Origin of the sequence: Brevundimonas sp. TSRC1-1 (assembly GCF_049898245.1) — a bacterium.
Classification (GTDB): domain Bacteria; phylum Pseudomonadota; class Alphaproteobacteria; order Caulobacterales; family Caulobacteraceae; genus Brevundimonas; species Brevundimonas mediterranea_A.
In genome coordinates this window covers 223,158-278,446 of record NZ_JAFCXI010000002.1, presented here as the reverse complement: position 1 = coordinate 278,446, position 55,289 = coordinate 223,158, and the positions used below count along the sequence as shown (strand labels likewise).

The following is a 55,289-nucleotide window of genomic DNA, read 5'->3' as shown; positions in this document are numbered from 1 at the left end:
CGCGCTGGAGGCCACCGCATCCGGTTTCTCGACCCGGTCGGAGCCGCGTCCGAACGGACAGGCCCCGGATCAGGACGCCGTTCAAGGCCCAGTTCAAGGCCGGAGCGACGCCTTGCTGGACGGCGACGACGACTTTGCCGACGACACCGAATTCGTCGATCCCCGCCGTCTGCGCGCCAGCATGGGCGCAGCCGCCGCCGCCGGTCGCGCGGCCTCGACCCGCAGCACCATTGACGCCGCCCGTGCGGCCATGACGACGCCGGCGGCGCCCGAGGAAGCGCCCCGCCAGGGCTTCGGCCTGATGCCCAAGCGCGGCGGCAAGTCCAAGCTGCAGGAGCGGCTGGACAAGCAGGCGGCCAAGGACGGATCGACGGTCAAGAAGGCCTTCCTGGCCTCGGTCACGGCTGTGGCCCTGACCGGCGGGGCCTATGCGTCTCTGACCCTGGCCGACGGGTCGGGACTGCCCGATCTCGAACTGCCGGGGTTGCCGGGTTCGACCCGGACGCCCGCCTCCGCCGCCAGCGAAACCCCGATCGCCATGGCGATCACGCCGACGGACGCCGTACCTACGGTCGACGCCGGCGCGGCCGAGTTCGAACGGGCCGTGAACCGGATCGAGAGCGGCGACCTGGAAGGCGTGGACGAACTGAAGCGCGCCGCCGACCTGGGGTACGGCCCGGCCCAGACCTATCTGGGTCAGCTCTATCTCATGGGTGGAAACGGCGTGTCCGCCAATCCGGCCGAGAGCCGTCGGTGGGGCCGCCGTGCGGCCGAGTCCGGGGATCCCGGCGGCATGCATCTGTACGGCATGCAGTTGTACGAGGGCGACGGCGGCGCGGCCAATCAGGCCGAGGGTCTGATCTGGCTGCTCAGGGCGGCCGAGCGGGGCCTGACCGACAGCCAGTACAATGTCGCCCGCATCTATGAGACCGGCGCCGAGGGCGTGGCGAAGAACCCGACCGAAGCCCTGAAATGGTACATGATCGCCGCGCGCGGCGGCGACAGCGAGGCCCAGGCGGCCGTCACCCGACTTCGTCCCGCCGCCACCGCCACCGCCCAGCGCGCCGCCCGCACCGCCGCCGACGCATTTGTGCAGCAGCAGGTCCAAAGCCCGGCTCAGGGCCGAGGCTAGGCCGCCAAACCTTTCGCGCACGGGTGGCGGCGCGCCGTCCCCGTCGCTAAAGAACACCCTGTCGCCGTTCGGCGTCTCCCGTTCCGCTCCAGCCGAAGGCGCGTCCTTTGGACATCTATCTGCCGATCGCCGAGGTTTCGGTGAACTGGCCGACCCTGGTGATTCTGGGGGCGGTGGTCGGGTTCGTCTCGGGCCTGTTCGGCATCGGCGGCGGCTTCCTGATGGCGCCGATCCTGGTCTTCATGGGGATTCCGCCGACCGTGGCCGTCGCCAGCCAGGCCAGCCACGTCGTCGCCTCCTCAACATCCGGCGTGATCCGCTATGCGGGCCAGGGCGCGGTGGATTTCAAGATGGGCGGCGTCATGGCCGCGGGTGGGGCCGCCGGGGCGATCGCGGGCGTCGAACTGTTCCGCTATCTGCGCCTGCTGGGCCAGGCCGATCTGGTGGTGGCCCTGTCCTATCTGGTCTTCCTGGGCGCCATCGGCCTGCTGATGCTGCACGAAAGCCTGACCGAGATCCTGCGTCGGCGTCGCGGCCTGCCCCCGCCGCGCAAGGACCGCCGCCGTCCCCTGTGGCTGTATGGTCTGCCGCTGCGGATGAAATTCCCCAAGTCGGGCCTCTATATCAGCGCCCTGCCGCCGTTCGGCCTGGGCGTCTTCGCCGGGGTCCTGTCGGCCATCATGGGGGTCGGCGGCGGCTTCATCCTGGTGCCGGCGATGCTCTATGTGCTGCGGATGCGAGCCGGGGCGGTGGTGGGCACCAGCCTGTTCCAGATCATCATCACCACGGCCATCACCACCATTCTCCAGGCCGGCCGCAACCAGACGGTCGACATCCTGCTGTCCACCATCCTGCTGCTGGGCGGGGTGGTCGGCGCCCAGATCGGCGCCCGGTTCGCGGGTCGGTTCCGGGCTGAGGAACTGCGCGCCGCCCTGGGCCTGATCGTGCTGCTGGTCGGCATCCAGATGGGGCTGGAGCTGTTCGTGCGGCCCAGTGACATCTTCCTGCTCGCGCCGGGGGTGTCGGACTGATGCAGGCGCTTCCTCCACCCCCTCCGGCCATCGAGGCGCCCCCCATCGAGGCGGCCGCCGTCGCGGCGCCGGCCCCCGACCGGTCCGAGGCCACGACGGGCGAACTGCGCGTCGCCGCCGCCCTGACCGACGCCCAGGTCCACGTCGATTCCGGTTTCACCGGCGCCTCCATCGTCCTGTATGGCGCGGTGTTCAACCCGACCCCCGACCCGGTCGATGTGGTCGTGGTGGTGCGCGGCCCCGACGCTCCGGTCCGCCTGGTCAAGAAGACCCGCAACATGGGGGTCTGGCTGAACAGCCGCCCGGTCCTGTTCGAAGGGGCGCCCGGCTTCTACATGACCGCCTCGACCCGGCCCCTGTCGGACATCGCCGACTTCGGCCAGCTGCGTCGGCTGGGCGTCGGGGTGGACCATCTGCGTATCGACGCGCCGGAGGAGGCCGGCACCGTGACCCGCTACGGGGTGCGCGACGTGGTCGTCAGCCGTCTGGGCGACGATTATCTGGACTGGCGCCGCGCCGTGATCCGGCTGAAGGAGGCGGCGGCCCTCTATGACACCGATCCGGACGGGGTGGAGTTCGTGGATCGCGGCCTGTTCCGGGCCGAGGTCAAGCTGCCGACGGTCGCCCCGACCGGCAAATACTATGCCGAGGTCTGGCTGTTCCAGGGCGGCGAGCCCCGGTCGGTCTCCAATCTGACCCTGACCGTCGAAAAGGTCGGCATCGAGCGCGACATCTACGAGTTCGCCCATCGCCGGCCGTGGCTGTACGGCCTCCTCTGCGTGGTTCTGGCCGCCCTGACCGGCTATGGCGCCTCGCGCATCTTCAGCCGGCGGGACTGAACCCCAGTTCGGTGCGCAGGGCCTGGGCCGTCATGCCGCCCGCCCTCAGTTCCGCCAGGGTCACCGACTGGTCCCGCTTGGCGTAGCGGCGCCCGTCCGGCCCGGCCAGCAGGCGGTGGTGGCGATAGACAGGGGCGGGCCAGCCCATCAGGGCCTGGATCAGGCGCTGCACATGGGCGGCCTCGAACAGGTCCTGCCCCCGGATCACATGGTCGATCCCCTGCAGGGCGTCGTCGTGGGTCACGGCCAGATGATAGGCGACGCCCGCATCCTTGCGCGCCAGCACCACATCCCCGGCCGTGTCGGGCCGCACGGGCACAACGCCGGTTTCTCCGTCCGGGCCGGCCCCCTGCTCGATGAAGACCAGCCCGGTCCACGTCGCCTCGCCCAGGGTTTCACGCGCCCGGTCCAGCGACAGCCGCCAGGCGAAAGGCCGCCCCTGGGCCAGGAAACGGGCCTCCTCCTCGGCCGGATGCGGCCCCGGCCGCACCGTTTCGCTCGCCCCGTGCGGCGCATCGCCGATCCGGTCCAGGATCTCTTTCCGTGTACGGAAACACCGGTACAACAGATCCCGCGCCTTCAGGGCCTCGATCGCCGCGGCATAGTCGGACAGATGATCCGACTGGCGTCGGACCGGCGTCTCCCAGTCCAGCCCCAGCCAGGCCAGGTCTTCCAGAATGGCGCCCTCATGTTCCGGTCGGCAGCGCGTGGGGTCGATGTCCTCGATCCGCAGCAGAAACCGCCCGCCCGCCGCCTTGGCCGCCGACCAGGCGGTCAGGGCCGAAAAGGCGTGGCCCTTGTGCAGGCGGCCGGTGGGAGAGGGGGCGAAACGAGTGGCGAACATCTCGGTAATCCTTAGCGGTTTCCGGACGCCAACGGCGCCCCCCGCTCTTTCCGAGTTTGCGTATGAGCCGTAAGCAGGAGGAATGCCCGTCGCGCCCACATCCCAGGACATCACCGCCGCGCGCGAGGCTCTGGCCGTCGCCGATCCCGCCCTGGCGCGCGCCCACGCCCAGACGCCGGCCTTCGAATGGCGGCTGCGGCCCGGCGGTTACGAGGGCCTGTTCCGCATGATCGTGGAGCAGCAGGTGTCCGTGGCCGCCGCCGCCTCCATCTGGGCGCGCACGGTCGAGGGGCTGGGCGGAGCGGTGACGCCCGACGCGATGTTGGCCCACGACATCGACGCCCTGCGCGCCTTCGGCCTGTCGGGACAGAAGGCCAAATACGGTCGCGAGATCGCCCTGGCCCAGGTCGAGGGGCGCGTCGATCTGGACCATATGCAGACACTGTCGGACGACGACGCCATCGCCGCCCTGACCGCGATCAAGGGCGTCGGCAAATGGACGGCCGAGACCTATCTGATGTTCTGCGAGGGGCGGCTGAACGTCTTTCCCGGCGGGGACGTGGCCCTGCAGGAGGCGATGCGCTGGGCCGACCGGGCCGAACTGCGCCCGAACGAGAAACAGGCCTATGCCCGCGCCGAACTGTGGCGGCCCCATCGCGGGGTGGCGGCGCATCTGCTGTGGGGGTGGTATGGCGGCGTTCGGCGCGGCGACATCGTGCTGGAGGATATGAGCGCGTGACCCCCATCGATCCCGCCCTGACCGAGCCGCTGCGCAATCCGCAGACGGTGCTTGCGGCGCTCGATTTCGCCGGGGTGGCCGTGTTCGCGGCCACCGGCGCCCTGGCCGCCGCGCGCGAGAAGCACGACGTGGTCACCTTCGCCTTCTTCGCGGCCATAACCGGCGTCGGCGGGGGGACGTTGCGCGACCTGCTGCTGGGCCTGCCGGTCTTCTGGGTTCAGGACTGGCGCTATATGGCGGTCTGCCTGCTGACGGCGGTGGTCGTCTGGTTGATCGGACAGCGCGACTGGCGGTTCCGGGCCCTGCTGTGGCTCGACGCCATCGGCCTGGGCGCCTATGGCGTCATGGGGGCGGCCAAGGCGGAGGCGGCGGGCGCCCCCCCGTTGATCTGCATCGTCATGGGCACCCTGACCGCCTGTTTCGGCGGGGTGGTGCGCGACACCCTGGCGGGGCAGCCGTCGATCCTGCTGCGGCGCGAGATCAATGTGACGGCGGCCATACTGGCGGCGACCCTCTATATCGTCCTGCGCATCCCCGAGGCGCCGATCTGGCCCGCCGCCATCGTCGCCGCCGTGGCCGGTTTCATGCTGCGGGCGGGGGCGCTGCGCTGGGGCTGGACCCTGCCGGGCTTCCCTGAGCGAAATTGAACGGTTCGTCGCCTGTTCGTCATGGCGGCGTCTTCGAATCGGGACTAGGCTGAACGCCTCGGACTAGGGAAGGAGACGCGTCTTCAATCCTGTAGCTTCCATACCCCCCGCGCCGACCGGGAGGGCCTGATGCAGGTCCTCCACCGACCGCCGTCGGGCTTTCCCGCCCTCGTTCTGAACGCGGACTTCCGGCCGCTGTCCTATTACCCGCTGTCGCTCTGGCCGTGGGAAGAGGCGGTCAAGGCGGTCTATCAGGACCGGGTGGACGTGGTGTCGCTGTACGACAAGGTGGTCCGCTCTCCGTCGATGGAGATGCAGCTGCCCAGCGTCATCGCGCTGAAGAACTATGTCGATCAGGATCGCAGCCCCGCCTTCACCCGGTTCAACGTCTTCCTGCGCGACGGCTTCGCCTGTCAGTACTGCGGGGAATCGACCGAGCTGACCTTCGACCACGTCATTCCGCGCTCGCACGGCGGCCGCACGACCTGGGAGAACATCGTGGCCGCCTGCGGCCCTTGCAACCTGACCAAGGGCGGCCGCACCCCGCGCCAGGCCATGATGCCGATCCGCCGCGAGCCCTATCGCCCGAACGCCTGGCAGCTGCAGGAGGCGGGCCGGCGTTTCCCGCCGCATTATCTGCACCAGAGCTGGCTGGACTATCTCTATTGGGACATCGAGCTCGAACCTTAGGGTTTCTCGATGTTTCCCGTTGATGGCCAAGCGCCGGAGCGACATGGGTGTTTCGCCTAGACGACACGTCGGGCCTTGCCTGCATGGCCGCTGTGATGCTGGACGCCTCCCCTCAAGTTCAGAGCGACCGCATCATCCTCGACATCCGCTGACGCCTGGGGCAACCAAACCACTCTGGACCCGAAGACGGGCCGACGCAGTGCTTTCTCGTTCCTGGGGTCAGGGCGAAAAACCCGGGACCAGCTTGTAACCCGATCCGCGTATGGTCAGGATATGGCGTGGATTGGCGGGATCCAGCTCAAGCCGCCGCCTCAATCTCGCAATTCCGACATCCACCGCACGGCCATCCGGTTGATCCGGGCGCAGCCGCAGCCGGTCAACGGGAAGGTTCGGGTTCAAGGCGAGCATGCGCAGGATATGCGCTTCGCTAAAGGGCAGGCGGTGAGTGAAGCCGTTGATCGAGATCGTCGATCTCTCAAGATCATAGGCGGCCCGACCGATGGAGAGTGTCCCGACCGACAAGGGCTCCAAGGGCGCGCTCTGCAACGCAAGACGCACGAGATCTTCGTAGCGGCGGCAGGAGGCGGCCCAGGCCAGCGGTTCGTACCCCGCCTTCGTCCTGAGCATCGCCGACCGCTTCCCGAGCATCAGGATGGGCGTATCGCCGGGGCCCGGAGATGACGGGGCCGAGGGGCCTGGCTCCTTCGCCAAATCGGCTTGATGGCCGAACACGATCAGGTCGAACGCGAAGGACTGAACCAGTCGACATAGTCGAGTCCAAGACGGAAGGATCGTCACGCGCGCGCCCAGGGCCTGGATTGAACGGCGGCTTACGCCTTGCCGCACGGGATCGGCCTCCATCAAGGCGATGTGGCGGCCACAGGCTTTCAGCCGGAAAGCGACGCTCGGTGAAGGCGGCGGCGTCCAGCAGGCCGCCGTCGCCCCTTGGCAGCGGGGACGGCGGCCGTCTAACAGCAGGTGCAACCGCGCCCTCTCGTCAGCGGTTCAGATCCAGCGCACCGGCCAGGTCGATATCCAGCCGAACACCGATCACGACCGCGTCGGGCAAGTCGACCCTCCGGGCCGGCGCGTTCAGTTGGTCCGGATTGACGATGTAGTGCAGATTGGGCTGGACCCGCACGGCGGGCGTCACCTGAAGACCATAGCCCAGCTCGACCATGATCTGGTCGGCGGCAGGCGTGCCCACGCCGCCTGCGCCGGCGCGGGCGAGACGAAGGTTTTCCAGCGCCGCGTCCGAATAGGCCTGGCGGGACGCCACAAAGGAGAGGCTATCCGACGGGCGGCTTGCGAGGGGGCCTTTCAGGACGAAGCCCAACTGCTGAAAATCCGTCTCCAAAGTCTCGCCGGAGGTCGCGGCGAGGACAGCGCCGAAGACCGTCAATCCCCGCTCGCCCTCGGATTCAGGTTTCCAGACCCTCTGTTCGAACCGGGCGAACACGCCGGATCGTCCGTTGCGCACCGCATAAGGCGCGCCTGAAACCACAGCCGGGGCTCCGGTCTCATCGCGCAGCGGATCATTGTAGTCCGCCTCGTCATACCAGCCGCCGATCTCATACATTCGGGGGTAGGGATCGGTCGCGGCGTCGGTGCGATATCCCAGGGCGAAGGGCACATCGACGCCGGTGGACCCGTGGGTGTCCCAGTCGAAGCCGTGGTCGCTGTCGCGAGACCGCTCTGGATTCACCTCATAGACCCCGACATGGGCGTAGATGTTCGGCGTCAACCAGGCCTTGGCGTGCGCCCCCCAGCTGGACGCCGGCCACCAGGTGAAGTTGCTGGTCTTGAAGACGAAGGTGGGATTGCCGCACGCGGCGTTGTTCTGGAAATACTGGCACAGGGGCGAACCCAGGAAGCTGATGTTGGCGACGGTCCGCCCGCCTTCCAGAACCAGCCGATCCTCGAACAGGCTCTGTTCGAGGGTGAACAGGGTCAATCTGCTGTTCTGCGCGCCGTAGATTTCCTGAACGGAGGTGCTGTTGCCGATCCCGTCTTCGGAAAGGTTGTCGCCGTGGCGGTTGACGAAGGCGACGTGCAACCGGCCCCCTTTCCAACCGGCCAGCCGGTTCAGATCGACGTCGGCGCCCAGCATGAGCTGACCGGCGTAGGCGCCGGTTCGGGCCAGGCCGCCGTCGACCACCGCAGCGCCTTCGCCGGTGTAGCCCGCCTGCCAGTGCACAGCGCGCTGGGTGTCTTGGGCGTCTTGGGCGACGGCCGGCGAGGCCGCCAAGGCGCAGGCTATTGAAAACGATTTCATCAAATGACCCATGGTTCCTCTCCCTTTTTTGGATTTACGCCGCCTGACGGGGCAGCAAGCCGCGCAGAGCGACGGCCGTGATCGCTGAACCCGCGGCGACGGCCAGGCCATAGGCGAGGACATGGCTGACGGCGTTCGGGATGAGCATGACGAAGAGCCCGCCATGCGGAGCGCGCAATTGGGCGCCCACCGCCATCGAGAGGGCGCCGGCCGTCGCCGCGCCCAGAACGAGTGCGGGGATGACGCGCAAGGGATCACGCGCGGCGAACGGCAGGGCCCCCTCGGTGATGAACGCCAGCCCCAGCAAGGCCGTGGCGGGACCGGCCGCACGTTCGGCCGGCGTGAAGCGCTGGGGAAACAGACGCGTGCCCAGGAAGAGGCCGAGCGGCGGCGTCATGCCGCCCGCCATGACGGCGGCCATCGGGCCATAGACGTCGCTGGTCAGGAGGCCGGTTGAGAACGCATAGGCAGCCTTGTTGATCGGACCGCCCATGTCGATCGCCATCATGCCGCCGAGCAGGGCGCCGAGAGTGGAGGCGCCCCCGCCCTGGAGGCTCTGAAGCCAGGCCGACAGGCCTGTCAGGACCAGGGCCGTCGGCCGGCCCACGATATAGATCATCGCCAGCCCCGTGATCAGGGTCCCCAGCAGCGGCAGCAGCAGCACCGGCTTCAGCCCCTCGAGCCCCTGAGGCAGGCGGATCCATCGGCTCATCAGACGAACCGCATAGCCGGCGATGAAGCCGGCGAGGATTCCTCCCAAGAAACCGGCGCCGAGCTGAGCCGCGAGGACGCCGCCGATCATGCCGGGCGCAAGGCCGGGCCGGTCGGCGATCGAGAAGGCCACATAGCCCGCCAGAGCGGGCACCATCAGCGTGAAGGCGGCCTTGGCGCCGATCTGGAACAGGGCGGCGGCGAAGGTGCCCTGCTGGTCGCCGGCGTAGATTCCGCCAACCGCGAAGGCCAGGGCGATGAGAAGCCCGCCCGCTACGACGAAGGGCAGCATGAAGGACACGCCCGTCATCAGATGCTTGTAGACGCCTGCTCCGCCGGGCGCCTTGGCGGGCGTCGAACCAGGGGGCGGCGTCAGCGCCTCGTCATGGGATCGGGCTTCGGCCAGCGCCCGTTCGATCAGGGCCGCGCCGTCGTTGATGGCCGGCTTCGTCCCTGTGACCAGAACGCGTTTGCCGGCGAAGCGCGACAGATCGACCTGGGTGTCCGCCGCGATGACGACGACGTCGGCTGCGTCTATCTCCTGCTGCGTCAGGCCGTCTCGCGCGCCGACGGAACCCTGGGTCTCCACGCGAATGGCGTAGCCCAGCGAGTCGGCGCCCGCCTTCAGCCCCTCCGCCGCCATGAAGGTATGGGCGATTCCGGTCGGACAGGAGGTGATGGCGACGATCCGCCGGAGCCCCGCCGCCAATGCGGGGGCGCCGGCGCCGTCGATCACGCGGGCCAGCACGGCGTCGGCGTCGGTCAAGACCGCCTCAAGGGTCGCCAGAGTGCGGACCGGCTCGGATCCGACCGGTCGGGGTTCGGGGTCGCCGACCAACAGTAGAAGGTCGGGCTTGGCGTCGACCTCCAGGGCGCCGAGCACCGCCCCCTCGACTTGAACCTCGATCGGCGGCGTCAGACCGCGACGGGCCGCCGCCCTGCGCAAGGCTTCGGACGCCAGCAACGCCTGTGTCGTGCGTTGCATGTCCCCGACGATGATGGCCAACAACATGAGTGTCTTTCCTCTCTGCAGCGACGCTATGCGGCGTCGTCTTGCGCGCCGACCCACGCATCGGCGGACTTGATCTTCACCTGTTCGGCCAAGCCCTCGATCACTTCTCGGGGAGGCAGATGCGGCCCGACGACCCGCAGCTTGCCCGCGGCGAACGCGGTCGCGAGCCGCGCAGTGCGATCCAGATCCGCGCCCTCCACCAGGGCCGCCGCCAGACCGGCGACCATGGCGTCGCCGGCGCCGACACTGGACAAGGCGTCGACCTGCAAGGCCTCGGCGTGAAGCGCCTCGTCCGGCCCGACAAAAAGGGCTCCGCCCGCGCCGAGGGACACCACGGTCAGCGCGACCCCGCCGGCGCGGATCAGGCGGGCCTGACGCAACAGGCCGATGTCGTCGAGCGCCCCCCCCGCCAGGATCGACAGTTCGTCGCGGTTGGGCTTCAGGACATGCGGACGGGACCTCGGCCCGGCCAGCGCCAAGGCGAGAGGCCCCTCGCTGACGTCCATGATGACCCGTGCGCCCCGCGCGCGCCACTCGGCGGACAGATCCGCCCAGGTGCCGCCTGGCAGACCCTCCGGCAGGCTTCCCGCCAGAACCAGCAGGCTCGGTGACAAACGCTCGAGCACAGCGCGAACGCCCGCCAAGTCGTCCTGGGCTGTCGATAGTCCGGGCAGGTTGACGTCGGTGGTCCGCCCGTCGCGCTCGGCCAGTTTGATGTTGACCCGTGTCGCGCCCGGCAGACGCGTCATGGCGTCCTTGATCCCCTTGTCCGTGAAGAGCGATTCGAACAGGGCCGCATTCTCTGCGCCCAAAAATCCGGCGGCGGTTACGGGCGCCCCCCAGTCAGACAGGCAACTCGCGACATTGACGCCCTTCCCGCCCGGGTTGGAGCCCGCCGCACGCGCGCGATGGGTTTCCCCGGGACGTAGCACATCGACGCCGACGGTGAGGTCGATCGCAGGATTGAGGGTGACGGTGACGATCCGCTCGGTCATGCGCCGCGTCTTTCCAAGGCGCGCACATCCGCCGCGGATTCCGCCGCCAGCGCCCTTTCGGCCAGCTCGCGCAGGTCAGGCCACAGGGCGTCGCGCAGCCGCGCCTTGACCGCAGGCGCCTCGCGCGGGGTCGTCGACAGTTCCTGGACGCCCAGTCCCGCAAGCAGACTTGCGCCGAACGGGTCGCCGGCAAGGCCGCCGCACACGCCGACCCATTTGCCGTGGGCTTCAGCCCCTTTGACGGTCTCATGGATGAGCCGCAGCACCGCTGGGTGCAGGGCGTCGGCTTCAGCCGCCAGATCGGGATTCTGGCGGTCGATGGCGAGCACATATTGCGTCAGGTCGTTCGTACCGACCGAGAAGAAGTCGATGTGGCGCGCCAGAGACTCGGCCTGAAGCGCAGCGGCCGGCACTTCGATCATGACGCCCAGGGGCGTCTCGGGTCCGCCGACCTCCGCGCGGATACGGGCGCAGATCGCCTTCAAGGCCAGAACCTCGCTGACGGAGGTGATCATGGGGAACATGATCGAAAGCGTTCCGGGCCTGTGGGCCGCCGCCCGGTAAAGCGCGCGTAGTTGGGGCTCCAGAAGTTCGGGACGCCGCAGCAGCAGCCGTGCGCCGCGTACGCCCAGGAAGGGATTGTCCTCGCGCGGCAGCTCAAGATGGGCGACCTGCTTGTCGCCGCCGATGTCCAGCGCTCTCACGATGACCGGTCGGCCTCCCATCGCGTCCAGCATGGCGCAATAGGCCTCGAACTGTTCGGCCTCGTCCGGGGAGTGATCGGCCTCCAGGAACAGGAACTCCGTCCGCATCAGTCCGACGCCCTCCGCCCCCTGCGACAGGGCGAAGGCGGCCTGGTGCGCCTGGTTGATATTGGCCGCCACCTCGATGCGGCGCCCGTCACGGGTGACTGCGGGCAGGGCGCGGACTTCGCTTTCCCGCTCGCGGACCTCACGCTGGGCCTCCAGCCAGGCGCTGGCGGAAATCACGTCCGCCTCCGAGGGCTCCAGATACAGCCGCCCGGCCTGCCCGTCGATGATGACCGTCGCCCCATCGGCCAGATCGAGCACCGCCGATCCCGCCGCAACGACAGCGGGCAGGCCGAGAGTCCGCGCCAGGATGGCCGTGTGCGAGGTCGGTCCCCCCAGAGCTGTAATCAGGCCGGCGACCTTGTCGATGTTCAGGGCCGCCGTATCGGACGGCGACAGGTCGCTGGCCACCAGTACGGTCGGCGCGTCGGGCAAGCCGGAAAGGGCGTCGCTTTTGAGCGTCGGCTCCAGCACGGTCAGCACGCGCCGTCCGACGTCGTGCAGATCCGCCGCCCGCGCGGCGAGCACCGGATTGCCCAGGGCGCTGAGGCCGGCGGCGATCCGATCGACGGCCGCGTTCCACGCCCAAGCGGGACCATGACCCTCCACCATCAGCTGGCAGGTCAGAGTAATGAGATCGGTGTCGTTGAGCAGTTCCGATTGGGCGCGGAATATGCCCGCCTCGGACTCTCCGACGCGTCGCGCCGTATCGTCCGCGAGCGCTCGAAGCTGGAAGCGCGTGGTGCTCAGGGCGGCGTCGAGCATCGCCCCTCCTTCGGTCAGGGCGACGGGGCGATCCGGGATCTCGGCCTCGACGGCGGACACCTTCCTGAGGGTTCCGATCGCAAGACCCGGCGAGGCTGCGACGCCGGCGATATAGGCGGGCGCCCCCGGGGGGCTCCAGTCCGGTGCGCGCTCAGCGGCGCGCGCCGCCGCCTGCGCGGCGTCGGCCTGTTCCTGAACGGACAGGCCGTCCATCACGCGCCGCAGGGCGGCGAGCGCAGCCTCCGCGTCGGATCCGTTTGCGGAGACGACGACGGACTCGCCGTGTTTGAGCCCCAGTTGCAGAAGTGAAATCAAGGACTTCGCGTCCCCGGCCTCGGCGTCGCGCCGCACCCTGACCTGGGCGGCGAAACCACGGACGGTCTCGACCCATCGGGCCGCCGGCCGTGCATGCAGCCCCGAGGGATAGGGCACGACCCAATCGAAGGCGACGGCCAGGTCGCCCAGGGAGGCGCCTTGGGCGGCCGTCTGATGCTCGTCCTGCAACGCCGCGATGATCTCTGATCGCTCATCCGTCTCGAACAGTCGCCCGAGCCGATCTTCGTCCTGGAGCAGGCGGGTCAAACGGCGCAGCACGTCCAGATGGGCGTCGGACTGGGCGGCGATCGCCACCACCAGCCGCGCCGTCTGGCCCGGATTCCATTCGACGCCGTTCGGCAGCTGCAGGATGGCGATGCCGTTGCGGCGCACCATCGCGCGGTCCTCCACCAGGCCATGGGGGATCGCCACACCGTGACCCAGGAAGGTGTTGGCCGCCGCCTCGCGGCGCATCATGCTCTGTGCATAGCCGGGGTCGACGCATCCCGCCGCTGCCAGCAGCGCGCCCGCCTGGGCGATGGCGTCCGACTTGTCCGAGGCGGCGCCGCCCAAACGGATCAACTCGTGAGTCAACAGTCCTGTGGCGGAAGTCGATGTCATTAGGCGCCTCCCTGACGCTCGATTATTGGCGGCATGTGAAATCGTTTTCACACCGCTTGTCAACCATCCCGGGGCGGCTTGCAAAGGCGGTCGCAGCGCGCGATGCACTGCCGATGAAGTCTGTCTCGGTCGAACCTGTCGGAATCAAGGACGTTGCGCGGGCCGCCGGCGTGTCTCCTGCGACCGTGTCCCGCGCGTTCGGGCGAGGCCCCATCAGTCCCGAACTGCGCGCCAAGGTCGAGGCTGCGGCGAGGGCGATAGGCTACCGCCCCAACTTGTCCGCTCGCCGCTTGCGCTCCCAGGACACGCGGACGATCGGGCTGATGGTCGCCGACATCCGCAACCCCTTCTTCACCGCCGTGAGCCGCGCGGTGGAGGATATCGCCTATGCGCAGGGGATGAGGGTGATCCTGTGCAACACGGACGAGGATCCGGACCGCGAGGCTTTCTACATGCAGGCTATGCAGGAGGAGCGCGTCACCGGTCTCATCTTCGCGCCGACGCGCATCACGCTGCAGGCCATGGAACAGGGCTTCGCCCTCGACCTCCCCACCGTGCTCGTCGATCGCGCCAGTCCCCAGTGCGGCCATGACGCCGTGATGATCGACAATCGTCGGGCGGCCGCCCTGCTGGTCGATCACCTCGCTTCTCGAGGATTCACCCGCATCGCCGGCCTCTTCGGCGCCGCCAGCACCACGGGGGTTGAGCGGCAGGCGGGCTACGCCGCTGCGCTCAAGGCGCGCGGCCTGCCCGACCTCAGCCGCCTCATTTCCCCGAGCGCCGCGGCGGCGGAGGCGGCGCTTCCCGAACTCTGGCGCGAAGCGAGACCGGACGCCGTCATCACCTCGAACAGTCTTCTAGCCTCGGGCCTTTTGAAGGCGCTTCGCGCCCGGACGCTCCGCGTCCCCGATGACATCGCCCTGGCCACTTTCGACGACGAACCCTGGACCAGTCTCGTCGATCCTGGCCTCACCGCGCTGGCCCAGCCGGTCGATCAGATCGGTCAGGAAGCGATGCGGCTGCTGGCCGACAGGATCAGAAACCCCAGGGCGGAGACCCGCATCGTCCTCTTGCCGGGACGTCTCGTCGAACGAGGCTCCTCCCGACGAACCTCGAACTAGACCTCTGGCGGAACGTCCGCCTGTCGCCGGCGACGGCGCCCGCTCCACGCCAACGAAATTGCACACAGCTTGATGAAGCCTGGACCGCACGGCGCCTGTCGGCGAAGGCGGCGGCGTCGCCATGAAAGGCCGGGCCGGCAAGCGCCCAAACCCGCCGTGCTGAAGCGGAAAACGGCGTGTCGATTCAGATGCTTCGGGGGCTGAGCATATCCATACGTCTTGGTAGCGAATGGGTGATATCCAAGGAAGGAATCAACCGGGAAAAGACTGGGACGCAATGTTGGGCAAGGGAAAACGATCGGCGTCGCTGGTGCTTGAAGAAGCTGTCGAAGCCTTGCGAACCAATGTGATGATCGCGGACCAGGACCTGAACATCACCTATCTGAATCCTGCGGTTCAAGATCTGCTGCAGGCCGCTGAGGCGGATCTGCGCAAGGAACTTCCGAACTTCAGCGTCGCCAAACTCGTCGGCAGCAACATCGACATCTTTCACAAGAACCCGGCCCATCAGCGCGGGATGCTGGCGGCCCTGACCAAGCCGCACTCGGCCACCATCCGCGTCGGAGACCTGGCCTTCGACCTTCACGTCAGCCCGCTGAAGCGGCGGGGCAAACCAGCCGGCTTTGTCGTGGAGTGGGCGGACGCCCATCACCGGCTCGCCAGCGAGGATTTCGCGGCCCAGATTCAGGCGATCGGGCGATCCCAGGCGATGATCGAGTTCAAGCTGGACGGCACGATCGTCAACGCCAACGAGCGATTTCTCGATGTCATGGGCTACCAGCTCAATGAAGTCGTCGGCCGCAAACACGAGATCTTCGCCGAACAGGAATACCGTGACAGCCCCGACTATCAGCAGTTCTGGGCGGCGCTCGCGAGCGGCGCGTTCCAGTCCGGCGAGTTCAGACGGGTTCGCAAGGACGGGGGCGTCGTCACGATCCAGGGATCGTACAACCCCATCATCGGCCCTGACGGCAAGGTGGCCAAGGTGGTCAAATTCGCCACAGACGTGACGCAGCGCGTGGAGGCCGTAACCGTGATCGGCGACGCGCTGACGGCGCTCGCCGAGGGCGATCTCCAGCAGCGGATAACGACCAAATTCATACCCGAACTCGACAAGCTCCGGATCGACTTCAACAGCGCCGTCGAAACCCTCCAGGCGACCATGACAAGCGTCGGCGCGACCGCGGGCGCGATTCGCGCGGGCGCCGACGAGATCGGCGTCGCTTCCGACGAACTGTCGCGCCGGACCGAACAGCAGGCCTCCAGTCTGGAAGAGACCGCCGCGGCGCTTGATCAGCTCACCTCGACCGTCAACAGCAGCGCCGCCAATGCGCAGAAGGCGGCCGCCGTCGCGCTCGGGGCCAGGGGCGACGCCCAACGCTCGGGCGACGTCATGGGCGAGGCGATCTCCGCCATGTCGGAAATCGAGCGATCCGCCGTGGAGATCACCAACATCATCGGGGTGATCGACGAGATCGCCTTCCAGACCAATCTGCTGGCCCTGAACGCCGGGGTCGAGGCGGCGCGGGCCGGGGACGCCGGCCGCGGCTTCGCCGTCGTCGCTTCCGAAGTGCGGGCGCTCGCCCAGCGATCTGCGGAAGCCGCCAAGGAAATCAAGGGACTCATCGCGGGCAGCACGCAGCAGGTCACCAAGGGCGTCAAACTGGTCGGTGAGACCGGAGAGGCTCTCGGGGTCATTGTCGAGCGCGTGGCCGAAATCGACGCCCTGATCAGCGACATCGCCACCTCGGCCCGCGAGCAGTCATCGGGCCTGAGCGAAGTGAATGTGGCGGTCAACCAGATGGACCAGGTCACCCAGCAGAACGCCGCCATGGTCGAGGAGTCCACGGCCGCTTCACATTCGCTCCGTCAGGAGACCGAAGGGCTGATGACGATGATCGGGCGGTTTCAGCTGGGAACGGCGGGAAGCTCACCCCGACAGCAGGCCGCGCCCGAGCCTCGCCCGGTCCGCCTCGTCGCCGTCGGCGGCGGACGGGTCCAGGCTGCGCCGGCGACATCGGACTGGGAGGCGTTCTGAAGCGAGCCGCCGTGCCGATCTTCGGAACGCCCAGGCGCGGCTCAGGAGCGAATGGGAATACCGGTCACGCGCCGAGCGTGGAGACCTGCCCGGGCATGCAGGCGCAGCCTCGGGACTGCGGCGCCGGGTCTGCGTCTGTCGCAACGGAACAATCGTGCGCCCCAAGGGCGGCGTTCATCCGGGACAGGACGGCGAGGGCGGTCGAGAGGTCCTGGAGCGAGACAGAGCTTTCGGCGCTGTATTGCACGCATGAGGCGCAGGCCGACCAGAGTTTCGCCGCCTCTCGTCCACTGTCGGTAAGGCGCAGGAGGTGGGCGCGTCGATCCCCCTTCAGGGCCTGGCGCTCCACCAGACCCGCCGCAAGGAGGCCGGTGACACGCGTCGACATGACGGCCTCCGAAAGCGCCAGGGCATCGGCCGCTTCCCTCTGGATCAAGCCGGAGGGGCGTTGGGCCAGAAGGTTCAGAACCGCCAGCTGGCCCGCGTTCAGGCCCCCTTCCGCCAGCACCTCGTCAACCCGCGTCGTCCATCGACGCGCAAGCCGGATGACGGCGGACTGCAGCATGGTCCCCACCGCGTGATGATTGGCAGGTCCGCAGGTTCGCACGTCGCCCCACTTGGGACATTGGCACGTCGTCTTCTCCCAGCGGCCGGTTTCGAAGCGCTCTGCCATCGCCGTCTCTCGTTTTCGGCGTCGAGAGTCCTTGAAAGCCCAGGTGAGCGCAATAAGGGGTATCCCTCCGTATCCAGCTTAAAATCCTGAGGGACGACGTGTCCCGACGCGCTCTACGGCAAATCGCATCGCCCTGGCGGCCCGAGGGGCGCGCTCAGCTTGGGTCGGATCAGACCTTGATGTCGAGATAGGAGCCGGGGCGCATGATCCGGGGCTCTTCGCGCTCCGGCGCCACCGGGGCGGGTTCGACGGGGCGCGCCGGATTGGCGGTGCGCACCGTGGACATGACGGCGGCGGCGGGCGCCTGACTGGGTTGAACGCGTGAGGCCTGATCCAGGGCGGCGCGGAAGAAGGCGGCCTGCGCGTTTCGCGCCGTCGGCAGGTCGAGACCTTGCGACGGGACGGGCTGCGGCAAACCGGGGCGAATCGCGCTCATGCCCAAACGTTAACGCATCCGGAGCGATCAATCGTTAACAAGGCCTCTCGAAAGAGAGTTAATGCGATTTTTCACCGGGAGCGGGCCGGGGCGGGGCCTGCATCGAGGCCACCAGACGGTCGATGTCGGCGTCGTTCAGCAGGGGGCCGGACTGTTTGGCGGTGATCCGGCCCATGGCGTCGATGGCGAAGGTCTCGGGCACGCCGGAGATGCCCAGGTCGAGGCCGGCCCGACCCTCGCGATCCACCAGAACCATGGAATAGGGGTCGCCCATCTCGTCCAGGAAGGCGCGGGTGGCGACCGGCTCGTCCTTGTAGGCCACACCGACGACGGCGATCCCCCGCGCCTTCAGGGCCAGCAGCTTGGGATGTTCGATCCGGCAGGGGGCGCACCAGGAGGCGAAGACATTGACCAGCATGGGCCGGCCCACGCCTGCCGTCTTCAGGTCCAGATTGCCGGGCCCGGCGCTATCGCCGGTCAGCATGGGCAGCACCGTTTCGGGGATGGGCTGGCCGACCATGGCGTCGGGCTTGAAGGCCGGATCGCGTTTCAGCGACCAGCCGATGAACAGGGCGGCGAGCGCGCTGAGCACCACCAGGGGCAGGAGGGCCAGCCAGCGGTTCACTTTAAGGGCCCTATCGCGCTTTGCGCTACTTGAGGGCGATTGGAGTCTGCGGCGTCTGATGTCGCGCTCTGGTCTTTTTCCAGACGCTCGAGTTCGCGCTTCCATTTGCGGGAGGCGACGACGGCGCGGGCGGTCAGGGCGATCAGCACCAGAGCGCTGACGCCCCAGGCGGGCCAGACGAAGGCGGCGTAGGGGGTCATGTCGAGGTCGAGCATCTAAGCCTCCAGCGCCTTTCGGGCGCGCAGGGTCAGGACGCGGCGACGGCGGACCTCGGTGCGGATCGCCGTCAGCCACAGGGCCGCGAACAGAACCCCATAGGCCGCCAGCATGGTCAGGAAGGGCGGCAGATAGACCGGGTCCAGGCCCGAGGATCCGGGGGTCAGGAAGCTGGCCGGCTGGTGCAGGGTGTTCCACCAATCGACCGAGAATTTGACGATGGGCAGGTTGATCAGCCCGACCAGACCCAGGACGGCGGCGGCGCGGGCCCCCTTCTGTTCGTCGTCGATCGAGGCCCGCAGCGCCATATAGCCGAGGTAGAAGAGAAACAGGACCAGCACGCTGGTCAGGCGCGCGTCCCACACCCACCAGGTCCCCCACATCGGCTGGCCCCACAGTGAGCCGGTAAACAGGGCCAGGGCCGTGAAGGCGGCGCCGGACAAGGCGGCGGCGCGGGCGGCGGCGTCGGCCAGGGCGTGGCGGAACACCAGGGCGAAGAAGCTGGAGACCCCCAGGGCCGAATAGGCGCCCAGACCCCACACGGCGGCCGGCACATGGACGAACATGATCCGCACCGTGTCGCCCTGCTGATAGTCGGCGGGGACGGAGAAGCTGAGCCAGGTCCCGACCGCCAGCAGCACGGCCGCGACCGCCCAGAGGACGGGCGTCAGCGGGCCGGTGAAGGCCATGAAACGCTGCGGGTTGGACAGGCCGAACATGGGCTCAGCGATTACGCGGGGTCGCGACGGCGGGCAAGCGGCGGATCAACTCAGTCATCCCTGGGCGTTGCGCACCGCTGCGGCCCCGGCGAAGGCGGCGATGACGCCGGCGAACAGGACATAGGCGGCGAGGAAGGCCAGGGCCGGGGCGGGCGACTGGCCCGAGGCGGCGCGTTCCAGCGCCCCGGCGCCGAAGACGACCGGGGGGATGAGCAGGGGCAGGACCACGACGGCGATCAGCAGGCCGCCCCGCTTCGCCCCCAGGGCCAGAGCGGCGCCCAGGGTTCCGGTGCAGGCGAAGCCCGCCCCGCCGATCAGGGCCGACAAGGCGGTGAGCGGGACCAACGCCGGCGGCAGGCCCAGGGCCAGGGCGGCGACGGGCGCGGTCAGGGCCAGGGGCAGGCCGACGGCGATCCACTGGGCCAGGGCCTTGATCAGCACCACCGATTCCAGCGGCAGGTGGCCGAGCGCCAGCAGGTCCAGCGCCCCGTCCTCCAGATCCCGCTCGAACAGCCGCTCCAGCGACAGCAAAGAGGCGAGCGCCAGGGCCAGCCAGGCGATCCCGCCGGCGACGGGCGAAAGCGTGCGCGGATCGCCCCCGACAGCCAGGGGCAGGACGGCGGTCAGACAGGCGAAGAAGCCGCAGGCCAGCAGGGGGCCGCCCCCGCCGCTCCAGGCCAGGTCCAGCTCCCGCTCCAGCAGCACGCGCGTCGCGCCGCGCAGGCCCGGCGGGCGGGGTTCGGCGTCGACAGGACGGCTCACGTCAGACCTCCCAGGTCCAGGGTGCGAGCGGGGAGGGGCAGGGGGTCGTGGACGGCGGCCAGGATCAGGCCGTCGGCGGCGAGATGGCGGCGCATCTGGTCTGCGAAGGCCGCGCGCCAGCGGGCGTCCAGCGGGGCCATCGGCTCGTCCAGCAGCCACAGGGCGCGCGGCGATCCGACCAGCCGGCCCATGGCCAGGCGGCGGCGCTGCCCGGCGGACAGGCGTCGCACCTCGAGATCGAGCATAGGCTTCAGGCCGAAAGCTTCGACCGCATCGTCCATGCCGCATTGGACATGGCCCAGCCAGTCGCACTGGAAGCCCAGTTCTTCGCGCGCCGTTCGGCTGGTCTTCAGTCCGTCCTGATGGCCGAGGAAATGGGTTTCGCGGCCGCGCGCCAGCCGCTCGTCCAGCGGGTTGCCGTCGCCGTCATGGAAGGCGACCTCGCCGGCGTCGGGGCGCAGCAGGCCCGCGATGGTCCGCAGCAGACTGGTCTTGCCTGCGCCATTGGCGCCCGTCAGCACTACGGCTTCCCCGGCCTGGAGGCGCAGGTCGAGCCCCTGGAATAGGAGGCGCTCGCCGCGTGAGACGGTCAGGTCGGAGATCGAAAGGGTGTGGATCATGACGGCGACACTCTCCCTCCCCGTTCCGGGGAGGGGCGTCGCGGAGCGACGGGGTGGGGGCGGCCCGGCGAGGGCGCACGATTTCCTGGAAACAAGGCGAGCGATGGGTCGCGCGGCCCGCCCCACCCGGCCTCGCTCCGCTCAGCCCCCCTCCCCGCGCCGGGGAGGGAGAAAATACGCATTGTTTTGAGAACCTTTCTCAATGTCCGCATCGAGGGTGTGGACACATGGACGGTGCGCGATGAGCGGACTATAGGCACGATTGCCGCAGCAGGCTTTCGCCGCGCGCGCAGGGGCCCTGTGAGCCGCTGCGTCTGCCGCGCGAAGGCGCAACCGGATTGTCGGGCGGCGCTGACCAGAGGAAAACTCTCCATGCCGTCCACCGACAGCTTCAACACCCGCCAGGACCTTTCCGTCGGGCGCAAGAAATACGCCTATTACAGCCTTCCGGCCGCCGAGGAAGCGGGTCTGACCGGGATTTCCCGTCTGCCGCGCTCGATGAAGGTGCTGCTGGAGAACCTGCTGCGCAACGAAGACGGCGTCTCGGTGACGCAGGACGACCTGAAGGCGGTCGCCGCCTGGGTCGAGAACAAGGGCTCGGTCGAGCACGAGATCGCCTTCCGTCCGGCCCGCGTCCTGATGCAGGACTTCACCGGCGTGCCCGCCGTGGTCGACCTGGCCGCCATGCGCGACGCCATGAGCGCCCTGGGCGCCGATGCCGCCAAGATCAACCCGCTGGTTCCGGTCGATCTGGTCATCGACCACTCGGTCATGGTCGATCACTTCGGCACGGCCAAGGCTTTCGGCCAGAACGTCGAGCGCGAATATGAGCGCAACATCGAGCGCTACAACTTCCTGCGCTGGGGTTCGTCGGCCTTCAACAACTTCCGCGTCGTGCCCCCCGGCACCGGCATCTGCCACCAGGTGAACCTGGAGAACCTGGCCCAGACCGTCTGGACCCTGGACGAAGGCAAGAAGACCGTCGCCTATCCCGACACCGTCGTCGGCACCGACAGCCACACCACCATGATCAACGGCCTGGCCGTCCTGGGTTGGGGCGTCGGCGGCATCGAGGCCGAGGCGGCCATGCTGGGCCAGCCGATCCCGATGCTGATCCCCGAGGTCATCGGCTTCAAACTGACCGGCCGCCTGCCGGAAGGCACGACCGCGACCGACCTGGTGCTGACCGTCACCCAGATGCTGCGCAAGAAGGGCGTGGTCGGCAAGTTCGTCGAATTCTTCGGCGACGCCCTGCCGAACATGACCATCGAGGACCAGGCGACCATCGCCAACATGGCCCCGGAATACGGCGCCACCTGCGGCTTCTTCCCCGTCTCGGCAGCCACCATCGGCTATCTGACCGCCACGGGCCGCGACAAGGCGCGCGTCGCCCTGGTCGAAGCCTACGCCAAGGCCCAGGGCCTGTGGATCGACGAGACCTCGGAAGACCCGGTCTTCACCGACGTGCTGGAACTGGACCTGGCCACCGTCGTGCCGTCGCTGGCCGGTCCGAAGCGTCCGCAGGACCGCGTCGAACTGACCACTGCGGCCCCGGCCTTCGAAACCGCCCTGGTCGATGTCTTCGCCCGTCCGACCGACGCCCCGCGCGCGGCCGTCGAGGGTGAGAAGTTCACCGTCGGCGACGGCGACGTGGTCATCGCCGCCATCACCTCCTGCACCAACACCTCCAACCCGTCGGTGCTGATCGCCGCCGGTCTGGTGGCGCGCAAGGCCCATGCCCTGGGCCTGAAGGCCAAGCCCTGGGTCAAGACCTCGCTGGCCCCCGGCTCGCAGGTCGTCACCGACTATCTGACCGACGCCGGCCTGCAGAAGGACCTGGACGCCCTGGGCTTCAACCTGGTCGGCTACGGCTGCACCACCTGCATCGGCAACTCGGGCCCGCTGGATCCGGCGATCTCGAAGGCGATCAACGACAACGCCCTGGTCGCGACCTCGGTCCTGTCGGGCAACCGCAACTTCGAAGGCCGGGTGAACCCCGACGTCCAGGCCAACTATCTGGCCTCGCCGCCGCTGGTCGTGGCCTACGCCATCGCCGGCTCGATGCGGATCGACATCACCAAGGATCCGATCGGTCAGGACAAGAAGGGCAACGACGTCTTCCTGAAGGATGTCTGGCCGACCTCGCAGGAGATCGCCGACATCCAGAAGAAGTCGGTCACCCCGGCCATGTTCGCCAAACGCTACAAGGACGTGTTCAAGGGCGACAAGCACTGGCAAGCGATCAAGGTCGCCGGCGGCCAGACCTATGAGTGGGACGACGCCTCCACCTATGTCGCCAACCCGCCCTACTTCGAAGGCCTGTCCATGGACCTGACCCCGGTTCAGGACGTCGTCGAGGCGCGCGTCCTGGCCATCTTCGGCGACTCGATCACCACCGACCACATCAGCCCGGCCGGTTCGATCAAGAAGACCTCGCCCGCCGGCGTCTATCTGACCCACCACGGCGTCGAGGCGGCCGAGTTCAACAGCTACGGCGCCCGCCGCGGCAACCACGAAGTCATGATGCGCGGCACCTTCGCCAATATCCGGATCAAGAACCGGATCACGCCCGAGATCGAAGGCGGCGTGACGAAGCACTTCCCGTCGGGCGACACCATGTCGATCTATGACGCCGCCATGCGCTACCAGTCGGAAGGCCGGCCGCTGGTCGTCTTCGCCGGCAAGGAATACGGCACCGGTTCGTCGCGCGACTGGGCGGCCAAGGGCACGCGCCTGCTGGGCGTTCGCGCCGTCATCGCCGAAAGCTTCGAGCGTATCCACCGTTCGAACCTGGTCGGCATGGGCGTCGTGCCGCTGCAGTTCAAACAGGACGGCTGGCAGAAGCTGGGCCTGACCGGCGAGGAGATCGTCACCATCCGCGGCCTGTCCGACGCCAATGTCGGCAAGCTGCGTCCGCGTCAGGACCTGTGGGTCGAACTGTTCCGCCCGTCGGACGGCAAGATGGCCCGCTTCCCGGTCCGCTGCCGCATCGATAACCAGACCGAGATGGACTATCTGCTGGCCGGCGGCGTCATGCCCTACGTCCTGCGCAACCTGGCCCGCGGCCCGGAAACCGAGGCGCCGATCGCGGCTGAATAATCCGGCGACTGATCGCTGAAACAGAAGGGCCGGCGGAGCGATCCGTCGGCCCTTTTCATGCCAAAGGGCGTCAGCCTGAGAACGCTCGCGCATAGCGGCCCGGTGCACGACCCACATATCGGCTGAATGCGGTGCTGAAGGTGCTGGCGGAACTGTAGCCGACCTTTTCCGCGATCTCCGAAAGGCTCATGTCGCGGCGGCGCAGCAAGTCTTTCGCGAGGGCCATTCGCCAGCCTAGGAGATATTCCATCGGCGATACGCCGACGATGCGGGAAAACCGATCAAAGAAGGCCGACCGGGAAAGCGCCGCCTCCTTCGCCAAGGCGGCGATCGTCCAGGCGTGGGCGGGCTCGCCATGCATGCGCCGTATGGCCGTCGAGACCCGTGTGTCCGCCAGTCCGCGCAGAAGGCTGGGCGGCGCCTCGTCCGCGCGAAGGCTCCGCAGCGCCTCCACCAGCACCACCTCGACGAGCCGTGAGAGTATGAGGTCACGACCAGGCCGATGTTCGCGGGCCTCCTCGCCGGTCAACCGTATCAGCAAGGACAGTCGCGGCGTGTCGCGGATGTGCACGAGCGGGGGCAGTCGCGCGACCAGCAGGTCCGCGTCGGGCGAATCGAAGATGAAATAACCGCCGAGCAAACGGACGTCGGGATCGCCGTCGGGAAGCCCATGACGAACGTCTTCGATGGGCGTTGATGCGACCGTGGGATCAATGATCGCCGGAATGACCGACGCGAGGCCGGAAATCACGAAGCCAGGGGTGGCCGGCAGAAGCACGAAGTCGCCCATTTGGAGCGTGATCGATTCCCGGCCATCGACCTTCAGTCGACATCTTCCTTCCAGAACCGTGCAGAAGCTTGGGTGGCCGAATTCGGCGTATTGAACGCCCCAGGCTCCAGCGCCGCTAATTCCCTTGGTGAAGACGGCTCGAGGTCTGAGCAGCGAGACGACTTCGGAAAGGGGATCACTCATGAACCGGACGATATGAGATTAAAGGCGGACTTGCCATTGTAGATCGTATCGATCACGCCCGCCTAAGGTCCGGCTTCAAACATGCAGGAGACCCCGCCATGAAGACTGTCCTGATCACCGGCTGTTCCTCGGGCTACGGCCTGGAGACGGCGCGCCGCTTCCTCACCCAGAATTGGAACGTCATCGCGACGATGAGATCGCCGCGCTCAGGTATTCTGCCGGAGTCCGACCGGCTTCGAATCCTGCCGCTTGATGTCACCCGAGCCGAGAGCATAACGGCAGCGCTGGAGGAGGCTGGCCCCATTGACGCGCTCGTGAACAACGCCGGCATCGGCGTGATCGGCGCGCTGGAGGCCACACCCATGTCCAAGACCCGCGAAGTGTTCGAGACGAACACGTTCGGCGTGATCGCGATGACGCAGGCCGTGACGCCCCAGTTCCGCGCGCGGAAAGCGGGCGTGATCGTCAACGTGACCTCCAGCGTGACGCTGGCGCCAATGCCCCTCGCGTCAGTTTACACGGCCAGCAAGATGGCGATCGAGGGATTCACCGCATCGCTCGAACACGAACTCCGCGCCTTCAACGTTCGGGTCAAGTTGGTCGAACCCGGCTATGGCCCCACGACGCGCTTCTCGCAGAACAGCGACATTCGCCTCGAGGACGTCATCCCCGAACCGTATGCGGCCTTCGCCAAACCGGTGCTCGCGGCTTTCGCTCAGCCGGAGATGGTGACGACCGAGGCGGAAGTCGCAGACGCCGTATGGCGCGCCGCGAACGATGAAACCGGCCGGCTGCGCTTCCCTGCAGGGGCCGATGCGGTGGCATTGTTCGGCCAGCGCTAGCGCGGCCAGGGTCGGGGCGAAGGCGACGATCAATCCAGTTTCAGCGCCTCGGCCAGCAGCCGAGCCTCGGCGGCGCGGCTGGAGCCGGAGCGCCAGGCGACGACGATTTCGCGGTGGGGCGGGACGCCGTCGGCCTGGTTCTCGAAGGCGCGGATGACGACGGAAGGGGTGTCGGCCAGGCCGGCCTGAACCGCCATCTTGGGCAGGAAGCTGACCCCCAGGCCCGAGCCGACCATCTGGATCAGGGTGTGCAGGCTGGTGGCGGCGAAGACGTCGTCGCCGCGCGGCGCCTCGATGTCCAGGGCCGCAAGGGCGTGGTCGCGCAGGCAGTGGCCGTCTTCCAGCAGGATCAGGTCCTCGGCCCGCAGCGAACCGGGCCGGATGGGGCCTGGCGCGGCCAGGGCGTGGTCGTGGGGGGCGGCGGCCATGATCTCGTCGTCGCCGATCCGGGCGTGCTCGACCCCCGGCGCCTCATAGGGCAGGGCGATGACGGCGGCGTCGATCTGGCCCGCCTTCAGGGCGGCGATCAGGCGCGGCGTCAGGTCCTCACGGATGAACAGCTTCAGGTTCGGATAGGCGATCTTCAGCGACGGCAGCTTGGCGGGCAGCAGGAAGGGGGCCACGGTCGGGATGACGCCCAGGCGGAATCGGCCCGACAGCAGGCGGCCGGCGTTCTTGGCCGCCTCGACCAGATCCTCGGTCCGCGCCAGCACGTCCTCGGCCCGGCGCACAGCCTCGACCCCCACCGCAGTCATGATGACGGCGCCGCGCGCGCGCTCGACCACAGGGGCGCCCAGGATCCGTTCCAGCTCCTGCACCCCGGCGCTGAGGGCAGGCTGGCTGACGTGGGCGGCCTCGGCGGCGCGGGAGAAGCTGCCGTGTTCGGCGAGAAGCTTCAGGTACTGGAGTTGACGCAGGGTGGGGAGCATTTCGGACGAATAGGGCGGGTCTATACAAAAATCAAAGATAATCGATTGGTCTTATGAAGCTGGGCCGTGTTCAATAGCCACGTCAGCCGAAGGGCTATCGCCAACACGCCCGCCGCATCGCGCCATCATAGGGAAGACCGCCATGACCACCGAAGCCAAATGCCCGTTCTCAGGCGCGACGACAGAGTCGGTCGCCGGGGGTGGGGTCCAGAACCGCGACTGGTGGCCGGGGCAGCTGCGCACCGACCTGCTGAACCAGCATTCGTCGCGGTCGAACCCGCTGGGCGAGGGGTTCAACTATCGCGAGGCCTTCTCCAAACTGGACTATGAGGCGCTGAAGAACGATCTGCGCCAGCTGATGACCGACTCGCAGGACTGGTGGCCGGCGGACTTCGGCCATTATGGGCCCCAGTTCATCCGCATGGCCTGGCACAGCGCGGGCACCTATCGCGTCGGCGACGGCCGGGGCGGCGGCGGGCGCGGCCAGCAGCGTTTTGCGCCGCTGAACTCCTGGCCGGACAACGTCAACATCGACAAGTCGCGCCGCCTGCTGTGGCCGATCAAGCAGAAATACGGCCAGGCCATCTCCTGGGCCGATCTGCTGATCCTGACCGGTAATGTGGCGCTGGAGACCATGGGGTTCCGCACCTTCGGTTTCGCCGGCGGTCGTGAAGACACCTGGGAGCCGGATCAGGACGTCTACTGGGGGCGCGAAACGACCTGGCTGGGCGGCGACGAGCGCTATGCGCGCGGCTCGCACGGCGTGGACAAGCCGGCTGATGAGGCCGTGCTGGTGACCGACGACAACGCGGACGGTCGTGAGCATACTCGCGATCTGGAGAACCCGCTGGCGGCGGTCCAGATGGGCCTGATCTACGTCAACCCGGAAGGCCCGGACGGCAATCCCGACCCGATCGCGGCGGCGCGCGACATCCGCGACACCTTCGCCCGGATGGCGATGAACGACGAGGAGACCGTGGCCCTGATCGCCGGCGGCCACACCTTCGGCAAGACCCACGGCGCCGGCCCGGCCGACCACGTCGGACCCGAGCCCGAGGCCGAGGGTCTGGAAGCCCAGGGCCTGGGCTGGGCCTCCAGCTTCGGCAGCGGAAAGGCGGGTGACGCCATCACCAGTGGTCTGGAAGTGACCTGGACCCAGACCCCGGCCCAGTGGAGCAACTTCTTCTTCGAGAACCTGTTCGCCTTCGAATGGGAGCTGGAGAAGTCGCCGGCCGGGGCGCACCAGTGGGTGGCCAAGGACGCGGGCTTGGTTATCCCCGACGCCCATGATCCGACCAAGATGCGTCGGCCGACCATGCTGACCACCGATCTGTCGCTGCGGTTCGACCCCGAATACGAGAAGATCTCGCGCCGCTTCCTGAACAACCCCCAGGCCTTCGCCGAGGCCTTCGCCCGGGCCTGGTTCAAGTTGACCCACCGCGACCTGGGTCCGCGCTCGCGCTATGTGGGCCCGGAGATCCCCAAGGAGGAACTGATCTGGCAGGACCCCGTGCCGGCCGTCGATCATCCGCTGATCGACGCGGCCGACGTGGTCGCGCTGAAGGCCCAGGTGCTGGCCACGGGGCTGAGCGTCTCGGAGCTGGTGGGCGTGGCCTGGGCCTCGGCCTCGACCTTCCGGGGCGGGGACAAGCGCGGCGGCGCCAACGGCGCGCGCATTCGCCTGGCGCCCCAGAAGGACTGGGCCGTCAATCAGCCCGAGCAGCTGGAGCGGGTGCTGAAGACCCTGGAAGGCGTGCAGTTCGCCTTCAACCAGGGCCAGGTCGGCGGCAAGAAGGTCTCGCTGGCCGACCTTATCGTGCTGGCCGGCGCCGCCGGCGTCGAACAGGCGGCGAAGGCGGCGGGACATGAGGTCGTCGTACCCTTCACGCCGGGACGGACGGACGCCAGCCAGGCCCAGACCGACGTCGAATCCTTCGGCTATCTGGAGCCGGTCGCTGACGGCTTCCGCAACTATCAGAAGGCCCGCTACGCCGTTCCCGCCGAATCCCTGCTGATCGACCAGGCTCAGCGTCTGACCCTGACCGCGCCCGAGATGACGGCGTTGATCGGGGGGCTGCGCGCCATCAACATCAACGTCGGTGGGGCGACCCACGGGGTGCTGACGGACCGGCCCGGCGCCCTGACCAACGACGTCTTCGTCAACCTGCTGGACATGGACGTGAAGTGGCAGGCGACCTCGGACGCCAAGGCGGTGTTCGAAGGCCGAGACCGCAAGACGGGCGAGGCGAAATGGACCGGCACGCGCGTCGATCTGGTGTTCGGCTCGAACGCCGTGCTGCGCGCCCTGGCCGAGGTCTACGCCGGGTCGGACGGCCAGAAGAAACTGGTCGAGGACTTCGTGGCGGCCTGGGCCCGGGTCATGGAGCTGGACCGGTTCGACCTGCACGGCTGATTTAAGCCGGAGTACAGGCGGCGAGGGGGCGGACGCATGCAGGCGTCCGCCCCCTCGCTGTTTCAAGGGATCAGCGCAGCCTGATCTCGAACAGTTGCGGCCACCGTTTGCCGGTGACGAACAGGCGTTTGCCGCCTGCGTCCCAGGCGATGCCGTTCAGGACGTCGTCGTTCGGGTCCAGGCCCGCATCCTGGGGGACCAGGGCCGTCAGGTCGATGAAGGCCTTCACGACGCCGGTCTCCGGGTCGATGCGGGCGATGCGGTTGTCCTGCCACAGGTTGGCGAAGACCTCGCCGTCGATCCATTCCAGCTCGTTGATCTGATCCAGCGGCTCGCCGTCGGCGGTGACGGAGATCCGGCCGGTCTCGGCCAGGGTGTCGGGATCGAGGAAGCGCAGCTGGTCCGTGCCGTCGCTCATGATCAGCCGCCGCCCGTCGGTGGTCAGGGCCCAGCCCTCGCCCGGATAGGAGAAGCCGCCCAGGGGCGAGAAGTCGTCCAGCTTCCAGATGAAGCCGATGTGGTTGCGCCAGGTCAGGCTGTAGAGCTTGCCGTTCAGCGTGGTCATGCCTTCGCCGAAATAGACGGTCGGCAGGTCGCGCTGGCGCAGGACTTCGCCCGTCTCCAGCCGGACCTGGCGGATGAAGGACGGGTAGAGGCCCGTGCTCTCGTACAGGGCGCCGTCATGGAAGAAGAGGCCCTCGGTGAAGGCCGTCTTGTCGTGCGGATAGGCGCGGACGACTTCATAGGCCTGGACCGGAACCTCGGCCCGGGTCGGAAGGCCGCCGCCTGTCGCCAGCAGCAGGCCGGAGACGAGGCCGGCGAGGCGTGACGACAGGCGGATCATCGGCTCAGGCCTTCTCGGCGGCGGCTTCCGCCTCGGCCTTCTTGGCGCGGGCCTCGGCCTGATCGGCCTGGGCGCGGGCGGCCGTGGCTTTTTCCTTCTTCGTGGCGGAGCGACGGCCCATCATGTTCAGGGCCTCGACCCCGGCCGAGAAGGCCATGGCGGCGTAGATATAGCCCTTGGGCACATGATAGCCGAAGCCGTCGGCGATCAGCACCATGCCGATCATCAGCAGGAAGCCGAGGGCCAGCATGACGACGCTGGGGTTCTCGTTGATGAAATTGGCCAGCGGATCGGCGGCCAGCAGCATGACGGTGACAGCGACCAGGACCGCGACCACCATGATCGGCAGGTGTTCGGTCATGCCGACGGCGGTCAGAATGGAGTCGATCGAGAAGACCAGGTCCAGCAGGATGATCTGGAAGATCGCCGCGCCGGCGTTGGTGATCATCACGTCCTTCTTGTCCATCACGTCGTGGGTGGGCGTGGGATCGACGGTGTGGTGGATCTCCTTGGTGGCCTTCCAGACCAGGAACAGGCCGCCCGCAATCAGGATCAGGTCCTTCCACGAGAATTCGTTGCCCATCAGGGTGAAGACCGGCTGAACCAGACCCACCAGCCAGGCGATGATCGACAACAGGGCCAGGCGCATGACCAGGGCCAGGCCGATGCCGATGCGCCGCACCTTCTGGCGCTGATGCTCGGGCAGTTTGTTCGACAGGATCGAGATGAAGATCAGGTTGTCGATGCCGAGCACGACCTCCATCACGATGAGCGTCACCAGCGCGGCCCAGGCGGCTGGGTCGGAGAGCAGGGGCGTAATGCTGTCGAGCATTTAGGTGTCCTAGGTGGAAAAGCGTCAGCGTTAAGCGCTAGGGCCGCCGCAGGTTCCGATCAAGCGGTCGGGGGCGGCGCAATGGTCGCACCCCGGCCCTCAGTTGTGCGATCATTTTTCGTCCGGCGCGACATCGACGACCACGGGGAAATGGTCCGAGATCACCTGGCCGCTGAAGGAATCGGTGGGCACGCCGTAGCGTTCGACCGAGAGGCCGGGAGCGACGAAGACATGGTCGATGGCGACGCCGTCATTGTCCCTGGCGATGTCGAAGTCGTTGTAGGTGCCGGCGGGACCGAACACGACGGGGCTGACGGCGCGGGCGTCGCGCAGCCCGGCGGCGAGGACGCGGCGATAGGGGGCCGTGTCCGGCCCGGCGTTGAAATCCCCCATCAGCACCACCGTCGCCGTCGCCCCCTCAACCGTCGCCGGGGCCAGATCGGCGGCCAGGGCGGCGCACTGTTCACGGGCGACCGCGCCGACATGGTCCATGTGGGCGTTGCGCACGTCCAGAAGCCGGCCGCTGACCCGGTCGCGCAGCACGACGCGGGTCACGGTGCGCGGCAGGGCGGCGTCCCACCCCTTGGACGGACGGTCCGGCGTGGGCGAGCACCACAGGGTCTGGGTGCTGACCGCTTCGAATCGGGCGCGGCGCCAGAACAGGGTCGTCGTCTCGCCCGCCTGGGCGCCGTCGTCGCGGCCGACGCCGTAATGGTCATAGGCCGGCGCCTGATCGGCCAGATAGGCGACCATCGGAATCAGCGCCTCCTGAACCCCCAGGACGTCGGGATCGAAGAAGGCGATCTGGCGCGCCATGTGCGGCCGGCGCTGCAGCCAGTTCGGCGTGTCGTCGGGCGCGTCATAGCGGATGTTGTAGCTCATCAGCCGCACGGAGCGGGGAGCGTCCGCAGGGGCGGTCAGGGCCCCGGTCAGGCCGCCGGCTCGGGCGTGCGACGGGGCGGCGACGCAGGGCGCCAGGAGGGCGCAGGCGGCGGTGATCAGCAGCGGGTGCGGTTTCATCTCGGCTCTCGTCGGCAGGTCGGCCCGTGATTTCACATGGAGGGATGACCGGGGTGCGACACCCGATGCGACAGGGTGCGGCTTCATCACCCCTTCACACAATGTTGCGAGCAGCAAAACCCCGTGCTATCAGGCGCCCGGCTTGAAGGGGGCGTATTCACGAATACGGCCTCTGTCGTGCTTTCCGCAAGCATTTCAAGCTTTTGACCGTTGCGAGCCTCGCATTCGGTCGCGACCCTGACACAACGACCTCGGACCCTAATCAGTGGCTGATGATTTCAGAACGACGGAAGTCGGCGATCGCTACGCACAGGCGCTGTTTGATCTGGCGCTGGAAACCGGCCGCCTGGACGCCGTCCGTGCCGACCTGACGTCGTTGAAGGCCGCCTGGATCGAGAGCGCCGACCTGCGCCGCCTGGCGACCTCGCCGGTCATTTCGGCCGAGGATCAGGGCAAGGGCCTCGTCGCCATCGCCGCCAAGGCCAGGTTCGAACAGACCACCGCCAACTTCCTGGGCCTGCTGGCCCAGAACCACCGCGCGCGGGACCTGCCCCATGTGATCGCCGGGTTCGAAGCCCGCTACGCCAAGCACGCCGGCATCGCCGCCGCCGAGGTCGTTTCGGCCCAGGCGCTGGACGCCAAGCAGCTGACCGCGATCAAGACCGCGCTGAACGCCAGCCTGGGCAAGGCGCCGGAACTGACCACGCGGGTCGATCCGGCCATCCTGGGCGGCCTGAAGATCAAGGTCGGCTCGAAACTGTTCGACGCCTCGCTGAAGACCAAGCTCGACCAGATGAAGTTCGCCCTCAAGCGAGCGTAAGCCCGCTCCCCGCCCCAAGAATGAAGCGCGCCTGATCGGCGCACCCGCAGAAGACTGAAGAACAGAGAGCCCGTCATGGACATCCGCGCCGCTGAAATCTCGGCCATCCTCAAGTCGCAGATCGCCAACTTCGGCGTCGAAGCCGATGTCTCCGACGTGGGCAGCGTGCTGTCGGTCGGCGACGGCATCGCCCGCATCCACGGTCTGGACAATGTCCAGGCCGGCGAAATGGTCGAGTTCACCAAGGCCGGCGTCAAGGGCATGGCCCTGAACCTGGAACGCGACAATGTGGGCGCCGTGATCTTCGGCGCCGACGCCGCCATCGCCGAGGGCGACGACGTGCGCCGCCTGGGCGAGATCGTGGACGTGCCGGTCGGCAAGGGCCTGCTGGGCCGCGTCGTCAACCCGCTGGGCGAGCCGATCGACGGCAAGGGCCCGATCCAGTTCACCGAGCGCCGCCGCGTCGACGTCAAGGCGCCGGGCATCATCCCGCGCAAGTCGGTCCACGAGCCGATGCAGACCGGCCTGAAGGCCATCGACACCCTGATCCCCGTCGGCCGCGGCCAACGCGAGCTGATCATCGGCGACCGTCAGGTGGGCAAGACCGCCGTCGCCATCGACACCATCCTGAACCAGAAGAACGTCAACAAGACCGACGACGAGAGCGCCAAGCTCTACTGCATCTACGTCGCCATCGGCCAGAAGCGTTCGACCGTCGCCCAGATCGTCAAGACCCTGGAAGAGGCCGGGGCGATGGAATACACCATCGTCGTCGCCGCCACGGCGTCGGAGCCGGCCCCGCTGCAGTTCCTGGCGCCCTTCTCGGGTACGGCCATGGGCGAATATTTCCGCGACAACGGCATGCACGGCCTGATCGTCTATGACGACCTGTCCAAGCAGGCTGTGGCCTATCGCCAGATGTCCCTGCTGCTGCGCCGCCCGCCGGGTCGCGAAGCCTATCCGGGCGACGTCTTCTACCTGCACAGCCGCCTGCTGGAACGTTCGGCCAAGCTGAACGAGGACTACGGTTCGGGCTCGTTGACCGCCCTGCCGCTGATCGAGACCCAGGCCAACGACGTCTCGGCCTATATCCCGACCAACGTCATCTCCATCACCGACGGCCAGATATTCCTGGAATCCGACCTGTTCTACCAAGGCATCCGCCCGGCCGTGAACGTCGGCATCTCGGTGTCGCGCGTCGGGTCCTCGGCCCAGACCAAGGCGATGAAGAAGGTCGCCGGCACCATCAAGGGCGAGCTGGCCCAGTACCGGGAAATGGCCGCCTTCGCCAAGTTCGGCTCGGACCTGGACGCCTCGACCCAGAAGCTGTTGGCCCGCGGCGCCCGCCTGACCGAGCTGCTGAAGCAGCCGCAATACTCGCCGCTGGCGATGGAAGAACAGGTCGTCTCGGTCTACGCCGGCACGCGCGGCTATATCGACGGCATCGCCGTGAGCGACGTCGGCCGGTTCGAGAAGGAACTGCTGGCCCGCATCCATGCGAACCACCCCAGCCTGCTGGAAGGCATCCGCACCAAGAAGGACCTGACCTCGGACATCGAAGCCGAGCTCAAGGACATCCTGGCCGCCTTCGTCAAGACCTTCGCCTGAACCCCGCCGGTAGTTAGAGGAAGAGCAACGCCGGATGGCCAGCCTCAAGGAAATGCGCAATCGGATCGGAAGCGTGAAAGCCACGCAGAAGATCACGAAGGCCATGCAGATGGTCGCCGCGGCCAAGCTGAAACGCGCCCAGGACCAGGCCGAGAGCGCCCGGCCCTATGCGCGCAAGATGGCCTCGGTCATCGCCAACCTGGCCGCCGGCGTCTCGGGCGCCGACGCGCCCAAGCTGCTGGCCGGCACGGGTCAGGACCAGCGTCACCTGATCGTGGTGGCGACGGCGGACAAGGGTCTGGCGGGCGGGTTCTCGACCAACGTCATCCGCGCCGCACGCGAGCGGATCGGCAGCCTGATCGCCAACGGCAAGGACGTGAAGATCATCGCCGTCGGCCGCAAGTCGCGCGATCAGCTGACCCGTCTGTACGGCGACAAGGTGGTCCACACCTTCGAGCTGAGCGCCCAGAAGACCATCGGCCTGCCCCTGGCCCAGCCAGTCGCCGAAATGATCGCCACGGCGTTCGAGGACGGTCAGGCCGATGTGGTCACCCTGTTCTACAGCCAGTTCAAATCGGTCATCCAGCAGGTGCCGACCGGCAAGCAGTTGATCCCCGCCGTGGTCGAGGGCGACGCCGCCCCGATCGACCTGAACGGCGCGGTCTATGACTACGAGCCGTCGGAAGAGGAAATCCTCGAGACCCTGCTGCCGCGCAACCTGACGACCCAGATCCTGGCCGCTCTGTACGAGAACCAGGCGGGCTTCTTCGGGTCGCAGATGGCGGCGATGGACAACGCCACGCGCAACGCCGGCGACCTCATCAACGCCCTGACGCTGCAGTACAACCGCAAGCGCCAAGCCCAGATCACCACCGAGCTGATCGAGATCATCGCCGGCGCCGAAGCCCTCTGATCCCGACCGAACAGACATTCCGATACGGACCCCAGCCATGACCGACACCGTCGCCCCCAAGAAGCCCGCCGCCCGCAAGCCGGCCGCCAAGAAGGCCGCTCCCGCAGCGGCTCCCGTCTCCGCCGTCGCCACGGGCAAGATCGCCCAGGTCATCGGCGCCGTCGTGGACGTCGAGTTCACCGGCCACCTGCCGGCGATCCTGAACGCCCTGCACACACAGAACATCGACCAGAAGACGGGCGAGCCCTTCACCCTGGTCCTGGAAGTCGCCCAGCACCTGGGTGAGAACATGGTCCGCACCATCGCCATGGACACGACGGAGGGCCTGACGCGCGGCCAGGCCGTGTCGGACACCGGAACCTCGATCCAGACCCCGGTCGGGCCGGGCGTGCTGGGCCGGATCATGAACGTCGTCGGCCAGCCGATCGATGAAGCCGGCCCGATCCAGACCACCCAGTACCGCCCGATCCACCGCGAGGCCCCGACCTTCGAGGAGCAGACCAACTCGTCGGAAATCCTGGTCACGGGCATCAAGGTCATCGACCTGATCTGCCCCTACACCAAGGGCGGCAAGACCGGCCTGTTCGGCGGCGCCGGCGTGGGCAAGACCGTGACCATGCAGGAACTGATCAACAACATCGCCAAGGCCTACGGCGGTTATTCGGTCCTGGCCGGCGTGGGTGAGCGCACCCGCGAAGGCAACGACCTGTATCACGAGATGATCGAGTCGAACGTGAACGTCGACCCGGCCAAGAACGGCGGCTCGACCGAGGGTTCCAAATGCGCCCTGGTCTACGGCCAGATGAACGAGCCTCCCGGCGCCCGCGCCCGCGTCGCCCTGACCGGCCTGGCCCAGGCCGAGTATTTCCGCGACGAAGAAGGCAAGGACGTGCTGCTGTTCGTCGACAACATCTTCCGCTTCACCCAGGCCGGTTCGGAAGTGTCGGCTCTGCTGGGCCGTATCCCGTCGGCCGTGGGCTATCAGCCGACCCTGGCCACCGAGATGGGCAATCTGCAAGAGCGGATCACCTCGACCAAGAAAGGCTCGATCACCTCGGTCCAGGCCATCTACGTCCCGGCCGATGACCCCACCGACCCGGCGCCCGCCGCCTCGTTCGCCCACTTGGACGCGACGACCATGCTGTCGCGCGACATCGCCGCCCAGGCCATCTTCCCCGCCGTCGATCCGCTGGACTCGACCTCGCGGATCATGGACCCGCTGGTCATCGGCGAAGAACACTACAACGTCGCCCGTTCGGTCCAGGAAGTCCTGCAGCAGTACAAGGGCCTGAAGGACATCATCGCCATCCTGGGCATGGACGAGCTGTCGGAAGAGGACAAGCTGGTCGTCTCGCGCGCCCGCAAGATCCAGCGCTTCCTGTCGCAGCCCTTCTTCGTGGCCGAGCAGTTCACCAACGCCCCCGGCAAGTTCGTCGAACTGGCCGACACCATCCGCTCGTTCAAGGGCATCGTCGCCGGCGAATACGACCACCTGCCGGAATCGGCCTTCTACATGGTCGGCGCGATCGAAGAGGCCGTCGCCAAGGCCGAGAAGATGGCGGCGGAAGCCTGATCATGGCCGGCAAGCTGAACTTCTCCCTCGTCTCGCCGGAACGCGAGGTCTTCTCGGGCCTGGTGGACCAGGTGGATGCGCCGGGCGTCGAGGGCGACTTCGGCGTCCTGCCGGACCACGCCCCCTTCATGACCGCCCTGCGCGAGGGTCTGGTGACCGTCTATGTCGGCGGGGCCCGGACCCAGTATGACGTCAAGGGCGGCTTCGCCGACGTCAACGGCGAAGGCCTGACCATCCTGGCCGAACAGGCGACCGAGGTCGTCGCGGCCTGATCCACACGCCGGATCGAACGATTTGAGGCCTCTCGTTTCGGCGGGGGGCCTTTTCGTTGGCGAACGCCTTGACCGTTAGGTGTGGACCACGCACTCTCGGCTTGTTTGGCGGGGCTGAGCATGAACACTCTCTCGATCCGGCTGGCGGGCGTCGCCGCCATGGTCTTCGCCCTGGCCGGGTGCGCGACCAATCCGACCGTCCGACCAACCCAGCCCGCGCCCTGGGCCGCCCTGACCTCGCCCATGGCGGCGATGGAGATCGTCGTCTCCGACATCTGCCTGACCGCCGTTCGAGAGAATCGTCCGGTCGAGGCTTTGGCGCTGGATCACTGGCTGCGTCCCGTGCCGCCCCGCACGACCGGTTCGCCCCTTGCCGTCGCCGCCTGGCGGCTGGCCTCCTATTCCGACGTCTATGTCATGGCCCTGCCGGACGGGGGCTGTTCGGCCTCGGTCGAGGCGGGCGACCCCAAGGCCCTCAATGACGCCGCCGTGGACCTGTTGGCGAAGCACGGCGATTTCCGCCGGGGCGATACCCTGGTCGCCGAGGACCATAGCCGCGCCGCCTGGTGCACCGGGGAGGCGGACCGACCGCTAGTCGTCGCGCTGGCTCAGGCGAACAAGGCCCGTATGGCGGGCGGGCGGCGTCCGGCGCTGATCACGAACGTCTTTCGCGCCGCCGGCGCCAGACCCGGCTTCTGCCCGCCGACGGCGTGACGGCCCGGCCGGCGCCGGACGGGTTCCGGGAAAGGGGCCGCACTGAGACTTTCCCCGCCGGCGGGGGACGGTCTAAGAACGGAGTCATGACTGACATCGATATTCAAGGCCATTGCGACCCGCGCTTCGACGCCGTGCGCGAGGCGTTCGCCGCCAATTTCACCGATGCGCCCGAGGGGCTGAACGAGCAGGCGGCGCGGTTCAGCGTGCTGATCGATGGGGAGGCGGTCGTCGATCTGTGGGCGGGCCATGCCGACACGGCGCGGACCACGGCCTTCACCGAGACGACCCTGACGCCGGTGTTCTCGACCGGCAAGGCGGTGATGGCCCTGCTGATCGCCACGGCGGTCGAGGCGGGCCGGCTGGATTACGAGCAGACGGTCGCCAGCCTGTGGCCCGCGTTCGGGGCGGCGGGCAAGGCCGGGATCACCGTGGGCCAGTTGATGAGCCACCAGGCGGGCCTGCCGGGCTTTTCCGAGGCGGTCGATCCGTCGGTCTGGTTCGAGGCGGCGTCCGTGCTGGCGCGGCTGGCGGCCCAGGCGCCGATGTGGGAGCCCGGCACGGCGTCCGGTTATCATCCCGTCACGGTCGGCTACATGGCCAACGAGGTCTTCCGCCTGGCGACGGGGCGGACCATGGGCCAGGCCTTGCGGGCGGACTTCCCCGACCTGGATCTGTGGATCGGCCTGCCCGAGAGCGAGCATGGCCGGGTGGCCCAGATGCGCAAGCCCACGGCGGCGCCCAGCCTAGGGACCGTCGATCCGATCAAACAGGCGGCCTTCCTGGACCGGGGCTCGGCCCCCGGCGGGCGGGGATCGGCCGAATGGCGCAAGATGGAGATTCCTTCGGCCAATCTGCACGGCACGGCCCTGGGCCTGGCGCGGATGATGGGGGTGGTCGCCAATGCGGGGGTTCTGGAGGGCCGGTCGGTGCTGTCGGCGGAGACGCTGGACCAATTGACGCGCGAACGGATCCACGGCCCGGACAAGGTGCTCCCCTATGTGATCAGCTGGGCGGCGGGCCTGATGCGCAATGACGGGCTGAACGTCTTCGGGCCGGGCGGGTCCTTCGGCCACTACGGCTGGGGCGGGTCGATGGCCATGGCCGACCCGTCGCGCCGGCTGTCGGCCGCCTATGTGATGACGCGTCAGTCGCCGCACCTGATCGGCGACCCTCGCCCCCGGCGGCTGCTGGCGGCCCTATACGGCGCGCTCTAGACCGTTTCGGACAGGACGACGGCGCGCCTTGCGGCGCGCGACCGCCGCGCCGCGCCGATCGCGAACACCCCCGCTCCGGCCCAGATGAAGCCGAAGGAAACGATGCGCAGCGGCGTCAGGGCCTCGCCCGCCCAGACGCCGCAGGCGAACTGGAGCGTCGGCGCCAGGAACTGGATGAAGCCGAGGGTGGACAGGGGCAGACGTCGCGCCGACCAGGCGAACATCACCAGCGGAATGACCGTCGCCGGGCCGTTGACCAGGGCCCAGGCCAGACCGGCGGGGGAGGCGAAACCCGTCGCCTGGCCGTGCGTGGCCAGCCAGGCCAGGAACAGGGCGCCGATGGGCAGCAGCACCAGACACTCGACGAACAACCCGGTCTGGGCCGAGGCCGGCACGCGTTTTCGGATCACCGCATAGGCGCAGAAGGTGACGGCGAGGGTCAGGCCGATGATCGGCACATGGCCCAGGGCGATGGTCTGGATCACCACCCCGACGGCGGCCAGGCCGATGGCGAGGCCGCTCCAGCGGTCGATCCGTTCACGGAACAACACCGCTCCCGCCGCCATGTTGAGCAGCGGGTTGATGTAATAGCCGAGGCTGGCTTCAAGCGTCGCGTGATGGGTGGTGGCGAAGACGTACAGGCTCCAGTTCGTCGCGATCATCGCCGCCGACAGGGCCAGCCAGGCCAGGGTGCGCGGCGTCGCCAGCACCTGTTTCGCCTCGCCCCATTGGCCTGCGAGCAGCAGGAACAGACCCGCCACGAAGACCGACCACACCGCCCGGTGGGCCAGGATCTCGGGCGCGCCGAAGCCATGGGCGGCCATGGCCATGAACAGCAGGGGCAAGAGGCCCCATAGGCTGTAGCAGGCGACGGCGGTGGCGACCGCGCGGGGATCATTGGGGGTGGCGGCGGTCATGGGCGACTCAACTTCACTTTCGTCATTCTCCGGCAAGCCGCGCCTTCGCGGCGCAGACCGGGGAACCCAGCGGCGCCGAAGGCGAAATCTCCCAGCAGCATGACGGCCGAAATCGTGTCCGCGACAGGTTCGCGCTCACGCGCGCCGCTGGGTCCCCCGGTCGCGCTAAGCGCGCCGGAGGATGACGAAAGAAGGTTACACCGTGATCGAACGATACCCCGACGACGAGGTGATCACGCCCGTCTCGTCCAGCAACTGGGCGATCTGGACGGCGTTCAGGGCGGCGCCCTTGCGCAGGTTGTCGGACACGACCCACAGGTTCAGGCCGTTCTCGACGGTCGGATCCTTGCGGATGCGGCTGACATAGACGGCGTGTTCGCCGGCGGCGTCGACGGGGGTGATATAGCCGTCGTGCTCCTGCTTATCGATCACCAGCACGCCCGGCGCCTCGCGCAGGATGGCGCGGGCCTCGTCCGGGGCGAGGGGGCGGTCGAACTCGATGTTCACGGCCTCGGAGTGGCCGACAAAGACCGGCACCCGCACGCAGGTGACGGTGACCTTGATGTCGGGGTCCAGCATCTTGTGCGTCTCGTCCGACATCTTCTGCTCCTCGTCGGTCGAGCCGTCCTCGAGGAAGGAGCCGATATAGGGGATGACGTTGAAGGCGATCTGTTTGGGGAACTTCTTGGGGCGCGCATCGCCCAGGCCGTAGATGGCCTTGGTCTGGTTCCACAGCTCGTCCATGCCTTCCTTGCCGGCGCCGGACACCGACTGATAGGTCGAGACCACCACCCGCTTGATCTTGGCCGTATCGTGCAGGGGCTTCAGCGCCGTGACCAACTGGATGGTCGAGCAGTTGGGGTTGGCGATGATGTTCTTCTTCTTGGCGTCCTTGACCGCGTCCGGGTTCACCTCGGGCACGATCAGGGGCACGTCGGCGTCCTTGCGGAAGGCCGAGGAGTTGTCGATCACGATGGGGCCGGCCTTGCCGATCTTCTCGGACCAGGCGCGCGAGACCTCGCCGCCGGCCGACATCAGGACCAGATCGACCTTGGAGAAGTCGAACTGTTCGATGTCCTGGCATTTGATGGTCTTGTCGCCGAACGAGACCTCGACCCCCTTGGACTTGCGCGAGGCGATGGCGTGGATTTCATCGACGGGGAATTCCAGCTCCTCGAGGATGTTCAGCATTTCGCGGCCCACATTGCCCGTGGCCCCGACGATCGCGACGCGATAACCCATGATGATTGGTCCTTCGGACGCGCTATCGCTCGGCCCACGGGGCCTCGCTGCTTGAGCGCGATGTGTTGTGTGGTGTGCATTTAGGCGTTCGCAGCCGCGAAGCAATCGCTTTTCGGCGACGGGGACTTTAAGCAGGGGCTCATGACCTCCCGCATCCGAAACGCCTACGACATCCGCGTGGAAGAGGGCGTACTGACGCCCGATCCGGCCCAGGCCGAAGTGCTCGTCGCCCTGGAGCGGCTGGAGACCGATCTGGCCCGGCGCGGTCTGTTCGGACGCCCGCCCGAGGTGAAGGGGATATACCTGTGGGGGCCGCCGGGACGGGGCAAGTCCATGCTGATGGATCTGTTCTATTCCGCCACGCCCGAGCCGCGAAAGACCCGCGCCCATTTCCACGCCTTCATGGCCCGGATCCACGACCTGGTGCGCCAGTGGCGCGAGGGGGATGCGAAGACCCGCAAGGCCGTGTTCGGGACGCATAAGGGCGACGATCCCATTCCGCCGATCGCCAAGCTGATCGCCTCCGAAGCCCGGCTGCTGTGTTTCGACGAGTTGCAGGTGACGGACATCGCCGACGCCATGATCCTGGGCCGGCTGTTCGAGGCCCTGTTCGAGGACAAGGTGGTGCTGGCCATCACCTCGAACCGGGCGCCGGAGGACCTGTACAAGAACGGCATCAACCGCCAGCTGTTCACCCCCTTCATCGACATCATCCGGGACCGCTGCGCCGTGGTGCAGACGGCGGGCGCGCGCGACTGGCGGCTGGACCGGCTGAGTTCGGCCGAGATCTGGCACACGCCGGACGACCGGGCCGGGTTTGAGGAACTTTGGCGCGAGCTGAAGGGGGGCGAGCCGGAGGAACCGGCGCATCTGGCCGTGCTGGGCCGCGACGTGGTGATCGAACGCACCGTCGGCTCGATGGCGCGGGCCAGCTTTGCGGACCTGTGCGGCCGGCCGCTGGGGCCGCAGGATTATCTGGCCGTCGCCGAACGGTTCCACACCCTGTTCCTGGAGGACGTGCCGATCCTGAGTTCGGCCAACCACCATGAGGCGCGGCGTCTGGTGACCCTGGTGGACGCCCTGTACGAAGCCAAGACCAAGCTGATCGTCCTGGCCGCCGCCCGGCCTGAGGCCCTCTATACCGAGGGTGTGGGGGCGTTCGAGTTCGAACGCACCGTGTCGCGCTTCAACGAGATGCAGAGCAAGGACTGGCTGGCCCACGTGCGGGAGTGACACGAAAGACCCTCTCCCGCTTGCGGGGGAGGTGGCCCGGCGTTCGCGAAGCGAACCAGGGTCGGAGGGGGGAGTCTTGTTTGGCTGGACGAGAACTTCCCCCATCGTCAGCCGTCTCGCTGCGCTCGACGAGCTGACACTTCCCCCGCAAGCGGGGGAAGATCTGGAAAGCAAAGAAAAAGGGCCTGCGGATTGCTCCGCAGGCCCTTCGTCATTCGATCTGGATGATCGCTTAAACCAGCGAGGCGTCGATATCCTTGCAGGCCTGCAGCAGGCCCTGGACCGAGGCGACGGACTTTTCGAACATCGCCTTTTCGTCGTCGTTGGTGGTGAACTCGATCACCTTTTCGACGCCGGCGGCGCCGATCAGGGCCGGGACGCCGACATAGAGGTCGGACAGGCCGTATTCGCCCGACAGCCAGACGGCGCAGGGCAGGACGCGCTTCTGGTCCAGCAGATAGGACTTGGCCATCGCAATCGCGCTTTCGGCCGGGGCGTAGAAGGCCGAGCCGGTCTTCAGCAGGGCCACGATCTCGCCGCCGCCCTTGCGGGTGCGGTCGACGATGGCGTCCAGCTCGTCCTGCGACAGGAAGCCGGCCTTGACCGCGTCCGGCAGGGGCAGGCCGCCGACGGTCGAGTGGCGCACCATCGGCACCATGTCGTCGCCGTGACCGCCCAGGGTCCAGGCGTGGATGTCCTGAACCGAGACGCCGGTCTTTTCAGCCAGGAAGTAGGCGAAGCGCGCGGAGTCGAGCACGCCGGCCATGCCGACGACCTTCTCCTTGGGCAGGCCCGAGAATTTCTGCAGCGCCCAGACCATGGCGTCGAGCGGGTTGGTGATGCAGATGACGAAGGCGTTGGGGGCGTGGGCCTTGATGCCCTCGCCGACGGCCTTCATGACCTTCAGGTTGATGCCGATCAGGTCGTCGCGGCTCATGCCCGGCTTGCGCGGCACGCCGGCGGTGACGATGCAGACGTCGGCGCCCGCGATGTCGGCATAGTCGTTGGCGCCCTTCAGGGCCACGTCCGAGCCGAAGACGGCGGTGGCCTCGGCGATGTCCAGCGCCTTGCCCTGGGGGGTGCCTTCAGCGATGTCGAACAGGATCACGTCGCCCAGCGCTTCGCGCGCGGCCACATGGGCCAGGGTGCCGCCGATCATGCCGGCGCCGATGAGGGCGATCTTCGCGCGAGCCATGGATGTCTCCGTTTATTGCGTGTGCGAAAGGGGATTAATCGTGCGGGCGGTCTAGACCCGCATCGGCCGCGCTGCAAGGCTGGGAAAACCCTGTTGCGGAGACGCCATGACCGACTTTCGTCCAGACCCCGCCTTCGAGGCGGGCTCCATCGCCGCCGCCGAATGGCCGCTGTGCCATGTGCGGCTGCAGGACGACACGCGGTTTCCCTGGCTGATCCTGATCCCGCGTGTCGAGCGGGCGGTGGAGCTGGAAGACCTGAGCGTCGAACAGCGGGCAGCGCTGATGGAGGAGACGGTGCGGGCCGGGGCCTTGGTGCGGCGGTTGGGAACGGTCGAGAAGCTGAACGTGGGGGCCATCGGCAATGTGACGGCCCAGTTGCACCTCCATGTCGTCGGCCGCCGTCGCGACGACGGCCTGTGGCCCGATCCGGTCTGGGGGCGAGGCCCGGCGGCGCCCTATGCCGGGGTGGCGCGGGCGCGGCTGTTGGAGTTGATCGGGAGCGGGTAGTCGATCCGACGATCGATGTGTCGTCGCGCCCCATTTGCGTCAGCCGCTCTCGCACCGCATATGAGCCCTATGGAAGACGCGCTGCGCATCCGGCTGGACGAACGCCAGGTGAACCTGATCGCCAAGGCCCTGGCGGAGCCGCGTCGCCGTCAGATCCTCAAGGAGATCGGCGCGGCCAGCGAACCCACCCCTTGCGGCGCGGTCGCCCAGCTTGTCTCGGTCAGCGCCCCCACCTTCTCGCACCATATGAAGGAACTGGAGACCGCCGGCCTGATCCAGATCTGCCGGCAGGGCAAGTTCGCCTTCCTGGTGCTGCAGCGCGACGTCCTGAACGCCTATTTGGCCCAGCTCGCGGAAATCTGAGGCCGGTTTCAGAAAATCAACAGCCCCGCTTATTGAATCAGTTCGATGGTTATCTAAATATCAAACCGTTCGCCGCTGAAGGCGACCGGAGAGAGATCATGAGCAAGCTTTCAGGCAAGACCGCCGTCGTCACCGGCGCATCGAAAGGCATCGGGGCGGCCATCGCCAAGGCCCTGGCCGCCGAGGGCGCCGCAGTGGCGGTCAACTACGCCTCCAGCCGCGAAGGGGCGGACAAGGTCGTGGCCGAGATCACCGCCGCCGGCGGCAAGGCCATCGCCGTCCAGGCGTCCGTGGCCAGCAGCGACGATGTCACGCGGCTGTTCGACGAGACCCAGAAGGCGTTCGGCGGCGTGGACATCCTCGTCAACAACGCTGGCGTCTATGCCTTCGCGCCGATCGAGGACTTTACCGAGGCCGAATACCGACGCCAGTTCGACATCAATGTTCTGGGCCTGCTGCTGGCCACCAGCGAGGCGGCCAAGCGCTTCGGTCCCGACGGCGGCAGCGTGATCAACATCAGCTCGGGCGCCACCACCGTCGATATCCCGACCGCCTCGGTCTACACGGCCACCAAGGCCGCCGTGGACTCGATCACCCGCGTGCTCGCCAAGGAACTCGGCCCGCGCCAGATCCGGGTCAACGCCATTGCGCCCGGCGCCGTCGAGACCGAGGGCACCCACGCCACGGGCATCATCGGCTCGGATCTGGAGGTCCAGATGGTCGCCCAGACGCCGCTCGGCCGCATGGGTCAGCCGTCCGACATCGCACCTGTGGCCGTCTTCCTGGCCTCGCCCGACAGCGCCTGGATCACCGGTGAAATCATCGCTGTGGCCGGCGGCAACCGTTAAATCACGCCGTGGCAAGGGACGCGGCCGGGGTTCGGCCGTGTCCCTTGCCTCAGATGATATCCAGCGGCGTCTCGCGCGTGGGCGGGGGGAAGGCGGCGTCGAGGCGTTCGATATCCTCGAGGTCGAACTGGATCTCCAGGGCGTCGGCGTTGGCCTCGACGTGTTCGACCGAGCTGGCCTTGGGAATGGCGATGACGCCGTCGTGGCGCAGGATGGCGGCGAGCGCTACCTGAGCCGGGTCGGCGCTGTGGCGGTTGGCGATGTCGCGGATCAGGGGCTGTTCCAGCAACTCGCCCCGTCCCAGGGGCGAATAGGCCATCATGGGCATGTCGCGGGCCTGCATCCAGGGCAACAGGTCGAACTCCACCCCGCGCGAGCCGAGATTATAGAGCAGCTGGTTGACGGCGCAGTCCTCGGCCCCCTCGATCTCCATCAGCCGCTCCATGGCGCGCAGATCCAGATTGGACACGCCCCAGCGGGCGATCATCCCCTCGTCGACCAATTCCTGGAAGGCGGCGACGGTCTCTTCCAGCGGGACATTGCCTTCCCAGTGCAGCAGATACAGGTCCAGCCGGTCGGTCCCCAGCCGTTCCAGCGACTTCTCGCAGGCCAGCATCATCTTCATTTCCGACGCGTTGTCGGGCCGGACCTTGGAGACCAGGAAGACCTCGTCGCGACGTCCGGCGATGACCTCGCCCACCAACCGTTCGGAACGGCCGTCGCCGTAGAGCTCGGCCGTGTCGATCAGGGTCAGGCCCAGGTCGATGCCGCGCGCCAGGGCCTGCTGCTCCTCGTCGCGCCAGGCGGGATCGTCGCCCATCTCCCACGTGCCTTGGCCCAGGGCGGGAACGGTCGTACCGTCTGCAAAGGTGACGAGGCGGGTCATGTCCGTCCTATTCCATTCGCGGCGGAAGAGCCGCCTGCGAGGTTGAGATGCGCACCCGGCTTATCAAGACCGACGGCCTTGTCCAACAGGTGCTGGAGGCGGGGTTCGAAGACCCCAACGCGCCATTGGTCCTGCTGATCCATGGCTTCCCCGAACTGGGAATCAGCTGGCGGGCCCAGGTCGAGGCCCTGTCGGCGGCGGGATATCACGTCGTGGCCCCGGACATGCGCGGATACGGCGGCACGGACAAGCCCGAGGGCGTCGACGCCTGTTCGATCCTGCATCTGGTCGGGGACATGGTCGATCTGGTCCGGGCGTTGGGCAAGTCGAGCGCCGTCGTCGTGGGCCACGACTGGGGCGCGCCGGTCGCCTGGCATTGCGCCCTGCTGCGGCCGGATCTGTTCACGGCGGTGGCCGGCCTGTCCGTGCCCTTCCAGCCGCGTCGCCCCCAGGGACCGCCGACGACCGTCATGGCCATCCTGTCCGAACGGGCCGGGCTGGGCGATCTCTATATCAGCCGGTTCCAGGCGGCGGACGCCCATCTGACGCTGGAGGCCGATCCGGCGACGACGCTGAGGAAACTGTTCTGGTCCTATGACGGCGCCACCCCGGCGTCGAAACGGGCGACCGGCTTCATGGCGCGCGGCGTCGGCCTGCTGGACAGCATCGACGACGGCGCCGACCTGCCGCCGTGGATGACCCCCGCCCATTTCGCCGAATATGTCGAGGCCTTCACGGCCGGCGGCTTCGACGGGCCGCTGAACTGGTATCGGGCGATCGATCTGAACTGGTCGCTGACCGCCTTCGCGCAGGAGCAGCGGATTCTCCAGCCGGCCCTGTTCATCGTCGGCGAGGACGACCCGGTGCGGCATTACGCCGGCTCGGCCGAGGCGGGGCTGAAGGACTGGGTTCCGAACCTGACCCGTTCGGTGGTCCTGCCCAGCGCCGGCCACTGGATCCAGCAGGAGCGTCCGGACGAGGTCAATGGGCTGTTGCTGGCGTTTCTGGCGGGGCTGAGGGTTTAGGTCGCCTGGGCCGTCTCCATCCGCCCGCGAACTTCCGCCACGATCTCGAGGCTGCGGATACGGGCGGCGTTGTCGAAGGCCATGCCGGTGACCATCAATTCATCGACGCCGGTCAGGGCGATAAAGTCGGTCAGCTGTTTCCGCACCGTGTCCGGCCCGCCGACGGCGGAATAGAGCAGGCGGCTGCGCGCCCCCTCGATCTGTTGCGGGGTCAGGACGGCGGTGATGTCGTCGACGGGCGGGGGGAGCTTGCCCGGCTTGCCGGTCGAGAGACGGGCGAAGCTCTGTTGCATCGAGGTGGACAGGCGCACCCCGTCCTCATCCGTATCGGCGGCGAAGACATTGATCGCGGCCATGGCGTAGGGCTGGGCCAGGCGGTCAGATGGGGAAAAGCTGCGGCGATAAAGCGCCAGGGCCTCCAGCAGCAGTTCGGGCGCGAAATGGCTGGCGAAGGCGTAGGGCAGGCCCAGCTGGCCGGCCAGCTGGGCGCTGAACAGGCTGGACCCCAGAAGCCAGATCGGCACGCGCAGACCCGCGCCGGGAACGGCGCGCACCGGCTGGTTGTCGGCGGCCGGTTCGAACCACTGGATCAATTCGACCACGTCGCGCGGGAACTGGTCGGCGCCCTCGAAATAGCGGCGCAGGGCGCGGGCGGTGGCGCCGTCCGTGCCGGGCGCGCGGCCCAGGCCCACGTCGATCCGGCCGGGGAACAGGGTCTCCAGGGTGCCGAACTGTTCGGCGACGATCAGGGGCGCGTGGTTGGGCAGCATGACGCCGCCGGAGCCGACGCGGATGCGCTGGGTGCCCGCCGCCACATGGCCGATGACGATGGCGGTCGCCGCGCTGGCGATGCCGGGCATGTTGTGGTGTTCGGCCAGCCAGAACCGCTCATAGCCCAGCCGGTCGGCGGCCTGGGCCAGGGCCAGGGTCTCGTCGAGGGCGCGGCGGGCGTCGCCGCCTTCGACGATGGGGGAGAGGTCGAGAACTGAGAACGGGATCATGACGCCTAGATCGGGGCTGACGGCCGAGGTTCAAGGGCAGGGAGCGGGGAACCGCAACCGGGTCGGCGCTTTACCTTCGACGAACCCGGAGACATGAGCCATGACGGACGTTGACGCCGAAAAGACCGAAGCCGAGTGCGAGGATGCGCGCGAGGCCGCCGACATGGGCGAAAAGCCGGACCTGGGGCACAAGGCTGACGCCCTGATCGAGGCGTTGGACGGCACAGATTCCGGCTCCGACACCCGCGCCGGCTCGCTGCGCGGCGGGTCCGCCAGCGGATCGGACGATGATCCCGACTCGCTCGAGATCAACGAGGCCCTCGCCGAAGAAGGGCGGGCCTCGGCGGGGACACGGGGCCGCGCTGAAAACGACGATTGACGCCGACGCCTTGCTGCCGCCGCATCCTTGCGCCACGGTGGCGCCTTGACCATGGGTCCAAGGGACGATTCCCCGATGATACGCCGTCTGGCGGCCTCGGCCGCCTTAGTCTTGCTTTGCCTTGCAGGTTGCGACGACCGGTCCAGGACCGAAAAGGCGCCGGCCCAGGCCTCCCTCGCCGCTCCTGACCAAATGACCGCCCCGGCTTCGCCGTCGGAGGAAGAGGCTGCGCCTGCGCCCGAGGCGATGACGGCGGATATCCCCGCTGCGCCCGGCGCGCCCGCCTATGCCGCCCTGTACCCCGGCGCCGCCCTGGACCAGCCGGCGACGACCGCCACCGGGCCGGACGGCGAGGGCGGGCTGGTCACCTTCACCACCGCCGCCACGCCCGACGAGGTGGTGGCCTTCTATCGCACCCGCGCCGAGGAGGCGGGCCTGACCTCGGTCATGGGCATGAACCAGGGCGACGCCCGGGCCTATGGCGCTGCGGGCGGCCAGGCGGGCGCGACCAATCTTCAGGTGGTGGCGGCGCCGGGCGCCGGCGGCGAGACCTCGGTGCAGCTGAGCTGGAGCGCGGGTCTGTGAGACCGGTCGCCGCTCTGATCGCGGCGACGGTGATCCTGCCTTCGCTGCCCCTGGCGGCCTGCGCCCCGGCCGAGCGGCCTTCGCCCCGTCCGATCTTCAGCACGACCGACGAAGGCTATCTGTCGCCCGGCGTCGTCGCGCGGCTGGCCCAGGCCGTGCCCCCAGCGCCCGTGGCGGGATCGGCCCAGGATGCGGCCGACCGGGCGGCCTCGGCGCGGTTCACGGCCTTGGAGGATTCGGACCGCTGGCTGATGGCGACCGCCCATGCCGAACTGCGCCCGCCGCTGGCGCTTCAGCATTTCGACTGCGCCCTGGGGGTGCGACTGGGGTCGGCCGAGACGCCGACGCTGGACCGGATGATGGCCAAGGTCTTTCATGACGCCCAGGCGGCGGTCGTGCTGGCCCAGGCCCAGGCCCAGGCCCAGGCCCAGGCGCGAGGTCGTCGCGCCCGGCCGGTCGCCGAGGATCCCGCGCGCCGGGCCTGCCAGACCCTGACGCCGGCGATGCGGCGCAGCCCGTCCGCGCCCTCCGCCGGCGCGGCGTTGGGAACCGCCTATGCCGAGGCCCTGGCCCTGATCGCGCCGGACCGGGCGGCGGCGGTGCGGCGCATCGGCCATGAGATCGGCGTGAGCCGCCAGATCTGCGCCATGGACTATCCCAGCGATGGGCTGGCGGGCGAGGCGCTGGGGCGGGCCGTCGTCGCCGAAATCGTCGCGACGCCGGACTTCCAGGCTGAGATCGCGGCGGCGCGCGACGAACTGGCGGCGGCGCGGGCGACGGGACGGACCAATCCCGGCTGCGCGGCCGAGCGCGCGGCCCTGGCTGTTCCCCTGCCCTGAGATGTGGAGCGGCCTGATCCTGCTGGCGGCGGTTCAGGCGGGCGGTCCCGCAGGCGCGCGGGCCTGCACCCCGGCCGAGGTGCGCGACCTGACCGCCCCGTCCGATCAAGCCTATCGCCTGACGTGCCGCGCCGACCTGGCGGGCGTCGCCGTGCGGCGGCCTGTTCTGATGGAGGGGGCCGAGGCCTCGGGCGCGGGGATCGACTGCGGCGGCGGGGTGATCCGACCGGCGCGCGAGGCGACGTCACAGACGCCGACGGTGGCGATCTGGTCGCGGCGTCAGGGCGACGGCTGGAGCCGTCCGGTCCAGACCTATGTGCGTAACTGCACCGTCGTCGGCAATGTGCGGATCTGGGGCATGGGGGCGGGCGGATCGATGCGCGACCTGCTGGCCTCGTCACGGACGCCCGATCACACGACGGCGGCCCAGAGCGCGGCGCCCCTGGGCACGATGCTGGAGCGGGTGCGGTTCGAGGGCGTGGGGACGATCCCCCTGTATGTCGGGCCGGGGGTGACGCAGACCGTGGTGGCGCGCTCGCGCTTTTCGGGCCGGTCGGTCTCGACCGCCGTCTATCTGGACGCCGAGAGCGCCGGAACGGTGATCCAGGACAATGACTTCACTATTCGCACCGGGCGTGAACAGATCGCCGTGGACGGATCGGGCGCCAATCGCATCATCGGCAACCGCTTCGCCCTGGGCGGCCGCGGCGGGGTCTTCCTGTACCGCAACTGCGGCGAGGACGGGGTGATCCGGCACCAGACGTCGTCCTATAATCAGATTGCGGATAATGTGTTCTCCGGCGTCGGCTGGCTGCGCCCCCGGACGGTGGTGGTGGGCGCGCGCGAGGGGAACCGGTCCTATTGCGGCGATGACGCCGGCTATCCGTTCGGGTCCAGCGCCGACGACGGCGACGGGGCGACTGGCAACCGGGTCGAACGGAACCGGACGCGTCCCTGACCCCGCACTTGCGAAATGACGCCAGCTCGGCCCTATTGGCGCGATGACGCCTCGGGGGATGCATCTAATGCGGCTGGTCTTGTTGTTGGCGGCCCTGGCGGCGGCGCTGGGGTTGGCCGTGATCACGACACAGACGCCTCGGCCCGCGCCGACAAGCGCCGCCGCGACCGGATTCTCGGCGGAGCGGGCCATGGCGGACGTGCGGGTCATGGCCCGCTCCCCCCGTCCCATAGGTTCGACCGATCACGCCCTGGTCCAGGCCTATCTGCAGGGCCGAATGGCGCAGCTGGGCCTGGCGCCCACGCTCCAGGCCGGCGCCCTGTCGCCCGCCGCCGTGCGCCGGATCGAGGACCGGGGCGAGTCGGTCGAAGGCCTGTCGGTGGTCAATCTGGTCGGCGTCCTGCCGGGCCGGAACCCCAGCCTGCCCCTCGTGGTGCTGATGGCTCATTATGACAGCGTGCCCGGCTCGCCGGGCGCCGCCGACGACGCCAGCGGCGTGGCGGCGGTGCTGGAGGCGGTGCGGGCGATCAGGGCGCGCGGACCGGCCGACCGGGGGCTGGTCGTGCTGCTCACCGACGGGGAGGAGCTGAACCTGGACGGGGCGCGGGCCTTCTTCAGCGAGCATCCGTTGCGGGGGCGGGTCGGGGCGGTGGTGAACCTGGAGGCGCGCGGCGGCGGCGGTCGGGCCATGATGTTCGAGACCGGCCCCGGCAACGCCCAGACCATCGACCTTTACGCTCGGGCGACGCGCCGGGCCGACGGGGGCGCGGCCAGCAACGCCCTGGCCATCTTCGTCTATCGGCTGATGCCCAACGGCACAGACTTCACCCTGGCCGCCGACCGGGGCCTGGCCGGGATCAACCTGGCCTTCATCGGCCGGCCGGCGCAGTACCATTCGCCCGGTTCGACGCCGGACGCCCTGGACCAGGGCAGTCTGCAACATATCGGGTCCCAGGCGCTGGAAATGACCGACGCCCTGGTGCGGGCGCCCGTCCTGCCGAAGGCCACGCAGAACGCCGTCTACGCCGATGTCTTCGGCCTGGGGGTGTTGCGGCACGGGCCGGGGACGGGGTGGGGGCTGCTGGGTCTTGCCTTTCTGTTGACCGGTTTCGCCGCCTGGGGCGCGCGTCACGCCACGGGCCTGACCTTGCGTCAGTTCGGCAAGGGGCTGAGCGGGGGCGTCTGGCTGCTGGCCGCCGGGATCGTCGTGGCCCAGGCGGTGCGGGTTCTGGCCGGGCCGGTCGGCGGCCGGATCGAATCGGCCGAGACCTATTATGTCCTGCTGCGCCGCCTGCCCTGGATGGAGGCGGGCGTAGGCCTGGCCGTGCTGGGGGTGATGTTCGCCCTGCTGGCGGGGCGGGCCCTGATCGGGCGGCGTCTGCTGGCGTGGGTGATCGCCGCGGCGGCGGTTCTGGCCACGGGCCTGGGCGGGTTCGATCCGGTGGTGCTGGGCGCGGCCCTGGTCGCCGTGGGTCTGAGCCTGTGGCCTGGCGGCGAGGACGAGACGGTCTGGGGCGGCTGGCTGGGGGCCATCGTCCTGGTGCTGATCCTGGGCGTCCTGGTTCAGGCCGTGGCGCCCGAAGCGGCCTTGCTGTTCGTCTGGACCGGGTTGGCGGCGGCCGGCGCAGCGGCCCTGGCGGCGGGGATCGGGGCGCGGCTGGAGCGGTGGGCCGCCCTGGCGCCCGCGGCGGTCGCCACCGGGGTCGTCGGCGGCTGGCTGGCGGGGCTGGGCCATTTCGTCTTCCTGGGCGTGGGGATGGACCAGCCGGGCGCGCTGGGCCTGATCGCCGTGCTGATCGTCGCCCTGGCCCGGCCCTTGGCCCCGGGTGCGGGAAGCGCGCGCCACACCCTGGCCGGGCTGGCGGCGGCCATGCTGATCCTGGGCTGCGGCCTGTCCCTGGCGGCCCGCCATGCCGAGCCGGCCGCTGAGGCGCCGGTCGCCGTTCCTTGATACGTCAAAATCGGACGTAGGATTCGGATGTTCTCATGGGTTCCGGATGAGAACATCTTGTGAACTGGAACAAACCGTGCACATAGTCGGCCTCACAAAAACGGGGGCGGGTCCATGGCGGGTCTCTCCCAAGCTTCTGACGGGAATCATGGCAAGGGAGACGAAGGCAATGGCACAGGCGGCTTTGAAACTGGTGGGCAAGGAAGACGGCGACAAGCAACGGGCCCTGGAGGCGGCGATCGCCCAGATCGATCGCGCCTTCGGCAAGGGCTCGGTGATGAAACTGGGCAAGGGCGGGGTCGCCGACGTGATCCCCTCGGTGTCCACCGGATCCCTGGGCCTGGATATGGCGCTGGGCATCGGCGGCCTGCCGCGCGGACGGGTGATCGAGGTCTTCGGTCCTGAATCCTCGGGCAAGACGACCCTGGCCCTGCATACGGTGGCCGAGGTTCAGAAGGCGGGCGGCACCGCCGCCTTCGTCGACGCCGAACACGCGCTGGACCCCGGCTATGCCCAGAAGCTGGGCGTGAACCTGGATGATCTGCTGGTGTCCCAGCCGGACACCGGCGAACAGGCGCTCGAGATCGTCGACACCCTGGTGCGCTCCGGCGCCGTGGACATCGTGGTCGTCGACTCCGTCGCCGCCCTGACCCCGCGCGCCGAGATCGAGGGCGAGATGGGTGACAGCCTGCCAGGCCTTCAGGCGCGTCTGATGAGCCAGGCGCTGCGCAAGCTGACCGCCTCGATCTCCAAGTCGAACTGCATCGTCCTGTTCATCAACCAGATCCGTCACAAGATCGGCGTCATGTACGGCTCGCCCGAGACGACGACGGGCGGCAATGCGCTCAAGTTCTACGCCTCGGTGCGTCTGGACATCCGCCGCACCGGCGCGATCAAGAACCGCGATGAGGTGGTCGGCAACACCACCCGGGTCAAGGTGGTCAAGAACAAGGTCGCCCCGCCGTTCCGCGAGGTCATCTTCGACATCATGTACGGCGAGGGCATCTCCAAACTGGGCGAGATCATCGACCTGGGCGTCAAGGCCGGGGTGATCGAGAAGTCGGGCAGCTGGTTCAGCTATGACTCGACCCGGATCGGTCAGGGCCGCGAGAATGTGCGCGAATTCCTTAAACAGAACCCGGACATCGCCGCCTCGATCGAGAAGGCGGTGCGGGCCTCGACCAGCAAGATCGCCGACGAACTGCTGGGCACGCCCGAGCCGGACGAAGGCCAGGATCTCGAAGGCTGACGACCCTCTCGCCTTCCTAGACACTCCGTCGCCCCAAGCGACCCGCCACCGACCCCGCGAGGGACGGCGGAGCGACCCGTCCGACCTCGTGTCGGGCGGGTCTTTTTTGCTTGGCCTATCGCGCGTTCGCGCTACTTGAGGCCAATTTCCATACATCCGCTCATCCCGGCGAAAGCGAGGAATCCAAACGAAAACGGGCGACCCGAAGGCCGCCCGTTCCGTCGTTCTACGATGTCCGCAACCGATCAGGCGGCGGCCTTCTCCGGGGCGAACTTGCCGTAGAAGGTCTCGTTCTTGGCCGCCATGTCGCGCAGCAGCTGCGGCGCCTTGAACCGGTCGCCATAGGTCGCGGCCAGGCGGTCCGCCGTCTCGACGAACTTGGCCAGGCCGATGCCGTCGATCATGCTGATCGGGCCGCCGGTCCAGGGCGCGAAGCCCCAGCCCAGGATGGCGCCCAGATCGGCTTCACGCGGGTCGTCGATGACGCCCTCTTCCCAGCAGCGGGCGACCTCGACCGCCTGGCGATACAGCAGGCGGGTCTTCAGCTCGTCGATCTGGGCGAAGGCGGTCGCCTCCTCGGGCTTGTCGATGCCCTTGGTGGTCGGCGCCAGTTCGCCCAGTCCCTTCCAGATCGTCTTGGGCTTCTGATCATAGTCATAGAAGCCCTTGCCGTTCTTGCGGCCGTACCGTCCGCCCTCGACCATCTTGGCGACGATGTCGGCGCCTTCCGACGGGACATATTTGTCGCCCAGGTCCAGCGCCGTCTGTTTGGCGATCTTGTAGGACAGGTCCAGGGCGACGTCGTCGTGCATCTCCAGCGGGCCGCGCGGCATGCCGGTCATGCGTCCGACATTGTCGATCAGGGCCGGGCCGTAGCCTTCTTCCAGCATCGCCATGCCTTCCATCAGGAAGGTGGAGAAGCAGCGCGAGGTGTAGAAGCCGCGGCTGTCGTTGACGACGATCGGCGTCTTCTTGATCTTCAGCACATAGTCCAGGGCCTTGGCGATGGCGGCCTGACCCGTCTTCTCGCCCAGGATGATTTCGACCAGCATCATCTTGTCGACGGGCGAGAAGAAGTGGATGCCGATGAAGTCCTCGGGCCGAACCGAGGCCTCGGCCAGGCCGGTGATCGGCAGGGTCGAGGTGTTGGAGCCAAACACGGCGCCCTCGGCCAGTTGGGCCTCGGCGCGCTTGGTGACGTCGGCCTTGATCTCGCGGCTTTCGAACACGGCCTCGACCACCAGGTCCGAACCCTTGATGTGGTCATAGTCGGTCGTCGCCGTGACCAGGGCCAGGGTGGCGTCATACTTGTCCTGAGTCATCTGACCGCGCGACAGACGCTTCTTCAGCAGTTCCTCGACATGGGCCTTGCCCTTGTCGGCGGCTTCCTGGGTCTGGTCGATCAG

Annotated in this window: 53 protein-coding genes (2 of these 53 cut by a window edge); 29 read left to right on the top strand and 24 right to left on the bottom strand. The window is 68.2% G+C overall.

The annotated features are described in order from the left end of the window. The 3 genes from ACP7CK_RS07395 to ACP7CK_RS07385 all read left to right on the top strand — a co-directional run. A protein-coding gene (locus ACP7CK_RS07395; RefSeq protein ID WP_426025600.1) for an SEL1-like repeat protein crosses the window boundary here: on the top strand, window positions 1-1,132 show its 3' portion. It extends 1,775 nt beyond the left edge of the window; the window shows 1,132 of its 2,907 coding nt (coding positions 1,776-2,907); the start codon falls outside the window, past its left edge; it ends in the stop codon at window positions 1,130-1,132. 107 nt (window positions 1,133-1,239) lie between these two features. After that, window positions 1,240-2,163: a sulfite exporter TauE/SafE family protein gene (locus ACP7CK_RS07390; protein ID WP_183196621.1), complete on the top strand. Its 924-nt coding sequence runs from the start codon at window positions 1,240-1,242 to the stop codon at window positions 2,161-2,163. Continuing rightward, window positions 2,163-3,002: a TIGR02186 family protein gene (locus ACP7CK_RS07385; protein ID WP_035308720.1), complete on the top strand. Its 840-nt coding sequence runs from the start codon at window positions 2,163-2,165 to the stop codon at window positions 3,000-3,002. Before ACP7CK_RS07390 ends, ACP7CK_RS07385 begins: the two co-directional genes overlap by 1 nt. Here the strand turns inward: ACP7CK_RS07385 and gluQRS are convergent. Continuing rightward, window positions 2,986-3,846 (bottom strand): tRNA glutamyl-Q(34) synthetase GluQRS, encoded by an 861-nt coding sequence (gene gluQRS, locus ACP7CK_RS07380; RefSeq protein ID WP_426025599.1) that lies wholly within the window; start codon window positions 3,844-3,846, stop codon window positions 2,986-2,988. The two genes, ACP7CK_RS07385 and gluQRS, sit on opposite strands and share 17 nt — an antisense overlap. Before the next feature lie 82 nt (window positions 3,847-3,928). Between gluQRS and ACP7CK_RS07375 the strand changes: the two genes are divergently transcribed. The 3 genes from ACP7CK_RS07375 (at window position 3,929) to ACP7CK_RS07365 (ending at window position 5,922) form a co-directional block, all read left to right on the top strand. Beyond that, window positions 3,929-4,585: a DNA-3-methyladenine glycosylase family protein gene (locus ACP7CK_RS07375; RefSeq protein ID WP_426025598.1), complete on the top strand. Its 657-nt coding sequence runs from the start codon at window positions 3,929-3,931 to the stop codon at window positions 4,583-4,585. Beyond that, the gene (locus ACP7CK_RS07370) at window positions 4,582-5,232 is read left to right on the top strand and encodes a trimeric intracellular cation channel family protein (protein ID WP_008263402.1); all 651 of its coding nucleotides are present in this window, start codon (window positions 4,582-4,584) and stop codon (window positions 5,230-5,232) included. The genes ACP7CK_RS07375 and ACP7CK_RS07370 overlap by 4 nt, the downstream gene beginning before the upstream one ends. A 129-nt stretch (window positions 5,233-5,361) precedes the next feature. Continuing rightward, the gene (locus tag ACP7CK_RS07365; RefSeq protein ID WP_008264308.1) at window positions 5,362-5,922 is read left to right on the top strand and encodes an HNH endonuclease; all 561 of its coding nucleotides are present in this window, start codon (window positions 5,362-5,364) and stop codon (window positions 5,920-5,922) included. 219 nt (window positions 5,923-6,141) lie between these two features. Here ACP7CK_RS07365 and ACP7CK_RS07360 read toward each other — a convergent pair whose 3' ends face one another. From ACP7CK_RS07360 to ptsP, 5 genes are read right to left on the bottom strand one after another with little or no spacing between them, the layout of a single operon-like run. Continuing rightward, entirely contained in the window at window positions 6,142-6,906 is a 765-nt protein-coding gene (locus ACP7CK_RS07360) for a DNA-binding response regulator (RefSeq protein WP_426025597.1), read from the bottom strand. A 13-nt stretch (window positions 6,907-6,919) separates the two neighbouring features. Next, the gene (locus tag ACP7CK_RS07355) at window positions 6,920-8,197 is read right to left on the bottom strand and encodes a carbohydrate porin (protein WP_426025596.1); all 1,278 of its coding nucleotides are present in this window, start codon (window positions 8,195-8,197) and stop codon (window positions 6,920-6,922) included. Window positions 8,198-8,231: 34 nt separating this feature from the next. Next, entirely contained in the window at window positions 8,232-9,920 is a 1,689-nt protein-coding gene (locus tag ACP7CK_RS07350) for a PTS fructose transporter subunit IIC (protein ID WP_426025595.1), read from the bottom strand. Between the two features lie 26 nt (window positions 9,921-9,946). Next, window positions 9,947-10,915 (bottom strand): 1-phosphofructokinase family hexose kinase, encoded by a 969-nt coding sequence (locus ACP7CK_RS07345; RefSeq protein ID WP_426025594.1) that lies wholly within the window; start codon window positions 10,913-10,915, stop codon window positions 9,947-9,949. Further along, the gene (ptsP, locus tag ACP7CK_RS07340) at window positions 10,912-13,425 is read right to left on the bottom strand and encodes a phosphoenolpyruvate--protein phosphotransferase (RefSeq protein WP_426025593.1); all 2,514 of its coding nucleotides are present in this window, start codon (window positions 13,423-13,425) and stop codon (window positions 10,912-10,914) included. The genes ACP7CK_RS07345 and ptsP overlap by 4 nt, the downstream gene beginning before the upstream one ends. On the opposite strand from ptsP, the gene ACP7CK_RS07335 reads away from it, so the two are divergent. Both ACP7CK_RS07335 and ACP7CK_RS07330 read left to right on the top strand, forming a co-directional pair. Further along, window positions 13,419-14,546 carry a LacI family DNA-binding transcriptional regulator gene (locus ACP7CK_RS07335; RefSeq protein ID WP_426025592.1) on the top strand — a complete coding sequence of 376 codons (1,128 nt, stop codon included), beginning with the start codon at window positions 13,419-13,421 and terminating at the stop codon, window positions 14,544-14,546. The genes ptsP and ACP7CK_RS07335 overlap by 7 nt on opposite strands. 310 nt (window positions 14,547-14,856) lie before the next feature. Next, on the top strand, window positions 14,857-16,584 hold the full coding sequence (locus ACP7CK_RS07330; RefSeq protein WP_426025591.1) for a methyl-accepting chemotaxis protein: 1,728 nt from the start codon (window positions 14,857-14,859) through the stop codon (window positions 16,582-16,584). 64 nt (window positions 16,585-16,648) lie between these two features. Here the strand turns inward: ACP7CK_RS07330 and ACP7CK_RS07325 are convergent, their stop codons facing one another. From ACP7CK_RS07325 to ccmA, 7 genes are all read right to left on the bottom strand, one after another. After that, the gene (locus ACP7CK_RS07325; RefSeq protein ID WP_426025590.1) at window positions 16,649-17,149 is read right to left on the bottom strand and encodes a MarR family winged helix-turn-helix transcriptional regulator; all 501 of its coding nucleotides are present in this window, start codon (window positions 17,147-17,149) and stop codon (window positions 16,649-16,651) included. 277 nt (window positions 17,150-17,426) lie between these two features. Further along, window positions 17,427-17,693 carry a hypothetical protein gene (locus tag ACP7CK_RS07320; RefSeq protein ID WP_292150871.1) on the bottom strand — a complete coding sequence of 89 codons (267 nt, stop codon included), beginning with the start codon at window positions 17,691-17,693 and terminating at the stop codon, window positions 17,427-17,429. 58 nt (window positions 17,694-17,751) lie between these two features. Continuing rightward, entirely contained in the window at window positions 17,752-18,318 is a 567-nt protein-coding gene (locus ACP7CK_RS07315) for a DsbE family thiol:disulfide interchange protein (RefSeq protein WP_426025589.1), read from the bottom strand. Beyond that, entirely contained in the window at window positions 18,315-18,533 is a 219-nt protein-coding gene (ccmD, locus tag ACP7CK_RS07310; protein WP_426025588.1) for a heme exporter protein CcmD, read from the bottom strand. Before ccmD ends, ACP7CK_RS07315 begins: the two co-directional genes overlap by 4 nt. After that, complete coding sequence (gene ccmC, locus ACP7CK_RS07305; RefSeq protein WP_426025587.1) at window positions 18,534-19,253, bottom strand: heme ABC transporter permease CcmC; 720 nt, start codon at window positions 19,251-19,253, stop codon at window positions 18,534-18,536. A gap of 54 nt (window positions 19,254-19,307) precedes the next feature. After that, window positions 19,308-20,015: a heme exporter protein CcmB gene (gene ccmB, locus ACP7CK_RS07300; protein ID WP_426025586.1), complete on the bottom strand. Its 708-nt coding sequence runs from the start codon at window positions 20,013-20,015 to the stop codon at window positions 19,308-19,310. Then, window positions 20,012-20,635 carry a heme ABC exporter ATP-binding protein CcmA gene (gene ccmA / locus ACP7CK_RS07295; protein ID WP_426025585.1) on the bottom strand — a complete coding sequence of 208 codons (624 nt, stop codon included), beginning with the start codon at window positions 20,633-20,635 and terminating at the stop codon, window positions 20,012-20,014. The genes ccmB and ccmA overlap by 4 nt, the downstream gene beginning before the upstream one ends. Before the next feature lie 372 nt (window positions 20,636-21,007). On the opposite strand from ccmA, the gene acnA reads away from it, so the two are divergent. Further along, window positions 21,008-23,734, top strand: coding sequence for an aconitate hydratase AcnA (gene acnA, locus ACP7CK_RS07290; RefSeq protein WP_426025584.1), 2,727 nt, complete (start codon window positions 21,008-21,010; stop codon window positions 23,732-23,734). A gap of 70 nt (window positions 23,735-23,804) precedes the next feature. On the opposite strand, the gene ACP7CK_RS07285 is transcribed toward acnA, so the two are convergent. Next, window positions 23,805-24,707: an AraC family transcriptional regulator gene (locus ACP7CK_RS07285; protein WP_292150254.1), complete on the bottom strand. Its 903-nt coding sequence runs from the start codon at window positions 24,705-24,707 to the stop codon at window positions 23,805-23,807. A 98-nt stretch (window positions 24,708-24,805) separates the two neighbouring features. Between ACP7CK_RS07285 and ACP7CK_RS07280 the strand changes: the two genes are divergently transcribed. After that, entirely contained in the window at window positions 24,806-25,549 is a 744-nt protein-coding gene (locus tag ACP7CK_RS07280; protein ID WP_426025583.1) for an SDR family oxidoreductase, read from the top strand. Between the two features lie 29 nt (window positions 25,550-25,578). Here ACP7CK_RS07280 and ACP7CK_RS07275 read toward each other — a convergent pair whose 3' ends face one another. Beyond that, complete coding sequence (locus ACP7CK_RS07275) at window positions 25,579-26,478, bottom strand: hydrogen peroxide-inducible genes activator (RefSeq protein WP_292150252.1); 900 nt, start codon at window positions 26,476-26,478, stop codon at window positions 25,579-25,581. 142 nt (window positions 26,479-26,620) lie between these two features. Between ACP7CK_RS07275 and katG the strand changes: the two genes are divergently transcribed. Next, a complete protein-coding gene (gene katG / locus ACP7CK_RS07270) occupies window positions 26,621-28,891 on the top strand; it encodes a catalase/peroxidase HPI (RefSeq protein WP_426025582.1) in 2,271 nt (756 codons plus the stop codon). 70 nt (window positions 28,892-28,961) lie between these two features. Here the strand turns inward: katG and ACP7CK_RS07265 are convergent, their stop codons facing one another. The 3 genes from ACP7CK_RS07265 to ACP7CK_RS07255 all read right to left on the bottom strand — a co-directional run bounded on the left by ACP7CK_RS07265 (window position 28,962) and on the right by ACP7CK_RS07255 (window position 31,587). Beyond that, the gene (locus ACP7CK_RS07265; protein ID WP_426025581.1) at window positions 28,962-29,735 is read right to left on the bottom strand and encodes a glutaminyl-peptide cyclotransferase; all 774 of its coding nucleotides are present in this window, start codon (window positions 29,733-29,735) and stop codon (window positions 28,962-28,964) included. A 4-nt stretch (window positions 29,736-29,739) separates the two neighbouring features. Continuing rightward, window positions 29,740-30,567, bottom strand: a complete 828-nt coding sequence (locus ACP7CK_RS07260; protein WP_426025580.1) for a TerC family protein — start codon at window positions 30,565-30,567, stop codon at window positions 29,740-29,742. A 111-nt stretch (window positions 30,568-30,678) separates the two neighbouring features. Next, complete coding sequence (locus ACP7CK_RS07255) at window positions 30,679-31,587, bottom strand: endonuclease/exonuclease/phosphatase family protein (RefSeq protein WP_426025579.1); 909 nt, start codon at window positions 31,585-31,587, stop codon at window positions 30,679-30,681. A gap of 265 nt (window positions 31,588-31,852) precedes the next feature. On the opposite strand from ACP7CK_RS07255, the gene ACP7CK_RS07250 reads away from it, so the two are divergent. The 7 genes from ACP7CK_RS07250 (at window position 31,853) to ACP7CK_RS07220 (ending at window position 38,704) form a co-directional block, all read left to right on the top strand. After that, window positions 31,853-32,407: a F0F1 ATP synthase subunit delta gene (locus ACP7CK_RS07250; RefSeq protein ID WP_426025578.1), complete on the top strand. Its 555-nt coding sequence runs from the start codon at window positions 31,853-31,855 to the stop codon at window positions 32,405-32,407. Between the two features lie 75 nt (window positions 32,408-32,482). Continuing rightward, a complete protein-coding gene (atpA, locus tag ACP7CK_RS07245; RefSeq protein WP_426025577.1) occupies window positions 32,483-34,015 on the top strand; it encodes a F0F1 ATP synthase subunit alpha in 1,533 nt (510 codons plus the stop codon). A 34-nt stretch (window positions 34,016-34,049) separates the two neighbouring features. Beyond that, complete coding sequence (locus ACP7CK_RS07240; protein WP_154726477.1) at window positions 34,050-34,928, top strand: F0F1 ATP synthase subunit gamma; 879 nt, start codon at window positions 34,050-34,052, stop codon at window positions 34,926-34,928. Window positions 34,929-34,965: 37 nt separating this feature from the next. Beyond that, window positions 34,966-36,501: a F0F1 ATP synthase subunit beta gene (gene atpD, locus ACP7CK_RS07235; protein ID WP_035308966.1), complete on the top strand. Its 1,536-nt coding sequence runs from the start codon at window positions 34,966-34,968 to the stop codon at window positions 36,499-36,501. 2 nt (window positions 36,502-36,503) lie between these two features. Further along, a complete protein-coding gene (locus ACP7CK_RS07230; protein ID WP_292150245.1) occupies window positions 36,504-36,773 on the top strand; it encodes an ATP synthase F1 subunit epsilon in 270 nt (89 codons plus the stop codon). 120 nt (window positions 36,774-36,893) lie between these two features. After that, complete coding sequence (locus ACP7CK_RS07225) at window positions 36,894-37,487, top strand: hypothetical protein (protein WP_426025576.1); 594 nt, start codon at window positions 36,894-36,896, stop codon at window positions 37,485-37,487. Window positions 37,488-37,573: 86 nt separating this feature from the next. Then, the gene (locus ACP7CK_RS07220) at window positions 37,574-38,704 is read left to right on the top strand and encodes a serine hydrolase domain-containing protein (protein ID WP_426025575.1); all 1,131 of its coding nucleotides are present in this window, start codon (window positions 37,574-37,576) and stop codon (window positions 38,702-38,704) included. Here the strand turns inward: ACP7CK_RS07220 and rarD are convergent. Both rarD and ACP7CK_RS07210 read right to left on the bottom strand, forming a co-directional pair. After that, entirely contained in the window at window positions 38,701-39,621 is a 921-nt protein-coding gene (rarD, locus tag ACP7CK_RS07215) for an EamA family transporter RarD (protein WP_426025574.1), read from the bottom strand. The genes ACP7CK_RS07220 and rarD overlap by 4 nt on opposite strands. 195 nt (window positions 39,622-39,816) lie before the next feature. Further along, on the bottom strand, window positions 39,817-40,863 hold the full coding sequence (locus tag ACP7CK_RS07210; protein ID WP_426025573.1) for an aspartate-semialdehyde dehydrogenase: 1,047 nt from the start codon (window positions 40,861-40,863) through the stop codon (window positions 39,817-39,819). A gap of 141 nt (window positions 40,864-41,004) precedes the next feature. Here ACP7CK_RS07210 and zapE point away from each other — a divergent pair, with 141 nt between their 5' ends. Beyond that, window positions 41,005-42,096 carry a cell division protein ZapE gene (zapE, locus tag ACP7CK_RS07205; protein WP_292150495.1) on the top strand — a complete coding sequence of 364 codons (1,092 nt, stop codon included), beginning with the start codon at window positions 41,005-41,007 and terminating at the stop codon, window positions 42,094-42,096. A gap of 232 nt (window positions 42,097-42,328) precedes the next feature. Here the strand turns inward: zapE and mdh are convergent, their stop codons facing one another. Next, window positions 42,329-43,291: a malate dehydrogenase gene (mdh, locus tag ACP7CK_RS07200; RefSeq protein ID WP_426025572.1), complete on the bottom strand. Its 963-nt coding sequence runs from the start codon at window positions 43,289-43,291 to the stop codon at window positions 42,329-42,331. A gap of 106 nt (window positions 43,292-43,397) precedes the next feature. On the opposite strand from mdh, the gene ACP7CK_RS07195 reads away from it, so the two are divergent. The 3 genes from ACP7CK_RS07195 to ACP7CK_RS07185 all read left to right on the top strand — a co-directional run bounded on the left by ACP7CK_RS07195 (window position 43,398) and on the right by ACP7CK_RS07185 (window position 45,010). Then, the gene (locus tag ACP7CK_RS07195; protein WP_426025571.1) at window positions 43,398-43,799 is read left to right on the top strand and encodes an HIT domain-containing protein; all 402 of its coding nucleotides are present in this window, start codon (window positions 43,398-43,400) and stop codon (window positions 43,797-43,799) included. Between the two features lie 69 nt (window positions 43,800-43,868). Further along, window positions 43,869-44,162, top strand: coding sequence for an ArsR/SmtB family transcription factor (locus ACP7CK_RS07190; protein WP_008263087.1), 294 nt, complete (start codon window positions 43,869-43,871; stop codon window positions 44,160-44,162). Between the two features lie 98 nt (window positions 44,163-44,260). Beyond that, complete coding sequence (locus ACP7CK_RS07185; protein ID WP_426025570.1) at window positions 44,261-45,010, top strand: glucose 1-dehydrogenase; 750 nt, start codon at window positions 44,261-44,263, stop codon at window positions 45,008-45,010. 49 nt (window positions 45,011-45,059) lie between these two features. Here the strand turns inward: ACP7CK_RS07185 and ACP7CK_RS07180 are convergent, their stop codons facing one another. Then, a complete protein-coding gene (locus ACP7CK_RS07180) occupies window positions 45,060-45,896 on the bottom strand; it encodes an aldo/keto reductase (RefSeq protein ID WP_426025569.1) in 837 nt (278 codons plus the stop codon). Between the two features lie 47 nt (window positions 45,897-45,943). On the opposite strand from ACP7CK_RS07180, the gene ACP7CK_RS07175 reads away from it, so the two are divergent. Continuing rightward, window positions 45,944-46,921 (top strand): alpha/beta fold hydrolase, encoded by a 978-nt coding sequence (locus ACP7CK_RS07175; RefSeq protein ID WP_426025568.1) that lies wholly within the window; start codon window positions 45,944-45,946, stop codon window positions 46,919-46,921. On the opposite strand, the gene ACP7CK_RS07170 is transcribed toward ACP7CK_RS07175, so the two are convergent. Next, window positions 46,918-47,922, bottom strand: coding sequence for an LLM class flavin-dependent oxidoreductase (locus ACP7CK_RS07170; protein ID WP_426025567.1), 1,005 nt, complete (start codon window positions 47,920-47,922; stop codon window positions 46,918-46,920). The two genes, ACP7CK_RS07175 and ACP7CK_RS07170, sit on opposite strands and share 4 nt — an antisense overlap. 100 nt (window positions 47,923-48,022) lie before the next feature. Between ACP7CK_RS07170 and ACP7CK_RS07165 the strand changes: the two genes are divergently transcribed. The 6 genes from ACP7CK_RS07165 to recA all read left to right on the top strand — a co-directional run bounded on the left by ACP7CK_RS07165 (window position 48,023) and on the right by recA (window position 53,883). Next, on the top strand, window positions 48,023-48,301 hold the full coding sequence (locus tag ACP7CK_RS07165) for a hypothetical protein (protein ID WP_008261484.1): 279 nt from the start codon (window positions 48,023-48,025) through the stop codon (window positions 48,299-48,301). Between the two features lie 192 nt (window positions 48,302-48,493). Further along, on the top strand, window positions 48,494-48,886 hold the full coding sequence (locus ACP7CK_RS07160) for a hypothetical protein (RefSeq protein WP_426025566.1): 393 nt from the start codon (window positions 48,494-48,496) through the stop codon (window positions 48,884-48,886). Next, entirely contained in the window at window positions 48,883-49,725 is an 843-nt protein-coding gene (locus tag ACP7CK_RS07155) for a PA-phosphatase (protein WP_426025565.1), read from the top strand. The genes ACP7CK_RS07160 and ACP7CK_RS07155 overlap by 4 nt, the downstream gene beginning before the upstream one ends. A 1-nt stretch (window position 49,726) precedes the next feature. After that, window positions 49,727-50,683 carry a right-handed parallel beta-helix repeat-containing protein gene (locus ACP7CK_RS07150; protein ID WP_426025564.1) on the top strand — a complete coding sequence of 319 codons (957 nt, stop codon included), beginning with the start codon at window positions 49,727-49,729 and terminating at the stop codon, window positions 50,681-50,683. A 67-nt stretch (window positions 50,684-50,750) separates the two neighbouring features. Then, complete coding sequence (locus ACP7CK_RS07145; protein ID WP_426025563.1) at window positions 50,751-52,634, top strand: M20/M25/M40 family metallo-hydrolase; 1,884 nt, start codon at window positions 50,751-50,753, stop codon at window positions 52,632-52,634. Window positions 52,635-52,803: 169 nt separating this feature from the next. Next, window positions 52,804-53,883: a recombinase RecA gene (gene recA, locus ACP7CK_RS07140; protein ID WP_008261712.1), complete on the top strand. Its 1,080-nt coding sequence runs from the start codon at window positions 52,804-52,806 to the stop codon at window positions 53,881-53,883. A gap of 245 nt (window positions 53,884-54,128) precedes the next feature. Here recA and ACP7CK_RS07135 read toward each other — a convergent pair whose 3' ends face one another. After that, window positions 54,129-55,289, bottom strand: partial view of a 3-hydroxyacyl-CoA dehydrogenase NAD-binding domain-containing protein gene (locus ACP7CK_RS07135; protein WP_426025899.1) — the 3' portion only. Its footprint extends 1,032 nt past the window's final position; only the last 1,161 of its 2,193 coding nucleotides appear in the window; its start codon lies off the right edge, out of view; the stop codon is at window positions 54,129-54,131.

What these genes read in the sequence shown, in the direction of transcription:
- ACP7CK_RS07385 (WP_035308720.1), top strand. Translation starts at nt 2,163, where the DNA reads ATGCAGGCGCTTCCTCCACCCCCTCCGGCCATCGAGGCGCCCCCCATC.
- gluQRS (WP_426025599.1), bottom strand. Translation starts at nt 3,846, where the DNA reads ATGTTCGCCACTCGTTTCGCCCCCTCTCCCACCGGCCGCCTGCACAAG.
- ACP7CK_RS07375 (WP_426025598.1), top strand. Translation starts at nt 3,929, where the DNA reads ATGCCCGTCGCGCCCACATCCCAGGACATCACCGCCGCGCGCGAGGCT.
- ACP7CK_RS07365 (WP_008264308.1), top strand. Translation starts at nt 5,362, where the DNA reads ATGCAGGTCCTCCACCGACCGCCGTCGGGCTTTCCCGCCCTCGTTCTG.
- ACP7CK_RS07355 (WP_426025596.1), bottom strand. Translation starts at nt 8,197, where the DNA reads ATGAAATCGTTTTCAATAGCCTGCGCCTTGGCGGCCTCGCCGGCCGTC.
- ACP7CK_RS07350 (WP_426025595.1), bottom strand. Translation starts at nt 9,920, where the DNA reads ATGTTGTTGGCCATCATCGTCGGGGACATGCAACGCACGACACAGGCG.
- ACP7CK_RS07345 (WP_426025594.1), bottom strand. Translation starts at nt 10,915, where the DNA reads ATGACCGAGCGGATCGTCACCGTCACCCTCAATCCTGCGATCGACCTC.
- ACP7CK_RS07335 (WP_426025592.1), top strand. Translation starts at nt 13,419, where the DNA reads ATGTCATTAGGCGCCTCCCTGACGCTCGATTATTGGCGGCATGTGAAA.
- ptsP (WP_426025593.1), bottom strand. Translation starts at nt 13,425, where the DNA reads ATGACATCGACTTCCGCCACAGGACTGTTGACTCACGAGTTGATCCGT.
- ACP7CK_RS07325 (WP_426025590.1), bottom strand. Translation starts at nt 17,149, where the DNA reads ATGCTGCAGTCCGCCGTCATCCGGCTTGCGCGTCGATGGACGACGCGG.
- ACP7CK_RS07320 (WP_292150871.1), bottom strand. Translation starts at nt 17,693, where the DNA reads ATGAGCGCGATTCGCCCCGGTTTGCCGCAGCCCGTCCCGTCGCAAGGT.
- ccmD (WP_426025588.1), bottom strand. Translation starts at nt 18,533, where the DNA reads ATGCTCGACCTCGACATGACCCCCTACGCCGCCTTCGTCTGGCCCGCC.
- ccmC (WP_426025587.1), bottom strand. Translation starts at nt 19,253, where the DNA reads ATGTTCGGCCTGTCCAACCCGCAGCGTTTCATGGCCTTCACCGGCCCG.
- ccmA (WP_426025585.1), bottom strand. Translation starts at nt 20,635, where the DNA reads ATGATCCACACCCTTTCGATCTCCGACCTGACCGTCTCACGCGGCGAG.
- acnA (WP_426025584.1), top strand. Translation starts at nt 21,008, where the DNA reads ATGCCGTCCACCGACAGCTTCAACACCCGCCAGGACCTTTCCGTCGGG.
- ACP7CK_RS07285 (WP_292150254.1), bottom strand. Translation starts at nt 24,707, where the DNA reads ATGAGTGATCCCCTTTCCGAAGTCGTCTCGCTGCTCAGACCTCGAGCC.
- ACP7CK_RS07280 (WP_426025583.1), top strand. Translation starts at nt 24,806, where the DNA reads ATGAAGACTGTCCTGATCACCGGCTGTTCCTCGGGCTACGGCCTGGAG.
- ACP7CK_RS07275 (WP_292150252.1), bottom strand. Translation starts at nt 26,478, where the DNA reads ATGCTCCCCACCCTGCGTCAACTCCAGTACCTGAAGCTTCTCGCCGAA.
- katG (WP_426025582.1), top strand. Translation starts at nt 26,621, where the DNA reads ATGACCACCGAAGCCAAATGCCCGTTCTCAGGCGCGACGACAGAGTCG.
- ACP7CK_RS07265 (WP_426025581.1), bottom strand. Translation starts at nt 29,735, where the DNA reads ATGATCCGCCTGTCGTCACGCCTCGCCGGCCTCGTCTCCGGCCTGCTG.
- ACP7CK_RS07260 (WP_426025580.1), bottom strand. Translation starts at nt 30,567, where the DNA reads ATGCTCGACAGCATTACGCCCCTGCTCTCCGACCCAGCCGCCTGGGCC.
- ACP7CK_RS07255 (WP_426025579.1), bottom strand. Translation starts at nt 31,587, where the DNA reads ATGAAACCGCACCCGCTGCTGATCACCGCCGCCTGCGCCCTCCTGGCG.
- atpA (WP_426025577.1), top strand. Translation starts at nt 32,483, where the DNA reads ATGGACATCCGCGCCGCTGAAATCTCGGCCATCCTCAAGTCGCAGATC.
- ACP7CK_RS07240 (WP_154726477.1), top strand. Translation starts at nt 34,050, where the DNA reads ATGGCCAGCCTCAAGGAAATGCGCAATCGGATCGGAAGCGTGAAAGCC.
- atpD (WP_035308966.1), top strand. Translation starts at nt 34,966, where the DNA reads ATGACCGACACCGTCGCCCCCAAGAAGCCCGCCGCCCGCAAGCCGGCC.
- ACP7CK_RS07230 (WP_292150245.1), top strand. Translation starts at nt 36,504, where the DNA reads ATGGCCGGCAAGCTGAACTTCTCCCTCGTCTCGCCGGAACGCGAGGTC.
- ACP7CK_RS07225 (WP_426025576.1), top strand. Translation starts at nt 36,894, where the DNA reads ATGAACACTCTCTCGATCCGGCTGGCGGGCGTCGCCGCCATGGTCTTC.
- ACP7CK_RS07220 (WP_426025575.1), top strand. Translation starts at nt 37,574, where the DNA reads ATGACTGACATCGATATTCAAGGCCATTGCGACCCGCGCTTCGACGCC.
- rarD (WP_426025574.1), bottom strand. Translation starts at nt 39,621, where the DNA reads ATGACCGCCGCCACCCCCAATGATCCCCGCGCGGTCGCCACCGCCGTC.
- ACP7CK_RS07210 (WP_426025573.1), bottom strand. Translation starts at nt 40,863, where the DNA reads ATGGGTTATCGCGTCGCGATCGTCGGGGCCACGGGCAATGTGGGCCGC.
- zapE (WP_292150495.1), top strand. Translation starts at nt 41,005, where the DNA reads ATGACCTCCCGCATCCGAAACGCCTACGACATCCGCGTGGAAGAGGGC.
- mdh (WP_426025572.1), bottom strand. Translation starts at nt 43,291, where the DNA reads ATGGCTCGCGCGAAGATCGCCCTCATCGGCGCCGGCATGATCGGCGGC.
- ACP7CK_RS07195 (WP_426025571.1), top strand. Translation starts at nt 43,398, where the DNA reads ATGACCGACTTTCGTCCAGACCCCGCCTTCGAGGCGGGCTCCATCGCC.
- ACP7CK_RS07190 (WP_008263087.1), top strand. Translation starts at nt 43,869, where the DNA reads ATGGAAGACGCGCTGCGCATCCGGCTGGACGAACGCCAGGTGAACCTG.
- ACP7CK_RS07185 (WP_426025570.1), top strand. Translation starts at nt 44,261, where the DNA reads ATGAGCAAGCTTTCAGGCAAGACCGCCGTCGTCACCGGCGCATCGAAA.
- ACP7CK_RS07180 (WP_426025569.1), bottom strand. Translation starts at nt 45,896, where the DNA reads ATGACCCGCCTCGTCACCTTTGCAGACGGTACGACCGTTCCCGCCCTG.
- ACP7CK_RS07175 (WP_426025568.1), top strand. Translation starts at nt 45,944, where the DNA reads ATGCGCACCCGGCTTATCAAGACCGACGGCCTTGTCCAACAGGTGCTG.
- ACP7CK_RS07170 (WP_426025567.1), bottom strand. Translation starts at nt 47,922, where the DNA reads ATGATCCCGTTCTCAGTTCTCGACCTCTCCCCCATCGTCGAAGGCGGC.
- ACP7CK_RS07165 (WP_008261484.1), top strand. Translation starts at nt 48,023, where the DNA reads ATGACGGACGTTGACGCCGAAAAGACCGAAGCCGAGTGCGAGGATGCG.
- ACP7CK_RS07160 (WP_426025566.1), top strand. Translation starts at nt 48,494, where the DNA reads ATGACCGCCCCGGCTTCGCCGTCGGAGGAAGAGGCTGCGCCTGCGCCC.
- ACP7CK_RS07150 (WP_426025564.1), top strand. Translation starts at nt 49,727, where the DNA reads ATGTGGAGCGGCCTGATCCTGCTGGCGGCGGTTCAGGCGGGCGGTCCC.
- ACP7CK_RS07145 (WP_426025563.1), top strand. Translation starts at nt 50,751, where the DNA reads ATGCGGCTGGTCTTGTTGTTGGCGGCCCTGGCGGCGGCGCTGGGGTTG.
- recA (WP_008261712.1), top strand. Translation starts at nt 52,804, where the DNA reads ATGGCACAGGCGGCTTTGAAACTGGTGGGCAAGGAAGACGGCGACAAG.